Genomic DNA, 57,671 nt, shown 5'->3' with positions numbered 1-57,671 from the left:
CGCAGGAGCGCCCGCCATATCTCCGGGCAGAACAAAACGGCCCGGCTGAATAAAATGCAGTCCCTGCTGCTTGCACTGGTGCAGATACTCCGTCCAGGCGGCAGCGATTTCCGCCAGACGGTTTTCATCAGCAGGCGCCAGCGGATCCAACCCCTGGCATAACTGCCGCCATCTTGCCGACCATTCGCCCCGCTGTCCCTGTAATAATCCGGTCATTTGCCGCGACCAGCTGAGATAATCCTGGGCCAGCATCGGTAAATCGAGCAGCCACTCCCCCGGATAATCGACGATTTCCAGGTACAGCGTGGAGGTGTCTTTAAAGTGGCGCAGCAATGAATCATTGGATTTGTAGCGCAGCGCGAGGCGTATTTCACTCACGCCGCGCGTAGGTGTCGGCCAGGTCGGCGGTGAGCCATACAGCTGCGCCAGTCCCTCATCATAGGTAAAGCGCGGAATACCAAAATCGCGTTGTGGAACCCGTTTAACGCCGAGCAGACGCTCTTCGCGCACGCAACTGAGCAACGGCAGACGCGCACCGGCATGAATATTGAGTAACTGGTTTACCATCGCGGTGATAAACGCCGTCTTACCGCTACGGCTAAGTCCGGTGACAGCCAGGCGCAAATGACGGTCTACGCCGCGATTAACCAGCGAATTGAGTTCATTTTTAAGTCGCTTCATCGCCATCCCGTTTTGCTGAAGGAACTGAAGAAATTATAACAAACAGGAAGTAAAGATAGGGGTCAATTCTTACTTATCAACTACCTGAGCTGTAACAGGCGGCATTATTCTTACCGCCTGGAGCAGAAGGAATGCGGGCGGTTTATTGATTCTCTACTTTAGGAAGCGCTATCTGATTGATGCCACCTTCGTTGGTCACCTGCGTGTAGCCCATTTCCGTCAACATATCCTTCGCCTGCCCCGATTGACGCCCGGAGTTGCAGTACAGCTTCACAGTGTCGGTCTTATCAGGAACTTCAGCAGCGATACGCGCCTTCATCTCTTTTAATGGAATGTTGACCGCCCCCTGAATATGCTGCTGTTGATACTGTTCAGGAACGCGAACATCAATCCAGTGCTCGGCTGCAAAAACCGGCATGCCGATGACCAGTGCCAACGCTAATACGCCTTTTTTCAACATAATATCTTCCTGACTGATAGTTGGATTTAACCAACACACTATACGCCAGTTCTTAAGAAAATATTGCGACCGCATTATCACCCTCTGCACCCGTGGACGAGACTTCCTCTGGTTGCGCATACTGCGGTTAGTTTTTTGATTTTTCTGCCCGCATTCCGATATTGTTGTCATTCGCCAATTAACTCCATAATATGTTCGCCATTGACTCTCGGACGGAGCTTGGGATCTATGTCTCCTACCATTTATGATATTGCACGAGCCGCTGGCGTATCAAAATCCACGGTATCGCGCGTGCTTAATAAGCAAACCAATATCTCGCCGGAAGCGCTTGAAAAGGTGCTGCGTGCTATTGATGAGTTACAGTACCAGCCCAATAAACTTGCTCGCGCACTCACCTCTTCCGGGTTTGATGCAATAATGGTGATATCTACCCGTTCAGCAAAAACAACCGCCGGTAATCCGTTTTTCTCTGAAGTGCTGCATGCTATTACTGCCAAGGCTGAAGAGGTCGGTTTTGATGTCATATTACAGACGTCGCGAAGCACTGAAGATGATTTACAAAAATGTGAGAGCAAAATTAAGCAGAAATTGATCAAAGGTATCATTATGCTGAGTTCTCCCGCCGATGAATCTTTTTTTGCAAGGCTGGATAAATACAACGTACCGGTCGTGGTTATTGGAAAGGTTGAAGGCGACTACGCCAATGTCTATTCTGTAGACACAGATAATTATCGCGACAGCATTACGCTAACTGATGCGCTGATTGAGAGTGGACACCGTAATATAGCCTGTTTGCACGCGCCGCTTGATGTTCATGTTTCTATCGATCGCGTTAACGGATATAAAGCCAGCCTTCAGGCGCATAATATTAAAATGCGCGATGAATGGATTGTTGACGGGGGCTATACCCATGAAACAGCCCTGCTCGCTTCACGAAAATTACTGAGTCAGCAGCCGTTACCCGACGCCGTATTTGCCACCGACAGCTTGAAATTAATGAGCTTATATCGCGTGGCGGCTGAGAAAAATATAACCATCCCACAACAACTTGCCGTTGTGGGCTACAGTAATGAGCTGTTGTCTTTTATGCTCACGCCCGTTCCTGGGGGAATTGATGTGCCTACCCAGCAGTTGGGTGAACAAAGCTGTAATTTATTATTTAACTTGATTGCGGGCGAGAAAGGATTACAAAATATCACGGTGAGCACACAAATATCGCTGGCCGACTCACTGGTGTAAAAACTGGGGCATAAATGCCCCAGTATATTTTAGAATGCGTAGTTCACGCCTATACCAGCATAATGGAATCTGTCGCTTTCGCCTTCGTCGTGATCTTCCCACTCATAGGCATACTCCAGTGACATTGATAAACCATTCTGGAAATCATATGCATACAGTAAACCGAGACGATTGAAATTATGGCCTTCACGTTCCGGATCATCTCGCCAGTCCCAGTTTGACCAGCGATCAAGCCCCAGACGGGTATACGGCGTCAGGGTGGTATTGCCTAAAGACAACGGTAAATATGCACGAATTTCCTGGGTTGAGAACTCACCATTATTGCGCGAATCAGCCAGATTAAAGCCGCGCTCAAGGTAATAGTTGACCGTTAAGCCCACCGTTTCGTTAAACCTGTAATTCAGACCGGTCTCGCTTTCGACACGACTATCGGAGTAGCCAGTAGTATTCAAATCATTAACGAATTGATACATCGACAGCCAACCGCTAAAGCGCAGGTCGTCGGTCAGTTTAACATCCCAGTCCGGCTGAACTTTCCAGCGCTGCATATTAGCGGTGTCGTTTCCTGGTTCATTGACATAGTGATAACCGTAATTACGGAAGCCACCGGTCAAACCGAAATTAACATCCTCACTTTCCAGAAATTGATAGCGAATTTCCAGTTCCGGACGATCAAACCAGGTACCACGCTTACCTTCGCTGTAATCAACCGGTCCTTCCTGATAATAGGCCAGCGATATTTTCCATGGCCCATTAGATGCGTTGAAATAGACGGACGGCTCAGCCAGTCCATCCATATCTTCGCCCTGACCTTCAACGTTTTCTATTTCGTACATAGCACCAATATTAAAGTGCCAGTCATTATTTTCAGCAGCCTGCGCGCAGGCCATTCCTGCGCTCATAATCAGCGCAGTAGCGGACAGTAGGGTTTTCATTATTATTCCTTGTTAAAATACTCGCAAAAATGCCCCAAGGCTTGGGGGGGATTTATCCCCCCGGAATTTTATTGAATAGCCACTTCGGTTTCAGCATCAAAGAAATGGCATTTCGCCATATAAAAATGAATAGTGATATTTTCTCCTGCATGATAATCATTCACTGCCCCAGCACGGACCACCAACTCATGCCCCCCAACAATGGTATAAAGCATAAATTCAGCGCCGGTTAATTCTGCAACGCTAATTTTTGCCGATATACTATTTTCATTATTAAGCTGCGGGTGTATATCTTCAGGACGAATTCCCAGAGTGACCGCCTGATGTTCATAACCCTGCGCTTTTAATTGTGCTAATTTATTTTGTGGAATCGTTAATTTCAGTGTTTCAGTAACAAACTTATCACCATCAATCGCGCCACGAATAAAGTTCATGGCCGGTGAGCCAATAAATCCGGCGACAAACATATTAGCCGGGTGGTTATAAACCGTTTTCGGCGCACCAACCTGCTGAACAATGCCATCCTTCATAATCACAATACGCGTCGCCATAGTCATGGCTTCGGTTTGATCGTGGGTAACATAGATCATGGTGGTATTGAGTTTCTGATGCAGTTTGCTAATTTCAGCCCGCATCTGAACGCGAAGTTTGGCATCGAGATTCGATAAGGGTTCATCCATCAGGAAGACCCCCGCTTCACGTACAATCGCACGCCCCAGCGCCACACGCTGACGCTGACCACCGGATAACGCGCCGGGTTTACGCTGCAGATAATCGCGCAGACCAAGGATCTGCGCCGCCCAGTTGACGCGCTCCTCAATCACAGCAGGCGCAATTTTCTGCATTTTCAGGCCAAACGCCATGTTGTCATAGACGGTCATGTGTGGGTACAACGCGTAGTTCTGAAAAACCATCGCAATGTTGCGTGATTTCGCCGGCACATCGTTCATCCGTTTACCGTCAATCAGCAAATCGCCGCCGCTGATCTCCTCCAGACCGGCGATCATGCGTAACGTAGTTGACTTCCCGCAGCCGGAAGGTCCAACAAAAACAATAAACTCTTTATCTTCAATTTCCAGATTGAAGTCTTTAACGACGTGTACTTGGTTGTCGTAAATTTTTTGAATGTGTTGCAACGAAAGCTGTGCCATGTTGAATCCTTTACTTGTCGTGTTGCCAGAAAGCCGATAAGCACGGCCACGTCAGAAATTCGGTTGCCGGAAGCAGCAAGTCTGCCCCATTCAGCCCTTTACCGATGCCGACAGAAAGCATGCCGCAGGCGTTGATTGCATCAATTCCCGCTTGTGCATCTTCTATGCCAATACATTGTTGCGGGTCAACGCCAAGACCCGCGCAGGCTGCCAGGAAAATTTCCGGATCCGGTTTCGAGCGGGTGAGCAATGCCGCATCCGCACAAAAATCAAAGCAAGAGCTAAGATTAAGCGCTTGTAAAATAGCCGGGGCATTGCGCGACACAGAGGCCAACCCCACCGGAATCCGTTCTTCCCGCAACGTCATCAACAGCTCACGTATTCCCGGTAATACCGAGTTAACCGTCAGCTGGCGCAAAGAATGGACATACAGTCTGTTTTTTCTCTCGGCCAATTGTGCGCAGGCCTCGGAAGAAAACACCCCCGCCTTCCCACCATGGTGCAAAATACGCTGTAGTGATTCGCCGCGACTAATCCCTTTCAGGCTGTCATTAAATGCTTCGTCGATCACAATCTCTATTTCATCGGCTACCTGCCGCCAGGCCAGAAAATGTAGATGCGCGGTATCGGTAATCACGCCATCCAAATCAAAAATGATGGCCTGTGGTTTGAGTATCATTCATCGCCCCTTTCTGTGGTAGCGGTCCCATAAGTGGGCGAAATAATGGCGTCATTGCGGATTACGGTTTCCCCCTGCACGGAGACCTTTTCACCATTGACCCAAAGGACAATCTGCTCAGTGCTGTTAATACGGATTTCAGCCGCATTAATGATTACCTGCATATCGATGCCCTGCCAGCGCAGCGGGAAAGACAGCGTTTGCCAATGAGCCGGTAAGGCAGGAGCAAGGTGTAACTCTCCGCGGCGAATATTCACGCCAGCAAATCCCTGGATTGCGCCCAGCCAGATGGCGCCCGTTGCCGCAGCATGAATGCCGTCATCGCAGCTATGTGGGTCCTCCCCGAGATCGATAAGCGATCCTTCACGCCAGAACCGATAGCCCTGAGCCGGATCACCGCAACGCGCTGCCACAATCCCGTGGATCGCTTTACTCAACGAGGAGTCATGAATTGTGCGCGGCTCGTAAAAGCGCAGGTTTGCCAGACAGGTTTGCGGGCAAAATTGCTCCGGTAACATGTAGGTCAGCATCACCACATCGGCCTGTTTGAGAATTTGCATCTCATTGACTTCTGCACGGGAGTAGTCGAGCAAAATCGTCTGCTTGCCCGCTTTGGCTTTGTACTGCGACAGATCGATAGCCGGTTTGCTCAGGAAGGTATCGTCCTGAGGTAGCACGCCATCGGGCTGAACTTCCGGTCGCCAGAGATGCTGTAAAAAATACTCTGCGCGGTGAATAAACGTCTCATCACCGCAGCCCAACCGACGGGCAAAACCCAGCGCCTGTTCCACGTTGTACCAGGCCATGTAGTTGGTGAACGCGTTGTTGTTCACATGCTCAGTGTATTCATCCGGGCCAATCACATCGTGGATCTCTAAACGATCATTAACCATGACCGCCCTGCTGATCCAGAACTTCGCCGTTTCCAGCAGCAACGTCATTCCCTCACGGGACATGAAGTTTAGATCCCCTGAGGCATGCCAGTAATTGATTACCGCCCAGGCAATATCCGCCACGAGGTGATGTTCAGCCTGCGCAGAGGCCACTTTCTGACGCAGTCCGGTACGGATGTTGATCGCCGCAAATTCAGGCGTTTCCTCATCACCGCTGCGAGCGCTTTCCCACGGGAAAAGCGCTCCCTGCCAACCGTTACGGCGAGCTTTCTCACGCGCCCCCGACAGATTATGCCAGCGGTAACGCAACAAACTTCTCGCGGTTTTCGGCTCGGTAAAGAGATGAAACGGTAACAGAAAGACCTCGGTATCCCAGAATATGTGGCCTTTATACCCTTCCCCCGTCAGACCTTTGGCCGCAATACTGCTGCGCTCATCGTGGTCAGGAGTCATCACACGCAGATGATAGAGCGCATAGTCCAGCGCTCGCTGATCGCTGGCATCAGTGCTGGTGACCTGAACGCGACGATTTTGCCACCAGGCATGCCAGTTAGCAGCCGACTCAGCAAGCAGAACGTCATAGCCTTGCTGCGCGCATACTTCCAGGTTGCGCAGCGACTGGCGTCCCCAGGTCTCAAGCGACAGGCTGCGTTCACTCGCCCAGTCTACCCAGCTAATTTTTGTCAGCGTGACGCGCTGTCCGGCTTTCGCCTGCACGCTGTTGTGTTGTAACAGCCGACGTTCTTTCGCGGTGAAGCAGCGCTGCGCTGCACCGTCTACATCGCAATACGTGGTGATAGCGATATCATTGCGGTTGTCCTGGGTGGTGTAAATCCCTTGCATAAGATGCTGGCCAAAGACCCGGACCTGCGTTTCATCCAAATGCTGACGACCATGATTGGTCATCGTAGCGTCAATTCCGGTCGAGATACCAATGCTGGCATCGCCATCCAGTGGCGTGACGACAACTTCCATCGCAAACAGCGGCAGTTTTTGTGCCGAGACAAATCGCCGGCTCTCAATGGCAAAACGCGCTCCGCCAGACGCACGCCAGGTAAGCGCACGGCGTAATTCCCCACTGGCAAAATCCAGTTCACGTTGCCAGCTTTCGATAACGCCGCTGGTGAGCGAGAAAATCTCACCATTGAGTGAAATCTCCACCCCCACCACATCAGGCAGATTAACCAGTTCATTAATCTCGCCTTTCCCTGCCCGGTGATACAGTCCAGCAAGGTACATGCCGCGAGTTTGTAAGGTGTAGGCTTCCTCGTGGCTGGCGCGAATCCCCATATAACCGTTACCGGTCGTCATGAGGGACGCATATTTATTCAGGTTGTGTGGGCAAAAAGCCGGTTCAGTTAGCATTACTGGCCTCGTCATAAGTCTACGTAGGTCCCTGTTTCAGCCGATTGATACAGTGCGGCAACCAGTTGTTGAATAACGACGCCTTGCTCTGCGTCGGCAATAGTGACAGGCTCGCCCTGGACATGATTCACAAAAGCTTCCATGCTGCGATAATGACGATTGTCATCGGCCATTTCGCGCTGAAGCAGTACGTCAAGCGTACCCTCACGATCGGTATAAACCTGGGCCGGGAATAACGTCGCCCCTGCCAGATCGCCGCAGAAATTAACGTTCATAATCGATTGTTCCGGGATATTCAGCGCAAAAGAGGTTTCCAGTCGCAGGATACCGCCGTTATGAAATTCAATCGTCCCGAACAGAGAATCCTCCACGGTATACGTCTCGGGATCCCATTTCCCAAACTGGCCGCTGTTTTTACGCGTGCCAATGCGTTGATAACTGTGTGCGTTAACGCGCTTTACTGCCGGAAACCCCAGCACATACATGGCGGCATCAAGCATATGGATGCCGAGATCAATCAGCGGCCCGCCGCCCTGCAGTTCTTTGTTGGTAAATACCCCCCAGCCGGGCACGCCGCAGCGGCGCAAAGCGCGGACATTGGTGACATAGATTTCACCCAGCACGCCGGCCATCACCTGCTCACGAAGCAGCTGCGTATCCAGTGCGAAACGATGATGAAAATCATAAGCCAGAACTTTCCCCATTCGACGCGCCGTGTTACACATTTCCAGCGCCTCGGCTGGCGTCATCGCCGGAGGTTTCTCACACATCACATGGCATCCGGCGTTCAGCGCCAACATGGTGTGTTCATAATGAAAACGATTGGGTGAACAGATGCTGACGATATCTGGCTTAGCCTCGCGTAGCATCGTCTGAGGATCGTCCCAAACCTGCGGATTGCCGTATTTCTCTGCCAACGCCTGCGCCTGTGACAGGCGGCTGTCACAGACAGCCACCAGTTCCAGATCGTTGCGGGTGCAGTAGTACGAAGCATGAACTTTATCCGCCACCTGCCCGGCGCCGATAATGGCGATGCGTAGCGGAGAGCTTGTCAGTGCACTTTTCACAGAAATCCTCTTAGCAGGTACGCAGCCAGGCCAGTGACTGACGGTACGCTTCCGGCAGGTTCTCTGCCCGTACACGCCCTTCGTACACGACGTAACCCTGATAATTATCTTCACGCAACTGATCAAACAGCGCAGTGAAATCCAGCGTACCGCTCCCCGGCTGATAACGATGGTTATCCGCAATATGGACGTGTCCCAGCAGATCGCGATTGTCATGCAGCGCCTGAGCCATATCGTCTTCTTCGATATTCATATGGTAAAAATCACCAATGATTTGCACATGCTTCAGGTTGTTTTCCACGATATAGCGACGGGCATCCGCCAGGGTGTTGATCATATGATCCTGATAGCGATTGAGCGGTTCCAGATACACCACCGTCCCCGTACGCTCGGCAACTTTATCGAGATAAATCAATGAATCACTTACTGCTTTACGATCACCCGCCAGGCTGCGCGGAGAGGTCATCGGCGGTAAGCGGAAGGTAAACATGCCCCATGCAGCGGGTACAATAATGCCCTGCCCACCGACTTCGGCCAGCGCTTCGAGAATGCGGGTAATCTGCTGTAAGCCATTCAAACGACGCTCTTCGATAAAATCACCGATCCAACCGTCATATCCTCCACAGGCGGTGGTGACGGGCAGGCCTGTTTCTTTGATTGCCGCTTTCACTTCTGCCAGGTTGTTAACCAGCAGCTTGCCGTCAATTTCAAAACCGTCAAACCCCATCTCTTTGATGTAACGGAATTTCTCGAGAATATTTTCCGGAAAAAAAGCCTGGTTCTGTGTTCCAATTTTCATCTTCTGCATTCCTTAATTAAAACGTCACGCCCATTTTGATGCTCTTTTCCGGATGGCGATCGACATACTGCATATAGCTTTCCGGGCTGCTGGCAAATGTCACTACCGGGTCAATAAGTTCTTCACAGTTCAGGTAACCGTTCATCAACAGTTCCCAACAGGTCTCCTCAATACGCTTGCGGCTCCAGCGCGGATAATCCGGATTTGGCTCACTGCAGGCACGGGAGAAGACAATTTTGGCGTTGTTGAAGTGCGCTTCACGCCCCAGGTTGAAGCCTTCAGCAAAAGGTTTCGCGAAAGCGACATAGGAGATGGTTCCACCATAGGCCAGACCACGTAACGCCGATTGCAACGCATCCGCATAGCCGCTGGTTTCGATAATCACATCCGCGCCCTGCTTGCCGGTCAGCTTCTTAATTTCCATGCCGACATCGGTGCCAATAGGATTCAGACAGAAATCCGCGCCATGACGACGCGCGATATCGCAACGATGGGCAATCGGATCCACGCCAATGACCACCGAGGCTCCCGCTTTCTTAGCCAGTTGGACGGCAATCTGGCCAATCGCCCCTAAGCCGACGATGACAACAAAGTCGCCGACACGCACATTGGCGTCGCGCACGCCACTCATGGCGAACTGTGCCGGGTCATAGCACACGGCATTTTTCCACGAACTACCTTCCGGCATTTTGCGCAGTTTGTAGTTGTTTACCGCATTAAAGAAAACCGTTTCTGCCAGTGGGCCGTAGCCGCAAACTGAATCGCCAACGGCGTATTCGGTCACATCGCTGCCACACTCAATAACATCGCCCACCACCATGTTGCCAAGCTGGAACTTGCCGAATTCAATCCCGCGCGGCGCCCCTTCCGGACGCGGCATGAACATTTGCCATTCGCCGTTAAAATCTTCGTCAATAAACGGACTGGCAGCGCGAAAATCGACCACTTCCGTGCCATGTTTCGGCGCACCAAAGCGAACGCGAACTTTCACTTCATTGGCGGATACAGCTCTGTCTTCATATTCCACCAACGCCGCAACACGCGGTTCTGTGGCAACTAACTTCTTCATTTACAACTCCTTAATTAAACTGGCCGCTTAGCCTTTCACGCCGCCTGCGGTCAAACCACTTTTAATAAAACGTTCGGAAAGCGCATACATAATGACGACCGGCAATGCGGTGACTAACGATGCCGCCATCATGCGTCCCCAGATATAGTCAGGCGTACTGAACAGCGCGTTCAGACCGACCGGTAAGGTAAAATTGCTGGCGCTGGAGAGGAAAATCGAGGCAAACAGATAGTCATTCCACGCCACCATAAAGCAGTACACAAAGACCGAAACCAGACCGGACATCGCCAACGGCACGGTAATGCGAAAGATGATCTGCAGACGGTTCAATCCATCCATCATCGCGGCTTCTTCTATCTCATCCGGAATGGTGTCGAAGTAGCTTTTCAGCATGAACACCGCGGTCGGCAGCGTCTGGGTGACCATGGTGATAATCAACGCCATTTCGGTGTCATAGATGCCAAGTGCCGTAATGATTTTGAATAGCGGCACCACCAGCAGGATCCCCGAAAACATGTACACCGTGTAAAAGCTGGCATTGATGGTCATTCGCCCCTTAAAACGCAGGCGGGAAAGCGCATACGCTCCGAGCACGCCGAGAAACACCGCCACCACCGAAGAAGTGACCGATACCACCAGGCTATTACGGAAGTAGTCAACAAACGGGAAAATCATCGGGTTGAAGATGTCGATGTAATGTTCCAGCGTCCATTGCTGCGGTAACAGCGTCGGATGCAGCGAGATCGCCTCTTTGGCGCTTTTAAATGAGGTCATCAGCATCACAAAAAATGGGAATAGCGTGATGCCCAGGAAGACAATTAATCCACAGTAAAAGCCGATGCGGCCAAGTGTGCGCTTATTTGTTGCCATTGAGGTTCACCCGTTTTCTGGTCAGCAGGATAACAGCGAAAATAATGACGAAGAGGACGACAGAAATAGCGGCCGCTTTGCCTAAGTCGTTAAATGCAAACGCTGTTTTATAGAGATAGACCCCGAGAATATCGACTTTAGTGGTCAGCAGATAAACATCGGCGAACATGTAAAACATCCAGATCGTGCGCAGCGTGACCACGGTTGCCAGCACCGGCATAATCGCTGGCAGCGTGACGATACGAAACCGTTGCCAGGCATTCGCGCCGTCCATTTCTGCCGCCTCATACAACGATTTATCAATCGTCTGTAAAATCGCCAGAAACGAGATAAAGGCATACGGGAAGTAGCGCCAGATGGCGAACAGCACGACCAGCGCGAAGCTGCTGCCGGGATTGTCGAACCACAGCGGTGCCTGATCGTAGAGATGCAACAGATCCACACCGAGGTAGTTCACAATGCCGTAGCCGTTGTTGAACATGTATTTCCAGGCAAACACCAGCGAAATTGATGGCGTCACGTAAGAGAGGATGACCAGTGAGCGCGCCGTTTTCCGCAGACGAAACTCACGGTTAAAAAACATCGCCACGCCCAGCCCCAGTACCGTGCTTCCTGCCACAACCAGCGCGGTATACCAGACCGTCATCCACAGCGAATGCCAAAATCCGGGATCGGATAAGATACGGATATAGTTGCTCAGCCCGACAAACGTAGACTCAATTTGCGGATTCAGCGGCAGTCGCATAAAGCTGATTTCGATGTTAGATATCATCGGCCACGCCACTAAACCGCCCAGTAACAGCAAGCTGGGCGCCAACAGCAGCATGGCGAATGGCATATCAGATCGACCTGAAAAGAACTTATTCATCACGGCTTTCCATTTCCCCATTAGCGCTGTTCAACGAGGTCATCCAGTTTTTTCTGGCTCGCTTCAATCGTGGTGACGAGGTCGGCTTTGCCTACCGTCACGTTGTGCACCATTGAGCTCACAACACCGGAGCCTGTGACGTCGCCCATGCGGGTGAAGTTCTTATCGCCGACGGCACCAAACACCTGGATATTCGGCAGTTCGGCAATCAGTTGATCGGGTAATTCACCCAGCGCTTTGATGACAGTGTTATCTTTCCACGTCGGGGTATTCACCACTGCTTTGTTGACCGGCAGCGCCGCCCCTGGCGACATCATGACCCAGTCCGCGATGTTGTCGGCCTGCTCCATAAAGGTGACAAATTTCTCTGCCGCTTCTGTCTCTTCAGACTTTTGACCCGCGGTAATGGTTAACGACGTCAGCATGCCGTAAACAGCAGAGTTTTTTTCCGTCGGCACCATAAAGCCCACATTTTTAGGATCGCCCTCTTTAATCACCGCCGGGAGGATATAGGTGGAATAAATCGCCATCGGCGCCGTGCCGTTCATGAACGCGTCTTTGACTTCCATGATGTCGTTTGAGCCCGGCATGGTGTTCATTGCCAATTGGCGGTAATACTGCAGCGCCTGCGCCATTTCAGGTGTGTTGAGCGTTATCTTTCCTTGCGCATCAAAAACGTTGGCCTGGTTTGAGAGCGCGAACTGGGAAAATGACTGTTCGGTCAAAACGCTTTCCGCCGTGGGCAGCGCAATACCATATTTCTTACTACCAGGATTGTTTAGCTTCTGCGCCACGCTCAGCAGTTGTTGCCAGTCTTTTGGCTCTTCCAGCCCAGCGTTTGCCAGCACATCTTTGCGATACCAGATCCCGCCAATCCAGGCGCTAACCGGAACCCCGGTCCAGGCGGTACCGTCTTCAGTGCGCACAATACGCAGCACGCCATCATAAAAAGTACCTTCACCTACAGCGTTGATGACCTGCGCTACGGCTTTACGATCGATAAGTGATTCTTTATCCATAACCTTCGCGTAGTCATGGCTGGTTTCAATGACTTCAGGCAGTGAACCGCTCCGCGCCAGGGTGATGACCTTGGTGTTGTACGCATCTTCTTCTACAGGAACCTGTTTGACACTGATCCCCGGGTTCTCTTTTTCAAAACGCTCAATCAGTTTTGCAATAACCGCCTGCCGCTCCTGTTCAACAGAAGAGTGCATAAATTCAATCGCAACAGAGGACGTTTTATCATCCTTACACCCGGAAACCAGGGCGCAGGAAACCAGTGCTGAAATCAGCACAATTTTAGTTTTAAGCATGAAATGTTCCTTTTTATTACTTAACCCACATGACCTGCCAGGCGTTCAACGTTAATTCTTTACCTGAAATAGTTTTACCGCTAATCAAATCAAATCCATTTTCAACATCAATACTAATGGTTTGCGTATGACCGCTGACATTAAATAATCCGGTAATTTTTTCGCCTGTTTCCGCCGTACGTTTAATTTGCATTACAGCCGGTGTAACACTGCTAATCTGAAAATCACTATCAGGGTGAAATGCTTTATTACTACGACGTATTACAATTAATCGGGATAATTCATGATAAATAGCATGGCGCAAACTGGTTTCATCTGCCAGCTCCGTTTCGATTTGGCTTATTTGATATTTTTTTGCGGTTGATCGCACGGTTATAACCTAGCGCCTCGACACCTTTATAATCATTGCGTGACCCAAGAATGCTTTGAATGTAAACCGCAGGTACCCCCGGAAAACTCAGCAAAATGGCATGTGCGAGAATAAAGCGGGAAAAACGTTCGGCATCACTACAATTGTCTGGCGTTAGTGCGTCCATATATGTGACGTTAATTTCATACGGACTGCGACTACCATCAGGGTTATTTTTCCAGTTAACCAGCGCGCCTTCCTGTTGTAATTCCGTCACCAGGCGCACGATCTCGTCTTCAGGTAACAAACCACGTAATGGGTTGAGACCAATGCCGTCATGCGATGCGAGGAAATTAAACCAGGTGGTCTCACTGGACGGCAGTTCCAGTGATTGCGCCCACTGGCACAAGGTTGAGGTATCCTGGCGTTGTACCGCATGCAGCACCAGCGGCGGTAACGAGAACTGGTACACCATATGCGCTTCATCACGACCATTTCCGTAGTAGGACACATTATCCTTATGCGGAACGTTTGTTTCAGTAATAATCGCCGTACCAGGCGCCGCGCAGTCAGCAATAGCGCGAAATAGTTTGATAAGCTGATGCGTTTTTTCCAGGTGAATACAGGTCGTTCCTGGCTCTTTCCACATAAAGCCAACCGCATCCAGGCGGACATAATCAGCGCCCTGCTCAAGATAACTCAATAGCACATCGACCATCGCCAGTAACACTATCGGGTTGGCATAGTTGAGATCGATCTGGTCGTCGCTGAACGTCGTCCATAAATAGCGTACGGTGTTATCTTTCAGCGTAAAAGGCGTCAGTAACGGTAATGCGCGTGGACGCGTTACGTTGCTCAGGTCCGTATCAGGATCCATCGCAATAAAGAAATCTTCATAACCGTCAAGCTGTTGCAAATAGTTATTAAACCATTCGCTTTTCGCTGACATATGGTTACAAACAAAATCAAACATCAGTCGACTGGATTTACCCAATTGCTTAATATCATTCCAGTCACCGGTTTCTTCGGCAACCTGATGGTAATTAATTACGGAAAAACCATCATCCGATGACCACGGATAAAACGGCAACAGATGCACATGAGAAAATGTCGACTTAAGCCATTCATTATAAAATTGATTAAACATCGGCAGTGGTTTTTTGCCTGCCCCGTGGAATTGATCGGCGTAGGTAATAAGAACCACATCGCCCTCGTCCCAATGCGCTTTACGGATTTTTTTAATTAATCCCTGTGATTTCTCTAAACGTGCAATCAGCGCTTCATAGTGGCATGAAGTAAACGTATCACCATAAACTTCTGCCAGGCATTTTTGGATTTTTTGGTTCACCTTCAATTCTCGTGGTAGCGGTCCCATGAGTCAAGAGACTACTCTGCGGGAAATAAGCTGTCAATCGGCTGAGGTGGCCAGGAGGGGGATAATAAAAGAATTTCGGCAGCCAAAAAATCGTATTTGTGAGCTGCCGCAAATTAACAGAGGGAATGTTGATTAATTGTTGCTTGCTTTTGCTGATTCGGATATCAGGGTTGATTACCTGAATAGCGTTTCGATAATTTTGCCGCTGCCCGACTCAAAACCGGCTCCAGGACCAACGCCAGCAGCATTTTAAGCGGGCGTCGAGCGACGGACTTCACCGCCCACCCTGCTACCCCCGCCGGGCCGTAACGAAGCGCAGTTAAAAGCACCAGCTTACCTGCTATTTTAAAGCCCGGCTTAACCCTTTGCCCGGCACGTTGCCAGCGATTGTTCATTTCTATCCTCACAATTGGCGGAAACGGCTGCGCAATGAAAAGGTATCAGAGGTGACATAACGCTCCATTTCACGCAAACGCTTTTCACTTGCCGCCAGCTCGCGATCGACGGCATCCAACAGCTCGCCGCTTGATGGCTGCTGCTCACCGGAAACCACATTGTCCGGCATCGGGTCCAACACAAACGTCAGCACGATGTAAGCGACGAAGGTAAAAAAGGCCAGACCAAAAAAGACGGACAACACCACCAGGATCCGTACCAGCTTCACAGGCACATCGAGGTAATGCGCAATACCTGCACAAACCCCCTTCACCATGCCCTGTTGCGGAATACGCCACAGTTTTTTGTTCAGATTAACGCCTCCCATTAGCGGTCCCTCCAGTTTGGATGTTCAGCATCAAGGATGTCTTCCAGCGCCTGAATGCGCTCGCGCATCCGCTGTGCGTCATCGTTGAGTTCTACCAGACGTTGCTGTTCACTTTGCGCCAGTTCGCCACGACTGGAACGGTTGCTGTAATGCAGCCAGAGCCAAATCGGTAAAACGAACAACACAAAGATGGTTAATGGGATAGCCAGAAATAGCGCGCTCATGAGTACTCCTTACAGGTGATGAGCGGCGGCGCGTTCGGGCGCCGCCAGATGTTATTATTGCTTATCTTGCTGCATTTTGGCTTTAAGTTGCGCCAGCTGCTCGCTGATTTCATCATCTGCTTTCAGGTCAGCAAATTGCTGATCCAGAGACTGCTGTTTACCGAAGTTATGGCTTTCGGCCTCAGCTTCCATCTGATCGATACGACGCTCGAAAGATTCAAAGCGTGCCATCGCTTCATCCAGCTTACCGCTGTCCAGTTGACGACGAACATCACGCGAAGAGCTCGCAGCCTGATGGCGCAGCATCAATGCCTGCTGACGAGCACGGGTTTCACTGAGTTTATTTTCCAGCTCACCGATCTCTTTTTTCATTCGCGCCAGCGTATCGTCAACCAGCGTCACCTCATGCTCCAGAGAAGCAATCAGATCAGTCAGTTTCTGTTTTTCGATTAAGGCAGAACGCGCCAAATCTTCTTTCTCTTTACGCAGCGCCAGCTCGGCTTTTTCTTGCCACTCTGCCTGTTGTGCGCTGGCCAGTTCGATACGGCGAGATAATTGTTTCTTTTCTGCCAGAGCGCGTGCGGAGTTTGAGCGCACCTCAACCAGCGTGTCTTCCATTTCTTGGATCATTAACCGCACCAGCTTCTGCGGATCTTCAGCCTTTTCCAGCAACGCATTAATGTTGGCGTTCACGATGTCGGCAAAACGAGAAAAAATACCCATAATGTAATCCTCACTTACTGTTCTGATATCGGGCTATGCCCTGCTGTTTTCGTAATGCACTTGGCGTGCCAACTTTTTAACTAATTGATTTTAATGTAAATATCCAATTTTACCTGACGGGAGAATTAGGGTAAATTGGTGAATAACACTAACAAGTGGTGAATTTCATCATGGCAGGATACAAAGACAATATTCTGGGCGAAGCGAACAGCTTTATTGAAGTGCTGGAACAGGTTTCTCATCTGGCGCCGCTGGATAAACCTGTACTGGTTATCGGTGAGCGAGGTACGGGGAAAGAGCTTATTGCCAACCGCCTGCACTACCTCTCCAGCCGTTGGCAGGGCCCATTTATTTCGCTTAACTGCGCGGCCCTCAACGAGAACTTACTTGATTCCGAACTGTTTGGTCACGAAGCCGGTGCGTTTACCGGTGCACAAAAACGCCATCCAGGACGTTTCGAACGCGCCGACGGCGGCACGCTGTTTCTTGATGAACTGGCGACCGCGCCAATGTTGGTACAGGAAAAACTGCTGCGCGTAATTGAGTATGGCGAGCTGGAACGCGTCGGCGGCAGCCAGCCCTTGCAGGTTAACGTGCGACTGGTCTGCGCGACCAATGCCGACCTGCCACGTATGGTCAGCGAAGGCACTTTCCGCGCGGACCTGCTGGATCGTCTGGCCTTTGACGTGGTGCAACTTCCCCCACTACGCGAGCGTCAAAGCGACATCATGTTAATGGCCGAACACTTTGCCATTCAGATGTGCCGCGAGATCGGGTTACCTCTTTTTCCGGGATTCAGCGCCGAGGCCAGAGAAACCCTCCTCCATTACCGTTGGCCGGGTAATATTCGTGAACTGAAAAACGTCGTGGAGCGCTCCGTTTACCGGCACGGTACCAGTGATTACCCGCTGGATGAGATCATCATTGACCCCTTCCGCCGCCATGTTGCGCAGCCACAGGCAGCACCACCAAAGCAGACATCTGTAGCATTACCGCTGGATCTGCGTGAATTCCAGCAGCAACAAGAGAAAGACTTTCTACAAACCAGCTTGCAGCAGGCGAAATTTAATCAGAAAAAAGCCGCTGAGTTACTGGGTCTGACTTACCATCAGCTACGCGCGTTGCTTAAGAAACACCAGATTTAGCGCGCCTCTGCCAACGTTATATTGGAGGGTTTGACGCTTTATTGTCAGCACTCGTCCATTAAAGTCACTTTCCCCTCTGACTTTTCGACTCACGGAGCATAAACGTCAGAGGGTCCCTGTCCCCCCATCAGAGCACCAAACCTGGCCGGATGTATAACTGTTCTCTTCAGCGGCCAAAGTGACATAAAGCGGCGCAATTTCCACTGGTTGACCCGGACGCCCCAGCGGTGCATTTGCCCCAAACTTCTCCACTTTTTCCTGTGGCTGACCACCACAGCATTGCAGTACAGTCCAGTATGGGCCTGGCGCTACGGCATTAACCCGTATCCCTTTCGGTGCCAGCTGTTTCGCCAGCGATTTAGTAAATGCCACGATCGCCGCTTTGGTCTGAGCATAGTCAAGCAGGATTTCACTAGGCTCATAAGCCTGTACCGAGGAGGTATTAATTATCACGCTGTCTCGTGAAAGATGGGGGATAGCCGCTTTGGTGATCCAAAACATAGCGTAGACATTAGTCTTGAATGTGGCATCGAAATCTTCTGTGGTGAGCGCCTCAATAGACTCGCAAAATTGCTGACGACCCGCATTATTGACGAGGATATCCAACCCACCCAGCCCTATTACCGCCTGTTTAACCAGTTGGCCGCAAAAAGTTTCATCTCGAATATCTCCGGGGATAGCCACGACATTTCTGCCTGCTTTTTTTATCAAGTCGACCACTTCACGCGCATCGTCTTCTTCATCAGGTAAATAGTTGATCGCAACATCAGCGCCTTCACGGGCATAAGCGATGGCAACAGCACGGCCAATCCCTGAATCCCCCCCGGTAATTAATACCTTGCGCCCATTCAATCGACCGCTTCCCTGATAGCTCTCCTCTCCATGCTCGGGACGCGGTTGCATTTTTCCGGCCAGCCCTGGGAAGGGTTGCTTCTGCTGTGGAAAAGGCGGTGCCGGAAAACGCGCAGAATGAGTTTTATTGATGGTCTTTTTTTCATTGTTTAAGTCAGCCATTTAAATACCTCTCATTTTTTATCACAAAGATTATTAAGCGTAGACCAAAATGAGTGGCATGACCTTTGTAATTCACCGCAATTTAATATTTCGCGTAATATCACCTCTACCGATACACTAATCACCGTATCGCGCTTTCGAGTATTTTATGAGATTAATCCCTGCTTAACCCATAGCACTTAAATCCATATATATCAATGAAATATATAAATAAAACCTTAACAGGCCAGACAATTTTATTGAGTAACGAGATACCACTCAGAAGCGAGAGGTTAATAGAGTCCTATGCAATTGTTTTTCCTGTATTCATCTACCTACGTCGCCTCGCTTATATTTTACCAACGTTATGATTCAATACTCGTTATCATTTAAGAATTATCCAACAATCAGCATAAATAAATAGCAACCAAATTTAACATCTCAGCCCTATCGAAATGGAGAACGAATGAAATTATCCATAGCACCATTATGAGATTATTTTTATATTTCACTTTCCCCGCGATATTGCTGATGCTCTCTCCTGGCGGTCATGGTCACTTTCCCCCACGTCCCCCTCACATTTTTCTGTCAGCCAGCGAATCCCGCGTTTTAACGAGTCAGATGGGTCATGAAAATGCTAAGATAGTTAACAGAGTAAATTCAAAGTGGATAGCGGGTATGAAGGGTGACCCTGTCGCGATGTTGAATTCGCGGTTATCACCTGTGCGGTCCCCAAACACAAACGGTAATGGCAAATGTCATTAAATATTAGTAAGATAGCCTCTTTATTTATAATCCTTTAAAATTATGCGCCTGGTTTTATCATCTCTGATCGTGATGGCTGGATTTCTGAGTGGTCAGGCTGCTGCCGCGCCTGAACAGGCTTCGCATGCTGATGCTGATATTCGTGACAGCGGCTTTGTCTATTGCGTTAGCGGGCAGGTCAATACGTTTAACCCGCAAAAAGCGAGCAGCGGTCTTATCGTCGACACCCTGGCAGCCCAGCTGTATGACCGACTACTCGATGTCGATCCGTACACCTATCGACTGGTGCCTGAGCTGGCTGAAAGCTGGGAGGTGCTGGATAACGGCGCAACCTACCGCTTCCATCTGCGTCGTGACGTCCAGTTTCAGAAGACGGCCTGGTTCACCCCCACCCGCAAACTGAATGCGGACGACGTGGTGTTTACCTTCGAGCGCATCTTTGATCGCCAGCATCCGTGGCACAATGTAAACGGTAGCAGTTTCCCCTACTTCGACAGCCTACAGTTCGCCGATAACGTCCAAAGCGTACGCAAGCTGGACAACAACACCGTTGAGTTCCGCTTAACTCAGCCCGACGCCTCCTTCATGTGGCACCTCGCCACGCATTATGCCTCCGTGATGTCAGCAGAATATGCGGCTAAATTGGCAAAACAGGATCGTCAGGAGCTGCTCGACAGACAACCCGTCGGCACCGGACCGTACCAGCTTTCGGAGAATCGCGCAGGGCAATATGTTCGACTGCAGCGCCATGAAAAATTCTGGCGTGGTACTCCTCTGATGCCGCAGGTGGTTGTGGACCTCGGCTCTGGCGGCACCGGACGTCTATCGAAACTCCTGACCGGTGAGTGTGATGTTCTGGCCTGGCCCGCCGCCAGTCAGCTCAGCATTTTGCGTGATGACCCGCGCCTGCGTCTGACCCTGCGCCCAGGGATGAACATCGCCTATCTGGCATTCAACACCAATAAACCACCGATGGATAATCCCGCCGTGCGGCATGCGCTGGCGCTGGCCATTAATAACCAACGGCTGATGCAGTCCATCTACTACGGGACGGCGGAAACCGCAGCATCTATTTTGCCTCGCGCCTCGTGGGCTTATGACAACGAAGCTAAAATTACAGAGTACAATCCGGCAAAATCGCGCGAGCAGTTAAAAGCACTGGGGCTGGAGAACCTGACATTACAGCTTTGGGTACCCACCAGTTCTCAGGCCTGGAACCCCAGTCCACTGAAAACCGCCGAGCTGATTCAGGCTGACATGGCTCAGGTGGGTGTGAAAGTTAAAATCATTCCGGTAGAAGGTCGTTTTCAGGAGGCGCGATTAATGGATATGAACCATGATCTAACGTTATCCGGTTGGGCGACGGACAGTAACGATCCTGACAGTTTTTTCCGACCGTTGCTAAGCTGCGCCGCCATCAACTCGCAGACTAACTTCGCCCACTGGTGTAATCCGGAATTTGACAGTGTTCTGCGCAAAGCCCTCTCTTCGCAGCAACTCTCATCGCGAATTGATGCCTATGACGAAGCGCAAAATATTCTCGCGAAAGAGTTACCGATCCTGCCGCTGGCCTCTTCACTGCGTCTACAGGCTTATCGTTACGATATCAAAGGACTGGTGTTGAGTCCGTTCGGCAATGCATCTTTTGCCGGGGTTTCCAGGGAAAAGAAAGATGAGGTGAAAAAGCCATGATTATCTTCACCCTGCGTCGTTTTTTATTGCTGCTGGTCACCCTCTTCTTCCTGACCTTTATTGGATTCAGCCTGAGCTACTTCACGCCTCATGCGCCGTTACAGGGTGCATCGCTGTGGAACGCCTGGGTATTCTGGTTCAATGGCCTCATTCACTGGGATTTTGGTGTATCCAGTATTAACGGCCAGTTGATTTCAGAACAGTTGAAGGAGGTGTTCCCGGCGACGATGGAACTGTGCATTCTGGCCTTTGGTTTTGCGCTGATGGTTGGGATCCCCGTTGGTATGCTGGCAGGGATCACGCGGAACAAATGGCAGGACCGCTGCATCAGCGCCTTAGCGTTGATGGGCTTTTCCATTCCGGTTTTTTGGCTGGCGCTGTTGCTGACGTTGCTCTTCTCACTGACTCTCGGCTGGCTTCCCGTTTCGGGACGCTTTGATCTTCTCTATGAAGTGAAGCCCGTTACCGGATTTGCCATTATTGATGCGTGGATCTCCGACTCGCCCTGGCGCGATGAAATGCTGGTCAGCGCAATCCGTCACATGGTGCTTCCGGTGTTGACGCTTTCCGTCGCCCCTACCACGGAAGTTATTCGCCTGATGCGAATCAGCACCATTGAGGTCTTTGATCAAAACTATGTTAAAGCGGCCGCCACGCGCGGTCTGTCACGCTTAACCATTCTGCGCCGTCACGTTCTGCACAACGCCCTTCCGCCGGTGATCCCGCGTCTGGGCTTACAGTTTTCCACCATGCTGACGCTGGCGATGATCACCGAGATGGTCTTTAGCTGGCCAGGTCTTGGCCGTTGGCTGATTAACGCAATTCGCCAGCAGGATTACGCGGCAATTTCGGCGGGCGTCATGGTGATTGGCTCACTGGTTATCATCGTTAACGTCATCTCTGATATTTTGGGTGCTATGGCTAACCCTCTGAAACATAAGGAATGGTATGCCTTACGATAGCGTCTACAGCGAAAAGCGCCCGCCGGGTACGTTGCGCACCGCATGGCGCAATTTTTACGGCGATGCGACTGCGATGATCGGCCTGTATGGCTGCGCAGGATTGGCGATTCTGTGTATTTTTGGTGGTTGGTTTGCCCCTTATGGCATCGACCAGCAATTTCTCGGCTATCAGCTTTTACCGCCGTCATGGTCGCGCTATGGCGAAGTCTCATTTTTCCTCGGAACTGACGATCTCGGGCGTGACGTGCTAAGTCGCCTGCTCAGCGGCGCGGCCCCAACCGTTGGCGGCGCGTTTGTCGTCACCCTCGCCGCCACACTATGTGGCCTGTTACTGGGCGTGGTTGCCGGCGCAACGCACGGTTTGCGCTCCGCGGTGCTGAACCACATTCTGGACACCCTGCTCTCGATCCCTTCGCTGCTGTTGGCGATTATTGTGGTGGCCTTTGCCGGACCGCATCTGACACATGCGATGTTTGCCGTCTGGCTGGCGCTGCTGCCGCGCATGGTACGCTCCGTCTACAGCATGGTGCATGACGAGCTGGAAAAAGAGTACGTTATCGCCGCTCGCCTGGACGGTGCAACCACGCTCAATATCCTGTGGTTTGCCGTTCTGCCCAATATTACCGCCGGACTTATCACTGAAATCACCCGTGCGCTGTCGATGGCGATTCTGGACATCGCCGCGCTGGGTTTTCTCGACCTTGGCGCACAGTTGCCGTCACCAGAATGGGGAGCCATGCTTGGCGACGCGCTGGAGCTGATTTATGTCGCACCCTGGACGGTTATGCTGCCAGGTGCGGCGATTATGATAAGCGTGCTGCTGGTTAACCTGCTGGGTGATGGCGTGCGCCGGGCAATTATTGCGGGGGTGGAATAATGCCATTACTGGATATCCGCAACCTGACCATTGAATTCAGAACCGGCGACGACTGGGTGAAGGCGGTTGACCGCGTCAGTATGACCCTCAATGAAGGTGAAATCCGCGGACTGGTTGGCGAGTCTGGATCGGGCAAGAGCCTGATCGCCAAGGCCATTTGCGGCGTCGCTAAAGATAACTGGCGCGTAACCGCAGACCGCATGCGCTTTGATGATATCGATCTGTTGCGCCTTTCCGCGCGTGAACGACGCAAGCTGGTCGGCCATAACGTTTCCATGATCTTTCAGGAACCGCAATCGTGTCTCGATCCGTCTGAGCGCATTGGACGACAACTGATGCAAAATATTCCGGCATGGACTTATAAAGGCCGCTGGTGGCAGCGCATCGGCTGGCGTAAACGCCGCGCGATTGAACTCCTGCACCGCGTCGGGATAAAAGATCATAAAGATGCGATGCGCAGCTTCCCGTATGAACTGACCGACGGCGAATGCCAGAAGGTGATGATCGCAATCGCCCTGGCTAATCAGCCGCGTTTACTGATTGCCGACGAACCAACGAACGCGATGGAGCCAACCACTCAGGCGCAAATTTTCCGCCTGCTGACCCGGCTGAACCAAAACAGCAATACCACCATTTTGTTGATCAGCCATGACCTGCAAATGCTCAGCCAGTGGGCTGACAAAATTAACGTGATGTACTGTGGGCAAACGGTGGAAACTGCGCCCAGTAAAGAGCTGGTGACTATTCCGCATCATCCTTATACCCAAGCGTTGATTCGCGCCATTCCTGATTTTGGTAGCGCAATGCCGCACAAAAGCCGCCTGAATACCATGCCAGGAGCCATTCCATTGCTGGAACAATTACCTATCGGCTGTCGTCTGGGGCCGCGCTGCCCTTATGCTCAGCGCGAATGTATCGAAACCCCAAGACTGACCGGAGCAAAGAATCATCTCTACGCCTGTCATTTCCCGCTGAACATGGAGAGAGAGTGAGATGGTAGAAACCCTGCTCGAAGTTCGTAATCTGAGCAAAACCTTTCGCTACCGGACGGGCTTATTCCGCCGTCAGACCGTTGAGGCCGTTAAACCCCTGAGCTTTACCCTGCGCGAGCGTCAGACGCTCGCCGTTATAGGTGAAAATGGTTCCGGTAAATCTACGCTGGCGAAGATGCTGGCCGGTATGATTGAGCCTACCAGCGGTGAGCTGCTGATTGACGATCACCCGTTAAAATATGGTGATTATTCATTCCGTAGTCAGCGTATCCGTATGATTTTCCAGGATCCGTCAACGTCGCTTAACCCACGGCAACGTATTTCGCAGATCCTCGATTTTCCGCTACGTCTGAACACCGACCTCGAGCCTGAACAGCGCCGCAAACAGATCATCGAGACCATGCGCATGGTCGGTCTGTTGCCTGACCATGTGAGTTATTACCCGCATATGCTGGCTCCGGGACAAAAACAGCGTCTGGGCCTTGCCCGAGCGCTCATTTTGCGACCCAAAGTCATTATCGCCGACGAAGCCCTGGCCTCTCTGGACATGTCGATGCGTTCGCAGCTCATCAATCTGATGCTGGAATTACAGGAAAAACAGGGGATTTCATATATCTATGTGACTCAGCACATCGGCATGATGAAGCACATCAGCGATCAGGTATTAGTCATGCACCAGGGTGAAGTGGTTGAACGCGGCAGTACAGCAGATGTTCTGGCCTCGCCGTTGCATGAGCTGACCCGTCGCCTGATCGCCGGTCATTTCGGCGAAGCGCTTACCGCTGACGCGTGGCGTAAAGATCGCTAGCAGATGCAGCCCTCCTCAACCGGAGGGCAATTTTGCAATCAGTGACAAACATTTGGTAAGAGCAGTGTATCAACCTCGCTAAACGCGACCGAAGGGAAAAGGGATCCCTGCATCACCCAAACACCAGCCGCGCCTACTTCGTCGATAAGCTGTTTGGTTTCCACGCCCTCCACCGCAATGCGGTCGCAATATTCGCGGATGTTTTTAATTAGCACCGGGAACATCGGTTTTTCAGCCTGATCCAGGAAAAAACCACGATCCAACTTTACAACATCAAAACGACCGCAAACCAGCGGACTGGCCCCAATGCTGCCGGAGCCCAGATCGCCCAGCCATAATGCGTTTGGACCGTCGCAAAGTGAATTAATCAGCAGATTATTCAGACATACGGTATTCGTCAGAAAACGCTCTGAAAGTTCCAGGGCGACAAAAGGCATGGCATGTAGCGCCGATTTGACGCTCGGGTCGCCAATTGCCAGCAGCGCCATTTCATCAATGAGGTTCAGAGTACAGAAAAGGTTGTGGCTCTCAAACCAATTACGCTTTTCGGCAATTAATCGAATTTGCTCGAGCATGAAATTACGTTTTTGTTCGCTATTCCACGCTGAAATGATGAACTCTGGATGTATCGGCGAAACCGTATCTGAAGCAAACCGGACGCTCATCTCAACACCCAGTAACGTATCAGTTGTGTCTCTCATCGGTTCCGCGATGAAATGATAGTGCATAAGACCACTCCAATTGATCATAACTTCCTGATAATGCACTTTTAATCACAATCAATAATAACGATCAATGTATCAATATCGATCGATAAAAACAATATATCATAACGAACTGAATACGGTCATATTTTTTGTTTTAAGAAAGTTCCTACATTGCTATGTTTTAAAACATAAGCTAGCAGCTAATAATACCATTGAGATGCCTTTAAAGCCTTGTATTTTCTCCATCCCCCCGCGCTTCGCAGAATGAATGAGACTTAACCAGGAAAGTGTTATAACCCTCATGTGTAATGAAAAGTGATTATCCGTAAGGGATGATAACTATTCTACAAGGCACAAAGAGTGGGATATAATTGCTGCCCCATTTCGGAACACCTTCAAATTGTGATCATAACTCATTGATTGCTAAAAATAAGCAATGACCATAAGGATTAAAGCTATGGGTTTTCTTTCCGGTAAGCGCATTCTGGTAACGGGTCTTGCCAGCAAACTGTCCATCGCCTGGGGTATCGCTCAGGCCATGCATCGCGAAGGGGCTGAACTGGCGTTCACCTACCAGAATGACAAACTAAAAGGCCGCGTCGAAGAATTTGCAGCTCAATTGGGTTCCAGCATCGTACTGCAGTGTGATGTGGCGGAAGACGCCAGCATTGATGCACTGTTTACCGAACTAGGCAAAGCCTGGCCGAAATTCGACGGTTTCGTGCACTCGATTGGTTTTGCGCCCGCAGACCAGCTGGATGGCGACTATGTGAATGCAGTCACCCGCGAAGGCTTCAAAATTGCTCATGACATCAGTGCTTACAGCTTTGTGGCGATGGCAAAAGCCTGCCGTTCCATGCTGAACCCAGGCTCAGCGCTGCTGACGCTATCCTATCTGGGCGCAGAGCGCGCCATCCCTAACTACAACGTGATGGGCCTGGCAAAAGCCTCACTGGAAGCGAACGTCCGCTATATGGCTAATGCGATGGGTCCTGAAGGCGTGCGTGTGAACGCTATTTCTGCCGGTCCAATCCGTACACTCGCCGCTTCCGGCATTAAAGATTTCCGTAAAATGCTGGCGCATTGTGAAGCGGTTACGCCGATTCGCCGCACTGTAACCATTGAAGATGTGGGCAACTCCGCAGCATTTTTGTGCTCCGATCTTGCTGCCGGCATCTCGGGTGAAGTCGTTCACGTCGATGGTGGCTTCAGTATCGCGGCAATGAACGAGCTGGAACTGAAATAATCGTAAGTCTTCTATGGGCGGTCTTGCCCCGCCCATGACTCTCCTCTGCCCGCCGCCATATATGCTTTTCTGATATTTATTATCACGGAACAATCTTTCATCCCCTCTTCTGCTTACGTCAGGATATTGCAGCGCAAACGATCCGGCGTAGTAGTAGACGACGTGTCCGGGTCGCCACTTTTTAGACCAAGGACCGCCCATGGAACAACGCCGAATTGAAGGCAAAAGCCACTGGTATCATGAGACGCAATCCAGCAAGCATCCGCAAGATATTCTGCCGCTGGTGCCGGAAGCCGCTCATGTCGACGACTGCTTTTTACTGGATCTGGCGATACCTGATGACGCCCTTTTGCCTTTTCAATCCTGGTTAATCCCTGCCCGTAAACTTGCCCAGGTTCTCTTCCCGGTTCACGTAAACCTGAATCAGATGCACACATTCAGCGCCTATGAACGGATGAGTACGGCGCTTACCGTCGCTCAGGTGTATGGCGTCCAGCGATTGTGCAATCACTATGCCGCGCGGTTAACACCGCTTCCTGGTCCTGACTCGTCACGGGAAAGTAACCATCGGCTGGCGCAAATCACCCAATATGCTCGCCAACTTGCCAGCTCTCCTGACGTGATAGGCGCACGCGATCGCCAGCATCTGGATGCGGTCGGGCTGACTACCAGCGATAGTATTTTGATGAATCAAATTATCGGCTTCGTCGGTTTTCAGGCCCGGACCGTGGCCCTGTTTCAGGCCTGGTTTGGACATCCGGTACGCCGAATACCGGGGCTGGATATACAGCAATTCGCTCACGCTTCGCCATTTAGTGCAACAAACGCTACCTGGCACGCTGCGCCATTCCCAATCGAAAAATATCCTGCTCAGGACGAGACGACGGCCAGACATTTTCCCGATGAACTGCAAGCGTTGGTGCCATTACTGATCCATTCACCGGTCATTTTAGATTTATTCACGACACTGATTTCCAGTACCCGGCGCAGCGCAGTACCGGTGCAGGCATTTTCACTGGCGGCGCTAATGACGTCACGGATTAACGGCAGCGTGGCCTGCTTTAATGAACAGGCACATACAGCCAATGAATTAGCTAACGTTATCGCCCTGCTTCGCCAGGAGGAACGTGAATTACAGCGTTGGGAACAGCGACATCCGGTTGAGCGCGTCACCCTGCAGGCGGTACAATGGCTAACCCGAGCGCCCGACCGTTTTAGCGCCGCGCTGTTAACCCCTTTGTTCGATCAGGGCATCTCTTCTGAACAAGCGATTAACCTGCTGGCCTGGAGCGGATTGTGCGGATGGTTGAATCGCTTGAAAATCGCGCTGGGCGAGACTTATTAACCGATCCACTTACTGAAAGAGCGCTTGCCGCAACTGAGAGAATCGCGTAAAACTGTCAGCCGCTCTTTTAGCCACGAAAATAGACAATTATGCTTCAGGACAACCCGCTGCTAGCGCAGCTTAAACAGCAACTGCATTCCCAGACGCCACGTGCTGAAGGGGTGGTAAAAGCCACGGAAAAAGGCTTTGGCTTCCTGGAAGTCGATGCACAAAAAAGCTATTTCATTCCACCGCCGCAGATGAAAAAAGTGATGCATGGCGACCGCATTGTTGCGGTTATCCATACAGAAAAAGATCGTGAATCTGCCGAGCCGGAAGAACTGATCGAACCCTTCCTGACGCACTTCGTGGGTAAAGTTCAGGGCAAAAATGATCGTCTGTCCATTGCGCCGGATCATCCGTTACTGAAAGAAGCGATCCCTTGCCGTGCCGCCCGCGGCGTTGAGCACGATTTTAAAGAAGGTGACTGGGCCGTCGCTGAAATGCGTCGCCACCCGCTGAAAGGCGATCGCACCTTCTATGCCGAGTTAACCCAATTTATCACTTTTGCTGATGACCACTTTGTCCCGTGGTGGGTCACGCTGGCACGCCATAATCTCGAAAAAGAAGCGCCGGACGGTGTGGCAACTGAGATACTGGATGAAGGTCTGGTTCGTCAGGACTTAACCGCCCTCAACTTTGTCACCATCGACAGCGCCAGCACCGAAGATATGGACGATGCGCTTTATGCTGAAGAGCTGGCCGACGGCAAACTGCAATTAACTGTCGCCATTGCCGACCCTACGGCCTGGATTGCAGAAGGCAGCAAGCTGGATAAAACAGCAAAAATTCGCGCGTTTACTAACTATCTGCCGGGGTTCAATATCCCGATGCTACCACGCGAACTGTCTGACGATCTGTGCTCTTTACGCGCGAACGAAGTGCGTCCGGTTCTGGCTTGTCGTATGACCATCACCGCGGATGGCGCGATTGAAGACAACATCACCTTCTTCGCAGCGACGATTGAGTCGAAAGCGAAGCTGGTCTACGACAACGTCTCCGACTGGCTGGAAGGTGCCGGTGACTGGCAGCCTGCAAATGACGCGATTGCTGAACAAATCCGTCTGCTACACCGTATTTGCCTGAGCCGCGGTGAATGGCGTCATAACCATGCTCTGGTATTTAAAGATCGCCCGGATTACCGTTTTGTTCTTGGTGAAAAAGGTGAAGTCCTGGACATCGTCGCTGAGCCACGCCGCATCGCAAACCGAATCGTGGAAGAATCCATGATTGCGGCAAACATATGCGCCGCCCGCGTGCTTCGCGACAAGCTCGGCTTCGGTATTTATAACGTCCATATGGGATTCGACCCGGCCAACGCCGACGCTCTGGCCGCGCTGCTAAAAACCCATGGTATGCACGTTGATGCCGAGGAAGTCCTGACGCTGGAAGGTTTCTGCAAACTGCGCCGCGAGCTGGATGCGCAGCCTTCTGGTTTCCTCGACAGCCGAATTCGCCGCTTCCAGTCTTACGCTGAAATCAGTATCGAGCCAGGGCCGCACTTTGGGCTGGGTCTGGAGGCTTATGCCACCTGGACCTCTCCTATTCGTAAATATGGCGATATGATTAACCACCGTCTGCTTAAGGCCGTCATCAAAGGTGAAACCATCGCCCGCCCTGGGGATGATACCACGGTGCAAATGGCGGAACGTCGTCGCCTGAACCGGATGGCTGAGCGTGATGTGGGCGACTGGTTATACGCCCGTTTCCTGAGTGACAAAGCCGGGACCGATACCCGCTTTGCGGCCGAGATAATTGACGTCAGCCGCGGCGGTATGCGCGTACGTTTAGTTGATAATGGTGCAGTCGCATTTATTCCTGCCCCATTCCTGCACGCCGTTCGGGACGAGCTGGTATGCAGCCAGGAAAGCGGCACGGTGCAAATTAAAGGTGAAGTGGTTTACAAAGTCACGGATGTGATTGACATAACCATCGCCGAAGTTCGCATGGAAACCCGCAGCGTTATCGCGCGTCCAGCCGCGTAACACGTATCAATCCAGCGACCTTTCTCATTTTGTGAAAGGTCGTTTCTTTTTCCCGCCCAAATTCCCACCACCGCACTACACTTCTTTCATTCGGTCAATTTTATTTTTTTACTTTTTTCAGTTCCGCTGGCTTTGCTTTTTACGGATTCTGGATTAAACATAAATATATAAAAAAAACAATACGTTCAGCCATAATCACCCCGAATGAATCATGGCTACCCATACTTTTGAGGCTCTATGCGCTTTAAACGGGATAGTACACATGATGAAAGACGTCCGGGAGCTGGTTACGTTGTATAGCTATGTGGGCACTCATAACCCCTACTGGCGTTTGTCAGAGGATTGCAACATCCTGCATTTCTCTATCGACGAAGCGTCAGAAGCTGATCAGACCATCGAATTATTACCTGAACAAGCCGATCGCATTCGCGAAATGACGGTGATCACGTCAAGTCTGTTAATGACGTTGCCCATTGAAGATGACGACATTCCCGTGCATCTGGTCGGTCGAAAAATCAATAAGCGCGAATGGGCCGGTAGCGCATCCGCCTGGGATGACACCCCTTCCGTCGCCCGCGATCTGGCCCACGGCCTCTCTTTTGCCGAACAAGTCGTTTCCGAAGCCAATTCCGTTATTGTCATTCTTGACCGCATGGGCAACATTCAGCGGTTTAATCGCCTGTGCGAAGAGTACACCGGCCTCAAAGAACGTGAAGTCATTGGTCAAAGTGTATTCACATTATTTATGAGCCGTCGTGAAGCAGCGGCTTCACGGCGCAATATTGAGGTCTTTTTTCGCGAAGGTAACTCGTATGAGGTTGAACGCTGGGTCAAGACCTGCAAAGGCCAGCGTCTGTTTCTGTTTCGCAATAAATTTGTGCATAACGGTAGCGGCAAGAACGAAATTTTTCTGATCTGTTCCGGGACCGATATCACTGAAGAACGCCGCGCGCAGGAACGACTGCGGGTGTTGGCAAATACCGACTCCATCACTGGATTACCAAACCGCAACGCAATTCATGAACTGATCAGCAATGCAATTGATAACGCGGGCGATACGCAGGTCGGTATTGCGTACCTCGATCTGGATAACTTCAAAAAGGTAAACGATGCCTACGGGCATATGTTTGGCGATCAGCTACTACAAAGCGTGTCGCTGGCAATCCTCAGTTGCCTCGAAGACAACCAGATCCTGGCGCGATTTGGCGGTGATGAATTCATTGTTCTTGCCACCGAAACATCCCAGGGCACACTGGAAGCCACCGCATCACGCATTCTGACGCGCCTGCGCCAGCCCTTCCGCATCGGTCTGATTGAAGTCTATACCGGATGCTCTATTGGTATATCCCTCGCACCTCAGCATGGCCAGGACTGCGAGAGCGTCATTCGTAACGCGGATACAGCCATGTACACCGCGAAAGAAGGCGGCCGTGGGCAGTTTTGTGTTTTTTCTCCGGAAATGAATCAGCGGGTATTTGAATATCTGTGGCTGGATACTAATCTGCGTAAGGCGCTGGATAACGATCAACTGGTTATCCATTATCAGCCAAAGATAACCTGGCGCGGTGAAGTGCGCAGCCTGGAGGCGCTGGTTCGCTGGCAATCTCCGGAACGCGGCCTCATTCCACCGCTGGAGTTTATCTCCTACGCCGAAGAATCGGGGCTCATCGTCCCGCTGGGGCGTTGGGTTATTCTCGACGTTGTGCGCCAGGTAGCGAAATGGCGCGACAAGGGAATAAACCTGCGCGTGGCGGTAAACGTTTCTGCCCGCCAGCTCGCCGACCAGACGCTGTTTACCGCACTTAAGCAGGTACTTCACGAGCTCAACTTTGAGTATTGCCCCATCGATGTTGAATTAACGGAAAGCAGTTTGATAGAAAATGAGCAACTGGCGTTGTCAGTCATTCAGCAGTTTAGCCAGTTAGGAGCGCAAATCCATTTGGATGATTTTGGTACCGGTTATTCGTCGCTGTCTCAACTGGCCCGCTTCCCGCTAGATGCCATTAAACTGGATCAGACCTTTGTCAGAGAGATCCACAAACAATCCATTTCACAATCGCTGGTACGGGCCATAGTTGCGGTAGCGCAGGCGCTCAACCTGCAGGTCATCGCCGAAGGCGTGGAAAGCGCGAAAGAGGATGCGTTTCTGACCAAAAATGGTGTCAATGAGCGTCAGGGGTTTTTATTCGCCAAACCAATGCCAGCAGCCGCATTTGAACGTTGGTATCGCCGCCACCTGAGTAAAAAACTGCGCTAATGCAGAGAGAATGAAGGCGATAAATAGCCATAAATGGACATTACTTGACGACGCTATCCGCATGTAATCACAGAATATATAATATTCTTCAATCGTTCAGGTTAATACTATTTTTCCCTTCTCTTTTGCCATGAAATTCTGCATCATGAAATTCAAACTCTATTGCCATTAGGATGACGACCATGTCTGATATCGACGCTCAGCGTCTGGCCGAACGTATTGATACCGTGCTGGATATCCTCGTTGCAGGTGATTACCACTCAGCCATTCACAATCTTGAAATTTTGAAAGCTGAACTGTTAAACACGGTCAAAGAAGATGCCGAATCTTTGGCGAAAAAGCAGAAGGCGCCATGGGAGATCTGATGACAGTGATCTTTTGATGTCGCTGCTATCAGCAAACTGCAGATAATGCAGTTTCCGTTTAATTTCCGATACGATATCGCAATAAAATTAATACTATGAATTCCCGACAACAATCTATTTTGCAGATGGTGACCGATAAAGGTCAGATGAGCGTCGCCGATCTGGCAAAAGTCACCGGTGTCTCCGAAGTGACGATTCGACAGGATCTGAACACGCTGGAAAAACAGAGTTACTTACGCCGAGCCCACGGTTTTGCTGTTTCATTGAACAGCGATGATGTTGAAACGCGCATGATGACCAATTTCACTCTGAAACGTGAACTGGCTGAATTCGCTGCATCTCTGGTCAGTCCAGGCGAATCCGTATTCATTGAGAATGGCAGCAGCAATGCACTTCTGGCCAGAACGCTGGCAGAGCAAAAAGATGTCACCATCATCACCGTGAGCAGCTACATTGCTCATCTGCTCAAAGAAACGCCCTGTGAAGTGATACTTCTCGGTGGAATTTACCAGAAAAAAAGTGAGAGCATGGTCGGCCCTTTAACTCGCCAGTTTATCCAGCAGGTACACTTCAGTAAGGCCTTTATCGGCATTGACGGCTGGCAGGCTGATACCGGTTTTACCGGACGCGATATGATGCGTTCTGACGTGGTTAACGCGGTGCTGGAAAAAGGCGCAGAAGTTATTGTGTTGACCGACAGCTCAAAATTCGACGCCATTCACCCTTACACGCTGGGTCCATTAGAGCGATTCAGCCGCGTAGTAACGGACTCCAGACTCAGCGCCAGCGTACAAATGCAGCTCGAACATTCAGGATTAATCGTCAATATCATTGATGCCCACGCATAAAATCTTCAGTAGATGGTTTGTCAGCAGACAAATCATCTGCTCTCTGAGAGTTATCTGACAATCCAATTAAGACTTTTTACCTGTCGTTAACAGGATAAAGTCGTAAAATTAATGTTAGCGATATAACAGGAACGAACCTCCAACTTCAGGATAGTGTTTGTAATGACTTCGCTAAACGGTTTCACGGAAATATCTTCGATAGTCTTAATTTGACGCTATCCTTAAAGAACACTGGATTCCGTGAATCAATAATTCAGGAGAAAGTATTATGTTAGTAACGAGCAAAAAAATGACCGCTGCCATTCTGGCGATTACTCTGGCAATGTCGCTGAGTGCCTGCTCTAACTGGTCCAAACGAGATCGTAACACCGCAATCGGTGCTGGTGCAGGTGCAATAGGTGGTGCAGTCCTGACTGACGGTAGCACGCTGGGTACGCTGGGTGGTGCTGCAGTAGGTGGTATTATTGGCCACCAGGTGGGTAAATAATCTACGGTTAAACGGCTCGATATAATAATACGTTTACTTTTTCAGGTCTTTATTATTAAAAAGCCACGGAAATTTTCCGTGGCTTTTTTATTAACCGCCAGCTAGTTTAACTTTCATTCCTTTAGCTTCCAGCAGCGATTTAATCAGGTCGCGTTTATCCCCCTGAATTTCAATCACGCCATCTTTCACTGCTCCACCGCAACCACACTTTTTCTTCAGTTCTGCGGCTAATTTGGTCAGTTCGGCATCGTCTTGATCAATACCGGTAATCAGGCACACGCCCTTCCCTTTGCGACCACTGGTCTGGCGCTGGATACGAACAATGCCATCGCCTTTTGGACGCTCAGGCGCTGTTTTCGGTTCATCAATACGCCCGGAGTCGGTTGAGTAGACCAGACGAGAGTTTGAGTCGTTCATTTACGCACCTCGTTTCAGGGAAGCATTGATCATCTTCAGCGTCTGCGCGGGATCGGCCGACTGGGTGACCGGACGACCAATCACCATGTAATCCACACCTGCTAATTGCGCCTGTTCCGGTGTCATAATACGACGCTGATCGCCCGCCTCGCTGCCTTCTGGACGAATACCCGGTGTCACCAGCTTAAATGCCTGGCCCAACGCCTGCTTGAATCGCACCGCTTCCTGAGCTGAGCATACGACACCATCCAGACCACAATTCTGGGTTAAGCGCGCCAGTCTTTCAGCATAATCCGCAGGTGACAACGTCACGCCTAGATCGGCGAGGTCGCTGGCTTCCATACTGGTCAGAACCGTCACGGCAATCAGTAGCGGCGCGTCCTGGCCAAAAGGCACTAAGGCTTCACGGGCTGCAGTCATCATACGCGCCCCGCCAGAAGCGTGAACGTTAACCATCCAGACGCCAAGTTCGGCAGCAGCGGCAACTGCATGTGCGGTGGTATTGGGAATATCATGAAATTTCAAATCAAGAAAGATGTCAAAACCACGCTGTTGTAGATCGCGAACCAACTGAGGTCCAAAAAGCGTGAACATCTCTTTGCCCACTTTCAAACGGCAATCACGAGGATCAATTCTGTCAACAAAAGCTAATGCTTTATCACGATTAGAATAATCGAGAGCGACAACGACAGGGGAATCGGTAACAGCACGAGAAGAAGATGAAGCAGTAAACGTCATGACCAGACCTTCTTGAGGATGGGCGCCCACGGCGGCGCGAAATGGGTAAACGGCGTGCATTCTACCTGCGGTAATAGAAAATTAACAGGCGCGATTACATTTCTGCCAGGCGAACCGGCAACGGAGGTTGAGGATGGATCGATTACACACCAACAGTATGTTGTAACTAAAATGAGGTTTTTTTAAAAATTACAGCCCATCAAGTCCGCGAATGGGCTTAATGGTTGACCATGAACGGCAGGATGGACAGTGCCAGTACAGCGTATACGCCGTAAAACCGCACTTCTGGCAGCGGTAGCGCGGTTTACTGCGTACCTGCTCTCCGACCATATCGCGCAGAACCATCAGGCTCTCTTTGGCACGCCCTTCTTCGGCTTCGTGGAGATGATAATCCATCAGCTTGTGGAACACGCGCATCGTAGGATGACGTTGCAGCTGACGAGTGATATAGACCTGAGCGGTATCAGCCCCCTCACGCGCCTCAAGAATATCCGCCAGCATCAGTTCGGCGGCGGCACCAGTATTCTCCTCGACGGCCCGACGTAAAAACTCCGCCCACTCATCGTTTTTCCCCAGATGCTGGTAGCAGCTTTGCAGCATTTCCAGCGTTTCGCTGACCAGCTCTTTATCCTGGGAAATGACCCGTTGCAGGCTTTCAACCGCCTTCGCGTAATCACCTTTTTCCATGTACACGCGACCCATCATGATGGATACCCGTGCACTGTTTTTGTCTGCCGCGGCGCCTTTTTTCAACAGCGTCATAGCGCGATCCATATCGTCGCTACCCATTTGCTGTAAGGCCAGTTCGCAGTAGAAGTGGGCTATCTCATTACGCTGTTTGTCTTTGCCGAGTTTTACCAGACGCTCTGCTACATCAATGGCTTTTTGCCATTCGCTGGTGGCCTGATAAATTTGCAACAGTTGCTGTAATGCGCCAACCCGAAAATCAGTTTCATCGGTAAGCTGATTGAACATGTCTTCCGCGCGGTCGTACAGTCCCGCGGCCATGTAGTCGCGCCCCAGCTGTTGCACGGCCAGCAAACGCTGCTCGTAGGTCAGCGAGGCACTTTCCATTAACGTTTGATGGATGCGGATTGCGCGATCGACTTCACCGCGAGAGCGGAACAGGTTTCCGAGGGTGAGATGAGCCTCAACGGTGCCTGTGTCCTCTTTTAGCATATCAAGGAACAGATCTACCGCTTTATCTTGTTGGTTGCTCAGGAGGAAGTTAACCCCGGCGACATAGTCACGAGAAAGGCGGTTAGCTTCATCCTGCTTGGTTTGTTGCGCACTTCTGCGACCCATATACCACCCATAGGCAGCGGCTACAGGTAAAAGCAGAAACAACAACTCCAACATAAATAATTATTCCTTCACAACCGACGAATCGGCAGATACCGCAACGTCGGTCGCAGGCGCAAGCTGGTTTTCCAGTCGTTTGATTTTACGTTCGGCGCGCGCAAGAGACACACGAACCTTCAGCCAGAAAAGGCCGCAAATTAGCCAACCAATCGCAAACCCTGCGGCAAACAATACAGCAAGCAGCGTAGAGATACGATACTCACCCTGAGCCAGCAGGTAATTAAACGTAACCTGTTGATCGTTTTGCGCACCCAATGTCACCGAAATAACAAAAATCGCCAACACCAGTAAGAAAATGAGTAAATATTTCACATTACTTCCCGTTATGTGGTTTGAGCGAATAAATCGTGTCCAACTTACCGCGTTGAGCCCTTTAAATTACCATTTTCACAACGAGTGCGAAACGGAAAAGCGCTTTCCACTTTCTGATTTAAGGGCAAAATTTGAAAAATCAATCATCGCTAGCTTTCTTGTTCTCGCTGCGCGATTTCTTTTTCCTCCTGCACTGGTGGGGTTAATGGTCCGCATACCCGCTGTGCAAGCCAGGTTGCCAGCGTCACCAACAGCCACGAAATCAGCGTTGCCACCACCAAATCACAGGGCCAGTGCATGCCTAACAGCAAGCGGCTGCCCATCACGCCGGTCGCCCAGATCAGCAAAAACACAATCGTCAGCATACGTCTGCGCGGCCATAACAGCCCTACGCCCAGTAAAGCCCAACTGGCGGCAAACATCGTATGTCCGGACGGAAAGGCAAACCCCGTTTCTTTTTGCCAGTGCTTGCGTAAAAACGTTGGAATATCCTGCTGTTCGGCCAATTGTTCTTTGACTAAATGCCCACGATCTTTACGTTTTAAAGTGTAGAACTCATCAACCGGAATATGGTGCGTTTTTTCCAGCCACACGACAAAAGGTCGCGGTTCTTGCACCCTGTCTTTTACCCAGGACTTCACGCCCTGTCCCACTAAAATCGCCGCTGCCAGAATAGCAAACAGCATTACCGCGGCTTTAAGTCGAAAACGCAAGCACCACAGAAACCATGCACAAAGCGCAACGTGAGTGATAATTCCCCACGGCTGCGTCACCGTTTCCGTTACCCAGTACAAGGACTTTAACCACCAGACATTGTGCCCCGGCTGCCAGCTCCAGCCTGATATCCATACGGCAACCGGCATGATAAGTAGCAGTCCGGTCCCCACTGCGGTGCGCTTTGCAATAGACAGCATTGCCTCTCCTTTCGTCGATAAGTATCACAATCATAACTGAAAAATTCACACGTCGGGAAAATTGACAATTTTGTGCCATTCCAAAAGCGAATCCGTGGTCGCGATTAGGTGAACGTCGTTGCCTTATGGCAAAATAGTGTAATACAGAACAGAAGCCGACAGGCGAGGCACGACGAGTGCCAGCATAATCTGGAGAATTACATGCAGCTTAAACGTGTGGCAGAAGCCAAACTGCCAACCCCCTGGGGTGATTTCCTGATGGTGGGATTTGAAGAACTGGCAACCGGACACGATCATGTCGCACTGGTTTTTGGTGATATAACAGGCCAAACACCTGTCCTGGCGCGCGTCCACTCCGAATGTCTGACTGGCGATGCGCTGTTTAGCCTGCGTTGCGATTGCGGTTTCCAGCTCGAAGCGGCCCTCACCCACATTGCAGAAGAAGGGCGTGGCATTCTGCTTTATCACCGTCAGGAAGGACGCAACATTGGCCTGCTCAACAAAATCCGCGCTTACGCGTTGCAGGACCAGGGTTATGATACCGTTGAAGCGAATCATCAGTTGGGATTTGCGGCAGACGAGCGCGATTTCACGCTGTGTGCCGATATGTTCAAGCTGCTGGGCGTGGATGCGGTACGTTTGCTGACCAATAACCCGAAGAAAGTAGAAATCCTGACCGAAGCGGGAATCAATATTGTTGAACGCGTGCCGCTGATCGTGGGCCGTAATCCAAAAAATGAACATTATCTGGACACCAAAGCCGCCAAGATGGGACATTTGCTGGGCAAATAATCGTTGTCACCGCCTATCAAAAAGCCTGCTCTCGCAGGCTTTTTTGCATTTTAATTCAACATATTACGAATCACGTAGTGCAGAATGCCGTCGTTTTGGTAATACGTTAGCTCCGTCGCGGTATCAATGCGACAGCGGCATAGAATCACCTCTTTACGCCCATCTGCGCGTACCATACTCACCGGAACTGTCGCCCCCGGTTTAATGTTTTGTAGGTCCGTAATATCGATCGCCTCCTCACCGGTTAATCCCAGCGTTTTACGCGTGACGCCCTGCGGGAATTCCAGCGGTAAAATGCCCATGCCAATCAGGTTAGAACGGTGAATTCGCTCAAAAGACTCTGCGATAACCACGCGAACGCCCAGCAAACGTGGGCCTTTCGCCGCCCAGTCGCGGCTGGAGCCGGATCCATACTCTTTCCCAGCAATCACCGCCAGAGGCACGTTCTCCTGCTGGTATTGCATGGCCGCATCATAAATAGCCACCACTTCGGTTCCCGGCAAATGACGCGTCATGCCACCTTCCACGCCAGGTACCATCTCATTGCGAATACGAATATTGGCAAAGGTACCACGCATCATCACTTCATGATTCCCGCGTCGCGAACCGTAGGAGTTAAAATCTTTACGCTCAACGCCATGGCTTTGCAGATAACGCCCCGCCGGACTGTCTGGTTTAATACTGCCGGCAGGAGAAATATGGTCGGTGGTAACAGAATCTCCGAGCATCGCCAGAATACGCGCACCGTGAATGTCCTGAACCGGATCCGGCGTAGCCTGCATACCATCGAAGAACGGTGACAAACGGATATAGGTCGAGTCAGACTGCCAGCCATAGGTATCAGCGCGATCAACCTGGATTGCTTTCCATTCTGGCGTGCCTTCAAAGACTTCAGCATACTCTTTATGGAACATGGCGGTAGAGACCTGCTCAACGGCGCGGGCAATTTCCTTGGCTGTCGGCCAAATATCTTTCAGATAAACAGGATCGCCTTTTCTGTCATGGCCTAACGGATCTTTCGTCAGGTTGATATTCATATTCCCCGCCAGCGCGTAGGCCACCACCAGCGGCGGAGACGCCAGCCAGTTGGTCTTCACGAGCGGATGGATACGACCTTCAAAGTTACGGTTTCCAGAAAGCACTGCCCCAACCGTAAGATCGCCTTTTTTGATGGCTGTTTCGATAGGATCGGGTAAGGGTCCAGAGTTGCCAATACAGGTGGTACAGCCATAACCCACAAGATTAAATCCCAGCTCATCAAGGTACGGAGTGAACCCTGCCTTTGCCAGATAATCGGAAACCACCTTCGATCCTGGCGCCAACGAGGCTTTCACCCATGGCTGGCGTTTCAAACCAAGCGTTACGGCTTTTTTCGCCAGCAGCCCCGCCGCCATCAATACGCTTGGGTTTGAGGTGTTGGTACAAGAGGTGATAGCGGCTATCACCACCGCGCCGTCCGGCAGCTTATACTGCTGACCGCTCATGGTATAGTCCACTGGCTGACGGTCTTTCAGCGAGCTATTCACCTCGAGTTCATTACTCGCCGAAAAGGCTTTCGGCACATCAGCCAGCGCCACCCGATCCTGCGGACGCTTCGGTCCAGCAAGGCTTGCCTCTACGCTGCCCATATCCAGCTCCAACGAACTGGTAAACACAGGTTCATCCCCTGGGTTACGCCACATTCCCTGCGCTTTGGCATAGGCATTGACCAACTCAACCTGTTCCTCACTGCGCCCGCTCAGACGCATATACTCAAGGGTAATGTCATCGATCGGGAAGAAACCGCAGGTTGCGCCGTATTCCGGTGCCATGTTCGCAATGGTTGCTCGATCGGCCAGAGGTAAGGTGTCCAGCCCATCACCGTAGAATTCAACGAATTTACCGACTACACCGTGCTTACGCAGCATCTGGGTGACGGTCAGAACCAGGTCGGTGGCAGTGATACCTTCCCGCAGTTTACCCACCAGTTTAAAGCCCACAACATCCGGGATCAGCATTGAGACCGGTTGACCCAGCATTGCCGCTTCAGCTTCAATGCCTCCAACGCCCCAGCCCAGCACACCGAGACCATTAATCATCGTTGTATGGGAATCGGTACCGACCAGTGTATCGGGATAAGCCACCCATTCACCGTCCTGTAACTCGCTCCAGACAGCTTTGCCAAGATATTCAAGGTTAACCTGGTGGCAAATCCCCGTACCCGGCGGTACAACGCTGAAGCGACTAAATGCCTGCTGTCCCCATTTCAGGAACACATAACGTTCATGGTTACGTTCCATTTCCAGACGCACGTTTTCTTCGAAAGCATCATCATCACCAAAACGATCCACCGTTACCGAGTGGTCAATGACAAGATCCACTGGCGAAAGCGGATTCACTTTTGCCGTATCCCCACCCAGACGTTTCACCGCTTCGCGCATGGCGGCGAGATCGACCACCGCCGGCACGCCGGTAAAATCCTGCATCAGAACACGAGCAGGTCGATAGGCAATTTCTCGATCGGCATGAGCGGTCTTCAGCCAATGCGCAAGCGCATGAATATCATCTTCGGTAACGGAATTACCGTCCTGCCAGCGAAGCAGGTTTTCCAGCAAAACTTTTAGCGATTTCGGTAAACGGGTGATATCACCCAGTGATTTAGCGGCCAGCGGCAGACTGTAGTAACGGTAGGTTTTATCTTTAACCTGCAATGTGTCCTTACTGGCTTCTCGTAGGGTCGACGACATAGCTCCTCCTTAATGACAGGGTTGGATCCCCTGATTTTCCTCAGGGTTAGTATTAAAGATAACACAAACAAAATGTAACGCTTTGATAACAACTCAAATTGATAAAAGTGGAGGGCTACAAAAGGGGGAACTGAAGTATCTGGCGAGGAGAAAGGTTTAAGCGGTCAAGCTTAATACGGTGATAAGCATGGCTCATCACGATTGCCCGGAATAAAATATTTGCAGTACAAGACAACAGACTAATAATAATTATAAAATTCGTATCAATTATTGTTTCTGTTCATCATCATCCGCAAACAGATCGATAAACGCCCGTTGTTCAGGAGAGAGTTTCCAGGTCGCTGGAATATTCGGCTTATTCTCTGCGCTGCGTTGACTCTCTTGTTCAGGGTCATCCGGAGATGGCATCACGGTGGAGCGTTGTTCCAGTGTGGACATGACCTATCCCCACACGTTCCAGGCCACGAGCGCGACAATAACCCAGAACACGGCAGAGCCAAGAAACACAGCGAACCAGGCTTTACGTTTCATGACGGGATCCCGGCGTGCTGGCTGGTTTCCTGAAGGCATCGCTAACCTCATACTATCGAAATCACTTATCATTTAAGCACCAAACAATCGGTACAATTAATCATCAGATAGGAGGAATCCTAATAAAAAAGGTCAAAAAAAGCCAGTTAATTTTCATACTCGACCTGATAAATAAATTAATTATTTGATCGGTTATAAATATTTGAGAGGGGTTTTTGGCGACCTTACTAATTTGAAACTACTTTAGCAAGTGTTTACCATAAACAATATATGGTTAATATATAGAGGAAAAATATTGAATAGATTCAGACTCTGCCGTCGGTATCGCTTTATGTTTGAGGATACCGACGAGGTAACAGCCGTTATTATTTCTCAGGCAATTTAATATCTTTAAACATGGCTTCAATATCGTCGTTGGAACGTAGCGCCACCGCCGTATCCACCACATCACGCGTCAGATGCGGCGCGAAACGTTGAATAAAATCATACATGTAACTGCGTAAAAAAGTGCTGCGACGAAAACCAATCTTGGTGGTGCTATGGCTGAAGATATCATGGGCATCAACGCGCACCAGGTCAGGGTCGGAGACAGGATCAACCGCCATACTGGCAATTACCCCCACGCCAAGGCCCAGGCGTACATAGGTCTTAATGACATCGGCATCGGTCGCGGTAAAAACTATACGCGGCTCAAGCCCCGCACGGTTGAACGCGGTGTCCAGTTCCGAACGTCCGGTAAATCCGAACGTGTAGGTCACCAGTGGATACTGCGCCAGTTCTTCAATGGATACGGCGGATTTGCCCGCCAACGGATGGTCCGGCGTAACGACAATCGAACGGTTCCAGTGGTAGCAAGGCAGCATCACCAGATCGTCATACAGGTGCAGGGCTTCCGTCGCGATAGCAAAATCTGCATTCCCTTTCGAGACGGCTTCGGCGATTTGCGTCGGCGATCCCTGGTGCATATGCAATGAGACGCGTGGATAACGCTCAATAAAGCCTTTAATAACGTTCGGCAAAGCGTAACGCGCCTGAGTGTGCGTGGTGGCGATATACAGTGAGCCTTTGTCCGGCCAGGTATGTTCGCCAGCAACGGACTTAATGGCATCCACCTTCGACAAAACTTCTCGCGCGATTCGAATGACTTCCTGGCCCGCTGGCGTAACCTGGGTCAGGTGCTTACCGCTACGGGCAAAAATCTGGATGCCAAGTTCATCTTCCAGCATACGAACTTGCTTACTGATACCTGGCTGCGAGGTATAAAGCCCTTCCGCCGTTGAGGAGACATTAAGGTTGTGGTTCACCACCTCAACAATGTAGCGAAGCTGCTGTAATTTCATGTTAAGCCATCCCGATTTGCGCCATCAAATCATCGTTTCAGAGCAGGCTCGTTGGCGCTGCTAATACGATTTAATAATAAAAAGTGTGTTAACTATAACCACTATATCATTTCTATGTGAGCTGTATAGGGATGACAAAAAATAATACGCCAGAAACAAAAAGGGCCGCTTACGCGACCCTTTGAGGAGAAACTCAGCCGGAATGCTGTTATTTCTTCCCTTCTACCCATTTACCGTCAACGAAGAACGCGGACCAGCCGGTCGCCTTACCGTCTTTCTCCGCAGCAACGTATTGCTGCTTGGTTTTACGGCTGAAACGAACCATCGACTTGTTGCCGTCCGGGTCAGTCTGCGGCGCATCTGCCAGATAGCGCAGTTTTTCCGGCAGACGATCGCGGAAGCGGTACAACTCTTCAACCAGTGGCGCACGTGTCTCACGTGATTTCGGGAACGTATTTGCCGCCAGGAAGATACCTGCAGCACCATCACGTAACACGAAATACGCATCAGATTTTTCACACGGCAGTTCTGGCAACGGAACCGGATCCTCTTTCGGTGGAGCAACTTCACCGTTACGCAGGATCTTACGGGTATTTTTGCACTCGTCGTTGGTACACGCCATGTACTTGCCGAAACGTCCCATTTTCAGGTGCATTTCAGAGCCACATTTCTCGCACTCAACAATAGGACCGTCATAACCCTTGATGCGGAATTCGCCTTCTTCGATCTCATAGCCGTCGCAGGTAGGGTTATTACCACATACATGCAGCTTGCGCTTAGGATCGATAAGGTAGCTGTCCATCGCCGTGCCGCACTTCTGGCAGCGACGTTTGGCGCGCAAAGCGTTGGTTTCCGCATCGTCGCCTTCCAGCACGTTCAGCACTTCGTTTTCCGGCACCAGGTTAATGGTGGTTTTGCAACGCTCTTTCGGGGAAAGCGCATAGCCAGAACAACCCAGGAAAACGCCGGTGCTGGCGGTACGAATACCCATCTTGCGACCGCAGGTTGGGCAATCAATGCTGGTCAGCACCATCTGGTTCGGACGCATACCGCCCTCTTCAGGATCTTTCTCGGCTTTATCCAGTTGCTGAGTAAAATCAGTGAAGAAGTTGTCGAGTACGCCCTTCCATTCGGCTTCGTGATTTGCCACCTGGTCGAGGCTGTCTTCCATCTGCGCGGTAAAGTCGTAGTTCATCAGTTCGCGGAAGTTTTCTTCCAGACGATCGGTGACGATTTCACCCATTTTTTCAGCGTAGAAGCGACGGTTCTCAACGCGAACATAACCGCGATCCTGAATCGTAGAAATGATCGACGCATACGTGGATGGGCGACCAATACCACGTTTTTCAAGCTCTTTAACCAGCGAAGCTTCACTGAAGCGCGCAGGCGGTTTGGTAAAGTGTTGCGCAGGTGTCAGTTCGATGAGCGTCAACGTATCGCCTTTATCCACCGCTGGTAAAATGCGGTCTTCATCGCCCTTACGCAGCGCAGGCATCACTTTCGTCCAGCCATCGAAGCGCAGAATACGACCACGCGCCTTCAGACGGAAATCACCCGCGCCCACCGTCAGCGTGGTGGAATCATATTTAGCAGGTGTCATCTGACAGGCAACAAACTGGCGCCAGATCAGCTGATACAGTTTTTGCGCATCGGCTTCCATATCTTTCAGCGATTCCGCCTGAACGGCGACATCGGAAGGACGGATAGCTTCGTGCGCTTCCTGCGAGTTCTCTTTGCTGGCGTACTGGTTCGCGCTCTCCGGCAGATACTTTTTGCCGAAATTATCGCTGATGTAATCGCGAACCATGTTCACCGCATCCTGGCTCAGGTTGGTTGAGTCAGTACGCATATAAGTGATGTAGCCCGCTTCATACAAGCGCTGCGCCATCATCATGGTTTTCTTCACGCCGAAACCCAGACGCGTGCTGGCGGCCTGCTGTAGCGTGGAGGTGATGAACGGCGCACCCGGCTTGCTGCTAGTCGGCTTATCTTCGCGTTCCAGAACGCTGTAGCGCGCTTTTTCCAACAGGCTAACGGCGGCAAGTGTTTGTTCCCGGTTGACCGGACGGAACGGTTTATCATTCTGATGCGTCACCTCAAGCGGTAACGCGTCACCGCCTGGCGTGGTCGTGTTAGCATCAATTTCCCAGAACTCTTCAGGAACGAATGCTTTGATTTCGCGTTCACGCTCAACCACCAGACGCACGGCAACCGACTGTACGCGGCCTGCTGACAGGCCTCGCGCAATTTTTTTCCACAGCAGCGGCGACACCATATAGCCCACAACACGGTCCATAAAGCGGCGCGCCTGTTGCGCATTGACGCGGTCGATGTTCAGCTCGCCCGGCTTTTCAAACGCCTGACGAATAGCGTTTTTGGTAATTTCGTTAAACACCACGCGACTGTAGCGGGTGTCGTCGCCGCCGATCACTTCCCGCAGGTGCCACGCAATGGCTTCCCCTTCGCGGTCAAGGTCGGTTGCGAGATAGATGTGGTCGGCTTTTTCAGCCAGTTGCTTCAGTTCAGAAACAACTTTTTCTTTACCGGGCAGCACTTCATAGCGCGCATCCCAGTTGTGCCACGGGTCAACACCCATACGATTGACGAGAGCGCCACGTTCATCCTTTTTGGGCTTTTTAGCCGTTTTGGTGGAGGTTGAGTCGGCGCTCTTTTTAGTTGCTGAGCCACTGGTCGGCAAATCACGGATATGACCGACGCTGGATTTCACCACGTAGTCATTACCCAGATACTTGTTGATCGTTTTGGCTTTTGCCGGGGACTCAACGATGACAAGAGCTTTACCCATATTCACCTTTACCTAATTTGATTCTTCCAGAATGCGTCGCACGTTGATTCACCTTCCACTGGCGACGAGACATCGATATGGTCTCTGCGTCGGCGGATATCAACCCTTAAACTGATTCGCGCTTGTAATGTAACTCTCATGTAACTGAGTTAACAGGCTTTTTCGCTCACAAACGCTATAGCACGACGGAGTATTGGTCGAATGTCAAGCAAATCTGTTGCCAGATTGACGAAAGCGTCACACTGTACCTGATAAAATGCGTTACGCAACTTTATTAGCATGCAAAAACAAATCTCGCCACTTGCAACACTGTCGTAAGACCTTCATTTAAGTCAGGGAATATTTGCCCATAAGCCGGGCTCGGCGTAGACTAATGTCCTTGTTTAAGGAGTAAATAATGCATAAAGACACTCAACCCATCGATCGCGAAACACTGCTGATTGAAGCCAACAAAATCATTCGTGAGCATGAGGACACGCTGGCGGGGATTGTCGCCACCGGCGTAACGCAGCGAAATGGCGTGCTGGTTTTCAGCGGAGATTACTTTTTAGACGAGCAAGGGCTACCGACGCCAAAAAGTACGGCGGTGTTTAATATGTTTAAACATCTGGCGCACGTACTTTCTGAAAAGTATCACTTGATCGATTAACACGAGAAATGATTTGCCGGATGACGGCTGCGCCTCATCCGGCAATTACAATTTTACATCAGCGGTTTTTGTCCTCGCTGCCACCAACGCATCAGTAGACGATCGGCGCTCTCGGCGGCACTGCCGGTAAAACGGTCCATCAGTTTTTTACGCTGCAGATAACGTACGTTCAATACGTCACGACCGTCCATCAGCCCGAGGATCACCTCATCGCTGGTATTGATCTCATCCACCAGCCCGTTGGCCAGCGCCTGTTGACCAAACCAGTGTTCACCCGTGGCAACCTGCTCAATGTCCAGAGCCGGACGCATGCGCTGTACAAAATCTTTAAACAGATGATGGGTTTCGTTCAGGTCTTCGCGGAATTTCTGCCGCCCTTCTTCCGTGTTTTCACCAAGTAAGGTCAGCGTACGCTTGTACTGTCCGGCGGTGTGCAGTTCGATATCAATATCTTTCCCTTTCAGGAAGCGGTGAAAGTTCGGGATCTGTGCCACAACGCCAATAGAGCCGACAATAGCAAACGGCGCCGAGACAATTTTATCCGCCACGCAGGCCATCATATATCCGCCGCTCGCAGCGACTTTATCTACCGTAACGGTCAGCGGGATCTGCTTATCGCGCAGACGTTGTAACTGGGACGCGGCCAGTCCATAGCCGTGTACTACGCCGCCCGGACTTTCCAGACGAACCACGACCTGATCCTGGGGTTTAACGACCGCCAGCACTGCCGTCACCTCTTCGCGTAATGCGCTGACCTCATGGGCATCCATACTGGCTTTAAAATCAAGTACCCATACCCGTGGTTTATCAGATGACGTACTGTCTCCCAGTTTCGCTTTTGCCTTAGCGGCCTTCGCCTCAAGCTTGTGTTTCTTTTTCTGCGCCTTATGCCAGAATTTTTGCTGATGCCCATCCAATAAGGCCAGCGACAGGTCTTCTTTCATCTCTTTATATTGATCGCTGAGATTAATAACCCGCAATTCCCCACGCTGACGTTTGCGTTGTGTCGCGTTTACGATCAGCATAACTACCACCGCAATAGCCACCACGACAGTGACAATTTTTGCCAAAAACAACCCATATTCAGACAACAATTCCACGTGACCCACCTTGGTTAAACAACGCTACTTTCGCTCAGTGTACAACAGCCTTGTTAACCCGTCTTGCTTCATCCATTCAGTAAAAAGCATGACAACGCGTTCATTTTGCGGTGTTATTGCCTTTGGCTGATTGAAAAAGAACAGGGTTTAAGGCATAAAGCCCAAAAGTTATCGCGAACGAGATGGCCAGGACGTCGCCGAGGAGTAGCCGTGCATTATCAACCGAAACAAGATCTTCTACAGGACCGCATTATTCTGGTCACCGGTGCCAGCGATGGTATCGGGCGTGAAGCCGCACAGACCTACGCGCGTTACGGCGCGACCGTGATTCTGTTAGGGCGTAACGAAGAAAAACTGCGTCAGGTTGCCCGCTCCATCGCCGAAGAAAAAGGTACGCAACCACACTGGTTCACGCTGGATCTGCTCACCTGTACGTCTGACGAATGCCACCAGCTCGCACAGCGCATTGCCGCGCATTTCCCGCGTCTGGATGGCGTATTGCATAATGCCGGATTGCTCGGTGACATTTGCCCGATGAGCGAGCAAAACCCGCAGGTATGGCAGGACGTGATGCAGGTAAACGTAAACGCCACCTTTATGCTGACTCAGGCATTGTTACCGTTGTTGCTCAAATCCGATGCCGGATCGCTGGTCTTTACCTCCTCCAGCGTCGGTCGCCAGGGGCGCGCCAACTGGGGGGCATACGCCACCTCCAAATTTGCTACCGAAGGAATGATGCAGGTTCTGGCTGATGAATATCAGAACCGCCACCTGCGCGTAAACTGTATCAATCCTGGTGGAACGCGTACCGGCATGCGAGCCAGCGCGTTCCCGACGGAAGATCCGCAAAAATTGAAAACCCCCGCCGATATTATGCCGCTCTACCTGTGGCTGATGGGCGATGACAGCCGCCGTAAAACCGGTATGACTTTCGATGCCCAGCCGGGCCGTAAACCAGGAATCGCCCAATGAGTGAAGAACGCTATCAGCAGCGCCAGCAGCGCGTAAAAGACCGGGTTGACGCCCGTGTTGCCGCCGCCATAGACGAGCGCGGGATTATTATTGTGTTCACCGGAAATGGTAAGGGTAAAACCACTGCCGCGTTCGGTACCGCCACGCGCGCAGTAGGCCACGGTAAAAAAGTCGGCGTAGTGCAATTTATTAAGGGGACGTGGCCAAACGGTGAACGAAACTTACTCGAACCCCACGGCGTTGAGTTTCAGGTCATGGCGACAGGATTTACCTGGGAAACGCAGAACCGCGAGTCGGACACCGCAGCCTGCATGGCCGTATGGGAACACGGCAAGCGGATGCTGGCCGACGCTGAGCTGGATATGGTGATACTGGACGAGCTGACCTACATGGTTGCATACGACTATCTGCCGCTCGACGAGGTCATCAATGCCCTAAACGCGCGCCCTGCCCATCAAACGGTCATTATCACCGGTCGTGGATGTCATCGCGATATTCTGGAGTTAGCGGATACGGTCAGCGAGCTGCGGCCGGTTAAGCACGCCTTTGAAGCGGGTGTGAAAGCCCAGATGGGGATCGATTACTGACAGTAGGCCGGATAAGGCGCTTACGCCGCATCCGGCTCCACGCTAACGCCTGATGGCGCGTTGCTTATCAGGCCTACTCATGATTAACCGTTGTTGCTGCGACCGCCCGGACGACGGCTGCCGCCAACCTGAGAGTGGCGCTTCACCGCACGGCGGATCTGGTTTGCCTTCATACGGCGACGATCTTTCTCGACGGCAACTTTAGAGGTGGTTTCCGGCTTCAATTCCACCAGTTCACGCAAATAGTTGGTCTGCGCGAGGTCAAGTTCCGTCCAGCCGCCACGCGGCAGGCCTTTCGGCAGTGGGATATCACCGTAACGTACACGGATAAGACGACTTACCTGCACACCCACGGCTTCCCACAGGCGACGGACTTCACGGTTACGCCCTTCGGTCAACGTGACGTTATACCACTGGTTGATCCCTTCACCGCCGCTGAACTTGATCGTTTTAAATGCGGCCGGACCATCTTCCAGCTGCACGCCACGACTCAGATCGCGCAGTTTTGCGTCATCAACCTGACCAAACACACGCACCGCATATTCACGTTCAACTTCGCGGCTTGGGTGCATCAGACGGTTCGCCAGTTCGCCATCGGTGGTAAACAGCAGTAAACCACAGGTATTCACGTCCAGACGTCCCACGGCAATCCAGCGCGCATCGCGCAGTTTTGGCAGACGATCAAACACGGTCGGACGACCTTCCGGGTCGTTACGGGTACACAGTTCACCTTCTGGCTTGTAATAAGCCAGAACACGGCAGATTTGCTCCGCAGATTCTTTCACCGAAATCAGATGACCGTCGATACGGATTTTCAGACCCGGCGTAACTTCAACGCGATCGCCGAGCGTGGCAATTTTGCCATCAACGCTCACGCGACCCGCGGCAATTATGGATTCAATTTCACGGCGAGAACCGTGGCCAGCGCGCGCCAGCACTTTTTGTAACTTTTCGCTCATAGAGCTTCCTTTAGATGTCGCCTTCACAGGCGTCTGATATACTTTTTAAAACAACGAGTTAGCAAAAGATTCAACTTAACTCACTGATCTATAACTCTTTCATGGTACACAGCATGGCAAACAACGTGTCACACAAGCTGTCACACACAATGATTCGTGGGCGCACATATTACACTAACTTTAGACTAAATGATTCAACAACTTTTGTGCGCTTAAGTCTCGGTACTGATAGCCTAAAGCAAGCAGAAGTGATCATGAATCAGATCCGCCCTTTCATTCCCCTTGTGCAGAATGGAACGATGAACCTCGATGAGTTCAAACGCAAAATGCAGGGCTACCGAGCCGCCACTAAGCAGGACTTTGACAACTATCTTCTTCATGCACTCGAAAGGGATGTTGACGAAGTGAAGCGTCTGCCTGAGTTAGGACAATGGCACAGAAACATGAATCCTGACCATCCTTTAACAGCTTCTGATACGATTGAGGCAGCTCAAGGTTACTCAGAAGCACACTTCCAGCGCATGATGAATGGTAGCAATCAAATGGCAAACGAAGTGCTTGCAAGTCTTCACATGGAGAAACTTGAACTTTCCAAGGATGATTTGCCCCTTGCTAATCAAGTGGGCGCTGCTCTTGATATGAGCCGCGCGACCGTCGCGCAAGCCTATGAAGCATTCTTTTCGAATGATCTGCTACGATATCGCCAACTTATTGCCACACTGCAAGCTCAGTTAGAAGAGCAGAAACTGAAATCCTCACCGCAAAGTATTGTTCAAGCAAACCAGTCTTTATCAACGGAATTCAAAGACACTGCAAGCCAGGAAATCAAACTATCCGAAGCATGGACTCGGTATGTTGAAGAAAAAGGTCAAAAATGGCGTGCAAACATTGCTAACGAGAACCAGCGTTTCTTTGATGTACTGATTTACGTTGTTGGTGATAAACCGATTGATCGGGTTACAAAGCAAGATATTCGTGAAGCGCTGAAAGTGACCGAAAACTTACCTACTCGTATTAAGCTGCCATACAAGCATCTATCTTTGCCTGAATGCATTGATTATGACGTTCCAGAGGAAGACCTGATCAGTAGTCAGCATGTTGTAAAACATCTCAAGATCTGGCGCTCGCTTTTTAAAACTTACCTCGTTGACACCAAAGACCTGTTAGAGAAATCCCCTACCGACGGAATCTCATTTGAGGTGAAGCCAAACCGTAGAGGCCATTTCAGTAACGCTGAGTTGAGTAAACTTAAGACCAAGCTGTTCTCACTGGAAAATAACGATTGGCGCAAATGGTACTTCCTTACCCTCATTTATACTGGTGCTCGACGTGGTGAGATTGCCTCTATCAGAAAGCGGGACATTCGTTTAGATGAAGAAACTTCACGCTGGTACATTTTTATAGAAGATGGGAAAACCGAACAAGCCCAACGCCAGATACCACTCCATAGGATTTTAGAGTCAGGTTTGCGCAATCTTGCCGAAACTCTTAATGATAGCGATCTAATTTTCTTTGACTTACCTAACTACACTACCACTACAGAAGAATGGGCTAAGTTGATGAATGAAACTGGTGTTCCTGATTATGATGAGTTTGGACTAAAAAGGCGTATACATAGCCTTCGTCACACTTTCGTGAGCCATTGCCTTGCATCTGGAAGCGTATCTTTACCTTTGATGCAGTTTGTTGTCGGTCATTCAAGGACACAGAGTTTAGGTGTAACGTCCATTTATACACACCGCCCATCACTAAAAAACCTGCTTTGTGTGGTTGACTTCCAGAAGTGAAAAAGGGGCTTACGCCCCTTTTCTGTATCAGTCACTACCTAAAACATTCCGAGATTCAGTTTTGCGTTCTGTTTTTCTACGTCGTTCAAAGGTGCGGATTACATCCCAGATAAACAGGAACAACAGATACCAGTAAAGCGCGGTGATCATACGCGAGTGTCCTGGTTCCAGTAGGTTGCTACCGTCCTCAGAGACACCGCCATTTCTTCCGCAGCCTTTTTCTGAGTTAGTCCTTGCGCCTTGTATTCCAGAACCTTCAAACGCGTTTCATGCTGCTTTCCAGCTTTCTTGATTCCAAGGCATTCGATGGTTGAGCCAGGGAAGTAATGGTTTTTGAGGTATTCCGCTGCCGCCATGTCGGGAACGACAAACACGAGAGGGTGATCGGTATCAGTGTTGCGAATGGATGTTCGGCTAAGAAACTGGTAGCACCGTTCAAAATACATTGCCTGCCGCTTCTTCTCCATCACCGTTTCAAAATCCCAACCGATACGTTCGCAATAGTCTGCCCATCGCTTACGGTCTTTATCGCCCAGATTTGCACATCCGAGGAACACGGCACAATGAATGCTCTGATAGCTGTTTATCCCGTAGCTGGACATTGAAACGTCAACACCACCCATGCGATCACCAAGTTCAGTGAGTCCAATGGTCTTAAAATCGCAGATAGCTTTGTCGTTGTTGGTTGCAAAGATAAAATCCTTTCCGACGATTTGGCGTATTTCCCTCAAGTGGTTGTTAAAGATATTAGCGAGTTCTGACTGCCCCGCTCTTTTGATATCTTCTGAGAGGACAGCAACGATTTTGATAGGCACGTTTTTATGTTTGCGTCTCTCGGGATCAGGCTGAAGGTGTTCACCCGCTTCCTGAACCGCCATCTGAGCGACGTTCTCTGCCATCCAGACAAACCCACTGCGATTCACGCCAGCGCCGAGCACAGTGAAGCTCTTCGCCCATGTTGCGGCCTTCAGTATCGGATTATAGGTGTAGGCAAAGAAGCTGTATGACGAATCACATTCGGTGTGCATCACACCACAACCGTCGAGCGCCACGTAAAGAACCTTCTTCAAGTTATCACTGTTAGCGTGCTTCTCGTGGTAATACTTGTACAGATTGTCGTAGTGCTCTTCGCGCAGGTACAGAAGCCCGTTTCGTTCTTCCAGCCATTCCAGGAATGGGAAGTTTTCTGCCGTCCTGTCAGCATGACGGATCGTTGCTTCTGCTCCAAACCAGCCATCAGGGATCTCGTCAATCACCACATTGTGTTCTGCCAGTAGAGAACGCATCTCAAGATTGAACGTAGCGAGGTGGCAGTAGTTGGTGAAACATTCATGGGTTGTTATCACAACATTTATCTGGAAGCTATCAGCCAAAGTACTTTTCAGGTTGAGAGTCGCCCCTTCAACGAAAATGTGATGGTTTGAGATTCTAAAATGATTCAGATCTTGCTTGAACTGATCGGCTAAAGCGTGGGTTGGTACTACGATTAAGAACTTTTCTGGGACAGCTTCGTTCTTGAAGCTCAGGATGTACTCTTTCAGACGGTGGCTCTTTCCTGAGCCGCAAATCGCATTAACGAAGTTTACTACTGGTTTCTTTTCGGTCATTCGGTTCCTCTCGGTTTAGGACTGCTGTTATTAATTCACTCACCAGCGCAGCGGCTGACTTGTCTTCACGGTTGGCACGTTCAACAAGCGCCTTGTGGGTTTCATCGGTGAATCGGATGTTCATTCGGTTGTTCCTCGTTACGTAAACTCTCTTGAAGCTGCTCAATGCGGTAGCTGATCAAGGCCACCCTGAACATCTTGCGTCGTTCGTCGGAGAGATTTTTGTTGTGGGAGTATTGCTGGCAAATCTTGGGAAGGAGCTTTCCGCTACGCAGAGCTTCGAGCACATCAGTTTTCGTTTGGTACATGTACCTCCTTATTATTACGATTGTTAACTACCTACTATTCATTGTACATCAAATCGGTTGCAAAGTCAACTATTTTGTGATCATTTTCAACATGTTAATAAAACAAGCACGATTTGAGATTGCATTTAACATAAATAAATGTTAGTTTTGCCAACCTTTATTTGAACGCTTCTTTTTAAAAAAACAAGCGAATAAAAAATGAACGTTAACAACTCAACTATGAGGATTTATTGACTACAAAACATACAGGAGGATTAATATGACAGATAACCAGGGACTTTCCCCAACCGAAGTTGAAGCACTCTTCACGGAGACATTTACCACCCACTCCAGCACTACCCCAACGCAAGTAACGAACACCATCGAACAGATGTTTGATAGTCTCGTGCCGTATTTCACCGAAGTAACGCATCCACAGAAACGCAGCAGACACCCCAAGGTGCTGACTTTCACCACCGATCATAAACAGATGTGGGCATACCTCAGAAGCCAACAGAGCGAGATAGCCGGATGTGTGATGTTCGACCTAAGTTGTGCGGCCCGTGACCTCGGTATGACGCAAAAACGAGTGATTACCGTCATTGGCGATCTGGAAAATGCGGGCTGGATAATCTGTCGGGACATTGGCAACCCCGGCACTGGAACCTATCAGATCACCATCCAGGACATTGAAACCATCGTTTCATTATGTAGCTCCATTACTTACGCCCAGCCGACTACCCTAACGATGGATGCGTTAAGAGGCGCTCGCCTGCTCCATTAAGTCGCTAACGCGGCGGCAGCTCCGATAATGTTAGCAATGAGATTTCCGGCTTATTATGCAAGTAAGCCGATCTTATGGCTATGCCATTTGCACAAGTAACCTGATACAGAGGGTGCAGAAAAGTCTAAAGTCTCTTTAGAGTTATTTGCATCTTCGGTAAAAGTGAAGGCTTACAATGGAACACTATCGGTGTGGAGTGGTTGCATAAACTCATTTTTTTAAGCGTATCTTGCACAGTTAACGCATGGGCGAGTTGTACGAGCACATAAAATGGAATCAATAACTGTTTATTATTTAAACAGTAGTTAGCGGTTTTGTTGGTTTTAATGTTCATTATGTGAGCAATGCGAGCATAGCAGATTACTTTTACAGGAGAATCACTCCTTAAAATCGCTTCTGGTGCAAAGGTTGCTCTCCTGTAATTGATATCTTTCATGCTCCGCATTACATGCTACTCATGCAGCATACTTTTCATGGTCGCAGTGCTCACCATGAAACAACTCTCCATAGAGCCGGAAAAGTTGACTAAATTACAAGCGATAATCAACTAATAAATGATGATTATTAATAGGTTTAATCTATGCTAATTCTACTCATATTAACCAGTCTATAACACTCTTACAGCGCTTTAACCTATTGATGAAAATCCCTCCACCCCTTATTCTATAAGGGTTTCAGCACAATCGAAGAAAAAAACATGATTCTTTTGCTAAGCAACTCCACCTAACTTGGAAATTTAAACAAACCTATATTTTAAGCCCCCTTCACTCTGAATCTACAGTATCAAACGTCTTCGCATACGGGCATTTTCCTTTGGTAACGTAGGTGAACAGATAGATGCTGTTTTCGTAGGTGCAAAGCGTCTTACCATTCTCGGTCGTATCCTGCTGGGGATCGGTCATTGTGATCTGTCCTGCTGCTGCCATCTGTGAAACCAGTAACCCAAATATCACTATCAGTGCTCTTCTCACTGCATTTCTCCTGTGCATGCTCTTTCGTCTATCAAGACTCATCCATAGCGAAGAACTGTGCAAGACATTATAGTTTCAACATTGATCAATTTTATCGATCGATAAATGATAAACCGATCGTTTTTATCAATTGATGGTTTTATACTGATTCCCGATGAATGTCTAACACCAATCGAAAAAAGGAACGCTATGAAGGGGATAACTCTTGCTGCACTCTTACTGCTGCCTCTGTCAACTTATGCAAGCTCCTATCAATGTGAAGCTCTTCAGCAAGGGCAACTGGGTAGCAATGGGAAGACAGTCACAGCACAATCCAGCATTGAAATTGATGGTTCTCAGATGCACTTCAGTTTAAATATGATCTTGACCCTCCATCTCCGAACAGCTTTTGTATCTTAAGTTAACGATGTCCGCTGCCGCCGGTATTCCCTCGGGGAGTGATATCCCAGCGCGCTGTGCGGGTGGTTTTCATTGTAATGCGTGAACGCTACTGCAAGGTTTCGCAGTGCTGTTCTCACATCCGGTTTTGGCATGAACGCGATATAGTCTTCTTTCATCGTTTTCACGAACCGTTCGGCCATGCCATTACTCTGCGGGCTGCTCACCGCTGTTGTGCAGGGCTCCAGATTCAGCTCTCTCGCGAACCTCCGCGTTTCATACGCGGTATACGCTGAACCGTTATCCGTCAGCCACTGCACCGCTGTGTCGGGCAACCTGTCGCCGAAGCGCTTTTCCACCGACCTCAGCATCACATCCTGCACGGTCGAACTGTCATAGCCTCCCGTGCTTGCTGCCCAGTCTATGGCCTCACGGTCGCAGCAGTCCAGCGCGAACGTTACCCGCAGTTTTTCGCCGTTGTCGCAGCCGAACTCGAAGCCATCTGAACACCAGCGCATATCGCTTTCTGCCACCGCTATCTTGCCCTTATGTTCACGCTTCGGTCGCTCTGGTTTGTGATGCAACAACAACAGGTTATGCTCACGCATTATCCTGTAAAGCCGTTTGGCATTCACAGGTAGCTGTCCCTCTGTGCGACGTTGCTTGCGCAGGATGCCCCACACGCGTCGATAACCATAACTCGGCATATCGCTGATAATGTTGAGGATAGCCGACAGTATTTCTGCGTCTGCTTCTTCATTACGCCGGTTACAGCGCCTGTCCTGCCAGTCGGCAGAACGGTTAATCCGCAGTGACAGTTGCGCACGCGACACGCCCATGGTCCGGCAGACCATGGCTATTCCCCGTCCTTTGGCAACAAGGGCGCGTGCGCTATCCATTTTCGCGACTGACCGTACTCCACGGCTTCTTTCAGGATCTCAACTTCCATCGTCTTCTTGCCCAGAAGGCGCTGAAGCTCCCGGACCTGCTTCAGAGCAGCAGTAAGCTCAGAAGCAGGAACGACTTCCTCTCCAGCCGCAACGGCGGTGAGGCTGCCTTCCTGATATTGCTTCTTCCACTTAAACAGCAGGCTGGGCTGGATACCATGCAGGCGGGCGACATGGGAGACATTCATACCCGGCTCCATCGTCTGCTGGATAATGGCGATCTTCTCCTGAGGAGTTTTACGTTTACGGACTTCTTGCCCTAACAGGATCCCGGTCATCTCAAAATTGGCGTTAGTGTTAGACATATATTCAAGCCTATCTCTTATCTGGAGATACAGCTACTGTCCGGTGTTTCAGGGGGCTACATCA

General features: G+C 50.5%; 54 protein-coding genes and 2 pseudogenes (1 of these 56 running past the window's edge). 21 read left to right on the top strand and 35 right to left on the bottom strand.

What is annotated here, in order from left to right:
• Positions 1 to 681: the start of a YcjX family GTP-binding protein gene (locus tag OGV38_RS15130; protein ID WP_016153215.1), read on the bottom strand. Its footprint begins 717 nt before the window's first position; 681 of the gene's 1,398 nt are visible here — the first part of the coding sequence; it begins with the start codon at positions 679 to 681; its stop codon lies beyond the left edge, outside the window.
• A gap of 142 nt (positions 682 to 823) precedes the next feature.
• Entirely contained in the window at positions 824 to 1,141 is a 318-nt protein-coding gene (pspE, locus tag OGV38_RS15125) for a thiosulfate sulfurtransferase PspE (protein ID WP_016153216.1), read from the bottom strand.
• A 228-nt stretch (positions 1,142 to 1,369) separates the two neighbouring features.
• On the opposite strand from pspE, the gene OGV38_RS15120 reads away from it, so the two are divergent.
• Complete coding sequence (locus OGV38_RS15120; protein ID WP_016153217.1) at positions 1,370 to 2,380, top strand: LacI family DNA-binding transcriptional regulator; 1,011 nt, start codon at positions 1,370 to 1,372, stop codon at positions 2,378 to 2,380.
• Between the two features lie 29 nt (positions 2,381 to 2,409).
• Here the strand turns inward: OGV38_RS15120 and OGV38_RS15115 are convergent, their stop codons facing one another.
• The 15 genes and pseudogenes from OGV38_RS15115 to pspA all read right to left on the bottom strand — a co-directional run bounded on the left by OGV38_RS15115 (position 2,410) and on the right by pspA (position 16,823).
• Positions 2,410 to 3,315 carry an OmpG family monomeric porin gene (locus OGV38_RS15115; RefSeq protein WP_016156630.1) on the bottom strand — a complete coding sequence of 302 codons (906 nt, stop codon included), beginning with the start codon at positions 3,313 to 3,315 and terminating at the stop codon, positions 2,410 to 2,412.
• Between the two features lie 68 nt (positions 3,316 to 3,383).
• Entirely contained in the window at positions 3,384 to 4,466 is a 1,083-nt protein-coding gene (locus OGV38_RS15110) for an ABC transporter ATP-binding protein (RefSeq protein WP_286473850.1), read from the bottom strand.
• A gap of 10 nt (positions 4,467 to 4,476) precedes the next feature.
• Positions 4,477 to 5,145, bottom strand: a complete 669-nt coding sequence (pgmB, locus tag OGV38_RS15105; protein WP_181500349.1) for a beta-phosphoglucomutase — start codon at positions 5,143 to 5,145, stop codon at positions 4,477 to 4,479.
• On the bottom strand, positions 5,142 to 7,418 hold the full coding sequence (locus OGV38_RS15100; RefSeq protein WP_149381899.1) for a glycoside hydrolase family 65 protein: 2,277 nt from the start codon (positions 7,416 to 7,418) through the stop codon (positions 5,142 to 5,144). Before OGV38_RS15100 ends, pgmB begins: the two co-directional genes overlap by 4 nt.
• A complete protein-coding gene (gene ycjS, locus OGV38_RS15095) occupies positions 7,415 to 8,470 on the bottom strand; it encodes a D-glucoside 3-dehydrogenase (protein WP_016156633.1) in 1,056 nt (351 codons plus the stop codon). The genes OGV38_RS15100 and ycjS overlap by 4 nt, the downstream gene beginning before the upstream one ends.
• A gap of 10 nt (positions 8,471 to 8,480) precedes the next feature.
• Entirely contained in the window at positions 8,481 to 9,269 is a 789-nt protein-coding gene (ycjR, locus tag OGV38_RS15090; protein ID WP_016156634.1) for a 3-dehydro-D-guloside 4-epimerase, read from the bottom strand.
• Between the two features lie 16 nt (positions 9,270 to 9,285).
• Positions 9,286 to 10,338, bottom strand: a complete 1,053-nt coding sequence (gene ycjQ, locus OGV38_RS15085; protein WP_016153224.1) for a D-guloside 3-dehydrogenase — start codon at positions 10,336 to 10,338, stop codon at positions 9,286 to 9,288.
• Between the two features lie 27 nt (positions 10,339 to 10,365).
• Complete coding sequence (locus OGV38_RS15080) at positions 10,366 to 11,208, bottom strand: carbohydrate ABC transporter permease (RefSeq protein WP_003020474.1); 843 nt, start codon at positions 11,206 to 11,208, stop codon at positions 10,366 to 10,368.
• Positions 11,195 to 12,076, bottom strand: coding sequence for a carbohydrate ABC transporter permease (locus OGV38_RS15075; protein ID WP_003840754.1), 882 nt, complete (start codon positions 12,074 to 12,076; stop codon positions 11,195 to 11,197). The genes OGV38_RS15080 and OGV38_RS15075 overlap by 14 nt, the downstream gene beginning before the upstream one ends.
• A 20-nt stretch (positions 12,077 to 12,096) precedes the next feature.
• Positions 12,097 to 13,389: an ABC transporter substrate-binding protein gene (locus OGV38_RS15070; protein ID WP_016156636.1), complete on the bottom strand. Its 1,293-nt coding sequence runs from the start codon at positions 13,387 to 13,389 to the stop codon at positions 12,097 to 12,099.
• A gap of 16 nt (positions 13,390 to 13,405) precedes the next feature.
• Positions 13,406 to 15,086: pseudogene (locus OGV38_RS15065) on the bottom strand (sugar phosphorylase).
• 191 nt (positions 15,087 to 15,277) lie between these two features.
• Positions 15,278 to 15,508 (bottom strand): phage shock protein PspD, encoded by a 231-nt coding sequence (gene pspD, locus OGV38_RS15060; protein ID WP_003833267.1) that lies wholly within the window; start codon positions 15,506 to 15,508, stop codon positions 15,278 to 15,280.
• A gap of 8 nt (positions 15,509 to 15,516) precedes the next feature.
• Complete coding sequence (gene pspC / locus OGV38_RS15055) at positions 15,517 to 15,876, bottom strand: envelope stress response membrane protein PspC (protein WP_003020497.1); 360 nt, start codon at positions 15,874 to 15,876, stop codon at positions 15,517 to 15,519.
• Positions 15,876 to 16,100 (bottom strand): envelope stress response membrane protein PspB, encoded by a 225-nt coding sequence (gene pspB, locus OGV38_RS15050; RefSeq protein WP_016153227.1) that lies wholly within the window; start codon positions 16,098 to 16,100, stop codon positions 15,876 to 15,878. Before pspB ends, pspC begins: the two co-directional genes overlap by 1 nt.
• Positions 16,101 to 16,154: 54 nt before the next feature.
• Positions 16,155 to 16,823, bottom strand: coding sequence for a phage shock protein PspA (pspA, locus tag OGV38_RS15045; RefSeq protein WP_016153228.1), 669 nt, complete (start codon positions 16,821 to 16,823; stop codon positions 16,155 to 16,157).
• A 155-nt stretch (positions 16,824 to 16,978) separates the two neighbouring features.
• On the opposite strand from pspA, the gene pspF reads away from it, so the two are divergent.
• Positions 16,979 to 17,968, top strand: a complete 990-nt coding sequence (gene pspF / locus OGV38_RS15040; protein WP_029139556.1) for a phage shock protein operon transcriptional activator — start codon at positions 16,979 to 16,981, stop codon at positions 17,966 to 17,968.
• 105 nt (positions 17,969 to 18,073) lie between these two features.
• Here the strand turns inward: pspF and OGV38_RS15035 are convergent, their stop codons facing one another.
• Entirely contained in the window at positions 18,074 to 18,982 is a 909-nt protein-coding gene (locus tag OGV38_RS15035) for an SDR family oxidoreductase (protein ID WP_137367073.1), read from the bottom strand.
• Between the two features lie 786 nt (positions 18,983 to 19,768).
• On the opposite strand from OGV38_RS15035, the gene sapA reads away from it, so the two are divergent.
• The 5 genes from sapA to sapF are packed head-to-tail and all read left to right on the top strand — an operon-like array spanning position 19,769 to position 25,057.
• Complete coding sequence (gene sapA / locus OGV38_RS15030) at positions 19,769 to 21,418, top strand: ABC transporter substrate-binding protein SapA (RefSeq protein ID WP_016156639.1); 1,650 nt, start codon at positions 19,769 to 19,771, stop codon at positions 21,416 to 21,418.
• Positions 21,415 to 22,380, top strand: coding sequence for a peptide ABC transporter permease SapB (gene sapB / locus OGV38_RS15025; RefSeq protein ID WP_003020545.1), 966 nt, complete (start codon positions 21,415 to 21,417; stop codon positions 22,378 to 22,380). Before sapA ends, sapB begins: the two co-directional genes overlap by 4 nt.
• Positions 22,367 to 23,257 (top strand): peptide ABC transporter permease SapC, encoded by an 891-nt coding sequence (gene sapC / locus OGV38_RS15020; RefSeq protein ID WP_016156640.1) that lies wholly within the window; start codon positions 22,367 to 22,369, stop codon positions 23,255 to 23,257. Before sapB ends, sapC begins: the two co-directional genes overlap by 14 nt.
• Positions 23,257 to 24,249 carry a peptide ABC transporter ATP-binding protein SapD gene (sapD, locus tag OGV38_RS15015; RefSeq protein ID WP_016153234.1) on the top strand — a complete coding sequence of 331 codons (993 nt, stop codon included), beginning with the start codon at positions 23,257 to 23,259 and terminating at the stop codon, positions 24,247 to 24,249. The genes sapC and sapD overlap by 1 nt, the downstream gene beginning before the upstream one ends.
• A 1-nt stretch (position 24,250) precedes the next feature.
• Positions 24,251 to 25,057: a peptide ABC transporter ATP-binding protein SapF gene (gene sapF / locus OGV38_RS15010; protein ID WP_016153235.1), complete on the top strand. Its 807-nt coding sequence runs from the start codon at positions 24,251 to 24,253 to the stop codon at positions 25,055 to 25,057.
• Positions 25,058 to 25,095: 38 nt separating this feature from the next.
• Here sapF and OGV38_RS15005 read toward each other — a convergent pair whose 3' ends face one another.
• Complete coding sequence (locus tag OGV38_RS15005; protein ID WP_047500365.1) at positions 25,096 to 25,785, bottom strand: EAL domain-containing protein; 690 nt, start codon at positions 25,783 to 25,785, stop codon at positions 25,096 to 25,098.
• 436 nt (positions 25,786 to 26,221) lie between these two features.
• Here OGV38_RS15005 and fabI point away from each other — a divergent pair, with 436 nt between their 5' ends.
• From fabI to osmB, 7 genes are all read left to right on the top strand, one after another.
• On the top strand, positions 26,222 to 27,010 hold the full coding sequence (fabI, locus tag OGV38_RS15000) for an enoyl-ACP reductase FabI (RefSeq protein ID WP_016156642.1): 789 nt from the start codon (positions 26,222 to 26,224) through the stop codon (positions 27,008 to 27,010).
• 199 nt (positions 27,011 to 27,209) lie between these two features.
• Complete coding sequence (locus tag OGV38_RS14995; RefSeq protein ID WP_137380327.1) at positions 27,210 to 28,355, top strand: carboxymuconolactone decarboxylase family protein; 1,146 nt, start codon at positions 27,210 to 27,212, stop codon at positions 28,353 to 28,355.
• An 89-nt stretch (positions 28,356 to 28,444) separates the two neighbouring features.
• Positions 28,445 to 30,379 carry an exoribonuclease II gene (locus tag OGV38_RS14990; RefSeq protein WP_286473841.1) on the top strand — a complete coding sequence of 645 codons (1,935 nt, stop codon included), beginning with the start codon at positions 28,445 to 28,447 and terminating at the stop codon, positions 30,377 to 30,379.
• A gap of 265 nt (positions 30,380 to 30,644) precedes the next feature.
• Positions 30,645 to 32,636: a cyclic di-GMP phosphodiesterase gene (gene pdeR / locus OGV38_RS14985; protein WP_137367079.1), complete on the top strand. Its 1,992-nt coding sequence runs from the start codon at positions 30,645 to 30,647 to the stop codon at positions 32,634 to 32,636.
• A gap of 182 nt (positions 32,637 to 32,818) precedes the next feature.
• The gene (locus tag OGV38_RS14980; protein ID WP_016153241.1) at positions 32,819 to 33,001 is read left to right on the top strand and encodes a YciZ family protein; all 183 of its coding nucleotides are present in this window, start codon (positions 32,819 to 32,821) and stop codon (positions 32,999 to 33,001) included.
• A gap of 95 nt (positions 33,002 to 33,096) precedes the next feature.
• Positions 33,097 to 33,849: a DNA-binding transcriptional regulator YciT gene (gene yciT / locus OGV38_RS14975; protein WP_016153242.1), complete on the top strand. Its 753-nt coding sequence runs from the start codon at positions 33,097 to 33,099 to the stop codon at positions 33,847 to 33,849.
• Positions 33,850 to 34,117: 268 nt separating this feature from the next.
• Positions 34,118 to 34,336, top strand: a complete 219-nt coding sequence (gene osmB / locus OGV38_RS14970; RefSeq protein WP_003020583.1) for an osmotically-inducible lipoprotein OsmB — start codon at positions 34,118 to 34,120, stop codon at positions 34,334 to 34,336.
• A gap of 90 nt (positions 34,337 to 34,426) precedes the next feature.
• Here osmB and yciH read toward each other — a convergent pair whose 3' ends face one another.
• The 5 genes from yciH to pgpB all read right to left on the bottom strand — a co-directional run bounded on the left by yciH (position 34,427) and on the right by pgpB (position 38,079).
• The gene (gene yciH / locus OGV38_RS14965; protein ID WP_016153243.1) at positions 34,427 to 34,753 is read right to left on the bottom strand and encodes a stress response translation initiation inhibitor YciH; all 327 of its coding nucleotides are present in this window, start codon (positions 34,751 to 34,753) and stop codon (positions 34,427 to 34,429) included.
• Positions 34,754 to 35,491 carry an orotidine-5'-phosphate decarboxylase gene (gene pyrF / locus OGV38_RS14960; RefSeq protein ID WP_049282555.1) on the bottom strand — a complete coding sequence of 246 codons (738 nt, stop codon included), beginning with the start codon at positions 35,489 to 35,491 and terminating at the stop codon, positions 34,754 to 34,756.
• A gap of 189 nt (positions 35,492 to 35,680) precedes the next feature.
• Positions 35,681 to 36,850 (bottom strand): lipopolysaccharide assembly protein LapB, encoded by a 1,170-nt coding sequence (gene lapB / locus OGV38_RS14955; protein WP_016153245.1) that lies wholly within the window; start codon positions 36,848 to 36,850, stop codon positions 35,681 to 35,683.
• A 6-nt stretch (positions 36,851 to 36,856) separates the two neighbouring features.
• Positions 36,857 to 37,165: a LapA family protein gene (locus tag OGV38_RS14950; protein WP_006684318.1), complete on the bottom strand. Its 309-nt coding sequence runs from the start codon at positions 37,163 to 37,165 to the stop codon at positions 36,857 to 36,859.
• Between the two features lie 149 nt (positions 37,166 to 37,314).
• Complete coding sequence (pgpB, locus tag OGV38_RS14945) at positions 37,315 to 38,079, bottom strand: phosphatidylglycerophosphatase B (protein ID WP_181500345.1); 765 nt, start codon at positions 38,077 to 38,079, stop codon at positions 37,315 to 37,317.
• A gap of 201 nt (positions 38,080 to 38,280) precedes the next feature.
• On the opposite strand from pgpB, the gene ribA reads away from it, so the two are divergent.
• The gene (gene ribA, locus OGV38_RS14940) at positions 38,281 to 38,871 is read left to right on the top strand and encodes a GTP cyclohydrolase II (RefSeq protein ID WP_016153247.1); all 591 of its coding nucleotides are present in this window, start codon (positions 38,281 to 38,283) and stop codon (positions 38,869 to 38,871) included.
• Between the two features lie 50 nt (positions 38,872 to 38,921).
• Here ribA and acnA read toward each other — a convergent pair whose 3' ends face one another.
• From acnA to topA, 5 genes are all read right to left on the bottom strand, one after another.
• Positions 38,922 to 41,597: an aconitate hydratase AcnA gene (gene acnA, locus OGV38_RS14935; RefSeq protein WP_016153248.1), complete on the bottom strand. Its 2,676-nt coding sequence runs from the start codon at positions 41,595 to 41,597 to the stop codon at positions 38,922 to 38,924.
• A gap of 267 nt (positions 41,598 to 41,864) precedes the next feature.
• Positions 41,865 to 42,035, bottom strand: a complete 171-nt coding sequence (locus tag OGV38_RS14930; protein ID WP_165500163.1) for a YciX family protein — start codon at positions 42,033 to 42,035, stop codon at positions 41,865 to 41,867.
• 3 nt (positions 42,036 to 42,038) lie between these two features.
• Positions 42,039 to 42,200 (bottom strand): YmiA family putative membrane protein, encoded by a 162-nt coding sequence (locus tag OGV38_RS14925; protein ID WP_165500010.1) that lies wholly within the window; start codon positions 42,198 to 42,200, stop codon positions 42,039 to 42,041.
• 293 nt (positions 42,201 to 42,493) lie between these two features.
• Positions 42,494 to 43,468 carry an HTH-type transcriptional regulator CysB gene (gene cysB, locus OGV38_RS14920; protein WP_016153251.1) on the bottom strand — a complete coding sequence of 325 codons (975 nt, stop codon included), beginning with the start codon at positions 43,466 to 43,468 and terminating at the stop codon, positions 42,494 to 42,496.
• A 208-nt stretch (positions 43,469 to 43,676) separates the two neighbouring features.
• Positions 43,677 to 46,274 (bottom strand): type I DNA topoisomerase, encoded by a 2,598-nt coding sequence (topA, locus tag OGV38_RS14915; RefSeq protein ID WP_016153252.1) that lies wholly within the window; start codon positions 46,272 to 46,274, stop codon positions 43,677 to 43,679.
• Positions 46,275 to 46,671: 397 nt separating this feature from the next.
• Between topA and OGV38_RS14910 the strand changes: the two genes are divergently transcribed.
• Positions 46,672 to 46,923 carry a YciN family protein gene (locus tag OGV38_RS14910; protein WP_003020616.1) on the top strand — a complete coding sequence of 84 codons (252 nt, stop codon included), beginning with the start codon at positions 46,672 to 46,674 and terminating at the stop codon, positions 46,921 to 46,923.
• A 53-nt stretch (positions 46,924 to 46,976) separates the two neighbouring features.
• Here OGV38_RS14910 and sohB read toward each other — a convergent pair whose 3' ends face one another.
• Positions 46,977 to 48,023, bottom strand: a complete 1,047-nt coding sequence (sohB, locus tag OGV38_RS14905) for a protease SohB (RefSeq protein WP_286473836.1) — start codon at positions 48,021 to 48,023, stop codon at positions 46,977 to 46,979.
• Positions 48,024 to 48,233: 210 nt separating this feature from the next.
• Here sohB and OGV38_RS14900 point away from each other — a divergent pair, with 210 nt between their 5' ends.
• Entirely contained in the window at positions 48,234 to 48,995 is a 762-nt protein-coding gene (locus OGV38_RS14900; RefSeq protein WP_016156651.1) for a YciK family oxidoreductase, read from the top strand.
• Positions 48,992 to 49,582: a cob(I)yrinic acid a,c-diamide adenosyltransferase gene (cobO, locus tag OGV38_RS14895; RefSeq protein WP_016156652.1), complete on the top strand. Its 591-nt coding sequence runs from the start codon at positions 48,992 to 48,994 to the stop codon at positions 49,580 to 49,582. Before OGV38_RS14900 ends, cobO begins: the two co-directional genes overlap by 4 nt.
• Positions 49,583 to 49,665: 83 nt before the next feature.
• Here cobO and rluB read toward each other — a convergent pair whose 3' ends face one another.
• The gene (gene rluB, locus OGV38_RS14890) at positions 49,666 to 50,541 is read right to left on the bottom strand and encodes a 23S rRNA pseudouridine(2605) synthase RluB (RefSeq protein WP_006684306.1); all 876 of its coding nucleotides are present in this window, start codon (positions 50,539 to 50,541) and stop codon (positions 49,666 to 49,668) included.
• A 113-nt stretch (positions 50,542 to 50,654) separates the two neighbouring features.
• Between rluB and OGV38_RS14885 the strand changes: the two genes are divergently transcribed.
• The gene (locus OGV38_RS14885) at positions 50,655 to 52,328 is read left to right on the top strand and encodes a tyrosine-type recombinase/integrase (protein ID WP_286473833.1); all 1,674 of its coding nucleotides are present in this window, start codon (positions 50,655 to 50,657) and stop codon (positions 52,326 to 52,328) included.
• A 146-nt stretch (positions 52,329 to 52,474) separates the two neighbouring features.
• On the opposite strand, the gene OGV38_RS14880 is transcribed toward OGV38_RS14885, so the two are convergent.
• Positions 52,475 to 53,935, bottom strand: coding sequence for a DEAD/DEAH box helicase family protein (locus OGV38_RS14880; protein ID WP_048221071.1), 1,461 nt, complete (start codon positions 53,933 to 53,935; stop codon positions 52,475 to 52,477).
• Positions 53,936 to 54,036: 101 nt separating this feature from the next.
• Positions 54,037 to 54,243 (bottom strand): hypothetical protein, encoded by a 207-nt coding sequence (locus OGV38_RS14875; protein ID WP_008324553.1) that lies wholly within the window; start codon positions 54,241 to 54,243, stop codon positions 54,037 to 54,039.
• A 259-nt stretch (positions 54,244 to 54,502) separates the two neighbouring features.
• Here OGV38_RS14875 and OGV38_RS14870 point away from each other — a divergent pair, with 259 nt between their 5' ends.
• The gene (locus OGV38_RS14870; RefSeq protein WP_008324552.1) at positions 54,503 to 55,006 is read left to right on the top strand and encodes a hypothetical protein; all 504 of its coding nucleotides are present in this window, start codon (positions 54,503 to 54,505) and stop codon (positions 55,004 to 55,006) included.
• A gap of 764 nt (positions 55,007 to 55,770) precedes the next feature.
• On the opposite strand, the gene OGV38_RS14865 is transcribed toward OGV38_RS14870, so the two are convergent.
• Positions 55,771 to 55,995, bottom strand: coding sequence for a hypothetical protein (locus OGV38_RS14865; RefSeq protein WP_046275908.1), 225 nt, complete (start codon positions 55,993 to 55,995; stop codon positions 55,771 to 55,773).
• A 171-nt stretch (positions 55,996 to 56,166) separates the two neighbouring features.
• On the opposite strand from OGV38_RS14865, the pseudogene OGV38_RS14860 reads away from it, so the two are divergent.
• Positions 56,167 to 56,334, top strand: a pseudogene (locus OGV38_RS14860) (hypothetical protein); the annotation flags it as partial.
• A 38-nt stretch (positions 56,335 to 56,372) separates the two neighbouring features.
• Here OGV38_RS14860 and OGV38_RS14855 read toward each other — a convergent pair.
• Positions 56,373 to 57,580 (bottom strand): IS3 family transposase gene (locus tag OGV38_RS14855; protein ID WP_117086587.1). Its coding sequence is split into 2 segments (ribosomal slippage): positions 56,373 to 57,259 and positions 57,259 to 57,580, totalling 1,209 coding nucleotides; the frame shifts between segments, so codons are not numbered across the junction.
• Positions 57,581 to 57,671: the final 91 nt, after the last annotated feature.

The sequence above is a fragment of the Citrobacter sp. Cb080 genome (assembly GCF_030334745.1).
In the GTDB taxonomy this organism is placed as follows: Bacteria; Pseudomonadota; Gammaproteobacteria; order Enterobacterales; family Enterobacteriaceae; genus Citrobacter; species Citrobacter braakii.
This window is presented reverse-complemented; position numbering and strand designations above follow the sequence as displayed.

Bases quoted from the DNA above. Each gene is read 5' to 3' on its own strand.
- pspE (WP_016153216.1), bottom strand. From the start codon at position 1,141: ATGTTGAAAAAAGGCGTATTAGCGTTGGCACTGGTCATCGGCATGCCG.
- OGV38_RS15120 (WP_016153217.1), top strand. From the start codon at position 1,370: ATGTCTCCTACCATTTATGATATTGCACGAGCCGCTGGCGTATCAAAA.
- OGV38_RS15115 (WP_016156630.1), bottom strand. From the start codon at position 3,315: ATGAAAACCCTACTGTCCGCTACTGCGCTGATTATGAGCGCAGGAATG.
- OGV38_RS15110 (WP_286473850.1), bottom strand. From the start codon at position 4,466: ATGGCACAGCTTTCGTTGCAACACATTCAAAAAATTTACGACAACCAA.
- pgmB (WP_181500349.1), bottom strand. From the start codon at position 5,145: ATGATACTCAAACCACAGGCCATCATTTTTGATTTGGATGGCGTGATT.
- OGV38_RS15100 (WP_149381899.1), bottom strand. From the start codon at position 7,418: ATGACGAGGCCAGTAATGCTAACTGAACCGGCTTTTTGCCCACACAAC.
- ycjR (WP_016156634.1), bottom strand. From the start codon at position 9,269: ATGAAAATTGGAACACAGAACCAGGCTTTTTTTCCGGAAAATATTCTC.
- ycjQ (WP_016153224.1), bottom strand. From the start codon at position 10,338: ATGAAGAAGTTAGTTGCCACAGAACCGCGTGTTGCGGCGTTGGTGGAA.
- OGV38_RS15080 (WP_003020474.1), bottom strand. From the start codon at position 11,208: ATGGCAACAAATAAGCGCACACTTGGCCGCATCGGCTTTTACTGTGGA.
- OGV38_RS15075 (WP_003840754.1), bottom strand. From the start codon at position 12,076: ATGAATAAGTTCTTTTCAGGTCGATCTGATATGCCATTCGCCATGCTG.
- OGV38_RS15070 (WP_016156636.1), bottom strand. From the start codon at position 13,389: ATGCTTAAAACTAAAATTGTGCTGATTTCAGCACTGGTTTCCTGCGCC.
- pspD (WP_003833267.1), bottom strand. From the start codon at position 15,508: ATGAACAATCGCTGGCAACGTGCCGGGCAAAGGGTTAAGCCGGGCTTT.
- pspC (WP_003020497.1), bottom strand. From the start codon at position 15,876: ATGGGAGGCGTTAATCTGAACAAAAAACTGTGGCGTATTCCGCAACAG.
- pspB (WP_016153227.1), bottom strand. From the start codon at position 16,100: ATGAGCGCGCTATTTCTGGCTATCCCATTAACCATCTTTGTGTTGTTC.
- pspA (WP_016153228.1), bottom strand. From the start codon at position 16,823: ATGGGTATTTTTTCTCGTTTTGCCGACATCGTGAACGCCAACATTAAT.
- OGV38_RS15035 (WP_137367073.1), bottom strand. From the start codon at position 18,982: ATGGCTGACTTAAACAATGAAAAAAAGACCATCAATAAAACTCATTCT.
- sapA (WP_016156639.1), top strand. From the start codon at position 19,769: ATGCGCCTGGTTTTATCATCTCTGATCGTGATGGCTGGATTTCTGAGT.
- sapB (WP_003020545.1), top strand. From the start codon at position 21,415: ATGATTATCTTCACCCTGCGTCGTTTTTTATTGCTGCTGGTCACCCTC.
- sapC (WP_016156640.1), top strand. From the start codon at position 22,367: ATGCCTTACGATAGCGTCTACAGCGAAAAGCGCCCGCCGGGTACGTTG.
- sapD (WP_016153234.1), top strand. From the start codon at position 23,257: ATGCCATTACTGGATATCCGCAACCTGACCATTGAATTCAGAACCGGC.
- sapF (WP_016153235.1), top strand. From the start codon at position 24,251: ATGGTAGAAACCCTGCTCGAAGTTCGTAATCTGAGCAAAACCTTTCGC.
- OGV38_RS15005 (WP_047500365.1), bottom strand. From the start codon at position 25,785: ATGCACTATCATTTCATCGCGGAACCGATGAGAGACACAACTGATACG.
- fabI (WP_016156642.1), top strand. From the start codon at position 26,222: ATGGGTTTTCTTTCCGGTAAGCGCATTCTGGTAACGGGTCTTGCCAGC.
- OGV38_RS14995 (WP_137380327.1), top strand. From the start codon at position 27,210: ATGGAACAACGCCGAATTGAAGGCAAAAGCCACTGGTATCATGAGACG.
- OGV38_RS14990 (WP_286473841.1), top strand. From the start codon at position 28,445: ATGCTTCAGGACAACCCGCTGCTAGCGCAGCTTAAACAGCAACTGCAT.
- pdeR (WP_137367079.1), top strand. From the start codon at position 30,645: ATGAAAGACGTCCGGGAGCTGGTTACGTTGTATAGCTATGTGGGCACT.
- OGV38_RS14980 (WP_016153241.1), top strand. From the start codon at position 32,819: ATGTCTGATATCGACGCTCAGCGTCTGGCCGAACGTATTGATACCGTG.
- yciT (WP_016153242.1), top strand. From the start codon at position 33,097: ATGAATTCCCGACAACAATCTATTTTGCAGATGGTGACCGATAAAGGT.
- osmB (WP_003020583.1), top strand. From the start codon at position 34,118: ATGTTAGTAACGAGCAAAAAAATGACCGCTGCCATTCTGGCGATTACT.
- yciH (WP_016153243.1), bottom strand. From the start codon at position 34,753: ATGAACGACTCAAACTCTCGTCTGGTCTACTCAACCGACTCCGGGCGT.
- pyrF (WP_049282555.1), bottom strand. From the start codon at position 35,491: ATGACGTTTACTGCTTCATCTTCTTCTCGTGCTGTTACCGATTCCCCT.
- lapB (WP_016153245.1), bottom strand. From the start codon at position 36,850: ATGTTGGAGTTGTTGTTTCTGCTTTTACCTGTAGCCGCTGCCTATGGG.
- pgpB (WP_181500345.1), bottom strand. From the start codon at position 38,079: ATGCTGTCTATTGCAAAGCGCACCGCAGTGGGGACCGGACTGCTACTT.
- ribA (WP_016153247.1), top strand. From the start codon at position 38,281: ATGCAGCTTAAACGTGTGGCAGAAGCCAAACTGCCAACCCCCTGGGGT.
- acnA (WP_016153248.1), bottom strand. From the start codon at position 41,597: ATGTCGTCGACCCTACGAGAAGCCAGTAAGGACACATTGCAGGTTAAA.
- OGV38_RS14930 (WP_165500163.1), bottom strand. From the start codon at position 42,035: ATGTCCACACTGGAACAACGCTCCACCGTGATGCCATCTCCGGATGAC.
- OGV38_RS14925 (WP_165500010.1), bottom strand. From the start codon at position 42,200: ATGATAAGTGATTTCGATAGTATGAGGTTAGCGATGCCTTCAGGAAAC.
- cysB (WP_016153251.1), bottom strand. From the start codon at position 43,468: ATGAAATTACAGCAGCTTCGCTACATTGTTGAGGTGGTGAACCACAAC.
- topA (WP_016153252.1), bottom strand. From the start codon at position 46,274: ATGGGTAAAGCTCTTGTCATCGTTGAGTCCCCGGCAAAAGCCAAAACG.
- OGV38_RS14910 (WP_003020616.1), top strand. From the start codon at position 46,672: ATGCATAAAGACACTCAACCCATCGATCGCGAAACACTGCTGATTGAA.
- cobO (WP_016156652.1), top strand. From the start codon at position 48,992: ATGAGTGAAGAACGCTATCAGCAGCGCCAGCAGCGCGTAAAAGACCGG.
- rluB (WP_006684306.1), bottom strand. From the start codon at position 50,541: ATGAGCGAAAAGTTACAAAAAGTGCTGGCGCGCGCTGGCCACGGTTCT.
- OGV38_RS14885 (WP_286473833.1), top strand. From the start codon at position 50,655: ATGGCAAACAACGTGTCACACAAGCTGTCACACACAATGATTCGTGGG.
- OGV38_RS14880 (WP_048221071.1), bottom strand. From the start codon at position 53,935: ATGACCGAAAAGAAACCAGTAGTAAACTTCGTTAATGCGATTTGCGGC.
- OGV38_RS14875 (WP_008324553.1), bottom strand. From the start codon at position 54,243: ATGTACCAAACGAAAACTGATGTGCTCGAAGCTCTGCGTAGCGGAAAG.
- OGV38_RS14870 (WP_008324552.1), top strand. From the start codon at position 54,503: ATGACAGATAACCAGGGACTTTCCCCAACCGAAGTTGAAGCACTCTTC.
- OGV38_RS14865 (WP_046275908.1), bottom strand. From the start codon at position 55,995: ATGCACAGGAGAAATGCAGTGAGAAGAGCACTGATAGTGATATTTGGG.